The sequence below is a fragment of the Streptomyces sp. NPDC001502 genome (assembly GCF_042894785.1).
Taxonomy (GTDB): Bacteria; Actinomycetota; Actinomycetes; order Streptomycetales; family Streptomycetaceae; genus Streptomyces; species Streptomyces kutzneri.
On record NZ_JBIAVW010000012.1, the window covers coordinates 1 to 54,823 of the forward strand.

Annotated in this window: 55 protein-coding genes (1 of these 55 cut by a window edge); 37 read left to right on the plus strand and 18 right to left on the minus strand. The window is 72.5% G+C overall.

Going from position 1 to position 54,823, the window contains the following annotated elements; translation table 11 throughout:
• Positions 1–478: 478 nt before the first annotated feature.
• Positions 479–1,636: a TDT family transporter gene (locus ACFY0D_RS21845; protein WP_390799771.1), complete on the minus strand. Its 1,158-nt coding sequence runs from the start codon at positions 1,634–1,636 to the stop codon at positions 479–481.
• 70 nt (positions 1,637–1,706) lie between these two features.
• Between ACFY0D_RS21845 and ACFY0D_RS21850 the strand changes: the two genes are divergently transcribed.
• Both ACFY0D_RS21850 and ACFY0D_RS21855 read left to right on the plus strand, forming a co-directional pair.
• The gene (locus tag ACFY0D_RS21850) at positions 1,707–2,630 is read left to right on the plus strand and encodes a LysR family transcriptional regulator (protein ID WP_390799772.1); all 924 of its coding nucleotides are present in this window, start codon (positions 1,707–1,709) and stop codon (positions 2,628–2,630) included.
• Between the two features lie 110 nt (positions 2,631–2,740).
• Entirely contained in the window at positions 2,741–3,097 is a 357-nt protein-coding gene (locus ACFY0D_RS21855) for a hypothetical protein (RefSeq protein WP_390799773.1), read from the plus strand.
• Positions 3,098–3,133: 36 nt separating this feature from the next.
• Here the strand turns inward: ACFY0D_RS21855 and ACFY0D_RS21860 are convergent, their stop codons facing one another.
• The 4 genes from ACFY0D_RS21860 to ACFY0D_RS21875 all read right to left on the minus strand — a co-directional run bounded on the left by ACFY0D_RS21860 (position 3,134) and on the right by ACFY0D_RS21875 (position 7,146).
• Positions 3,134–3,928: a hypothetical protein gene (locus ACFY0D_RS21860; RefSeq protein WP_390799774.1), complete on the minus strand. Its 795-nt coding sequence runs from the start codon at positions 3,926–3,928 to the stop codon at positions 3,134–3,136.
• A gap of 118 nt (positions 3,929–4,046) precedes the next feature.
• Positions 4,047–4,754: a gamma-glutamyl-gamma-aminobutyrate hydrolase family protein gene (locus ACFY0D_RS21865; RefSeq protein ID WP_390799775.1), complete on the minus strand. Its 708-nt coding sequence runs from the start codon at positions 4,752–4,754 to the stop codon at positions 4,047–4,049.
• Between the two features lie 44 nt (positions 4,755–4,798).
• Complete coding sequence (eat, locus tag ACFY0D_RS21870; RefSeq protein WP_390799776.1) at positions 4,799–6,277, minus strand: ethanolamine permease; 1,479 nt, start codon at positions 6,275–6,277, stop codon at positions 4,799–4,801.
• A gap of 122 nt (positions 6,278–6,399) precedes the next feature.
• Positions 6,400–7,146, minus strand: coding sequence for a FadR/GntR family transcriptional regulator (locus tag ACFY0D_RS21875; protein WP_390799777.1), 747 nt, complete (start codon positions 7,144–7,146; stop codon positions 6,400–6,402).
• 77 nt (positions 7,147–7,223) lie between these two features.
• On the opposite strand from ACFY0D_RS21875, the gene ACFY0D_RS21880 reads away from it, so the two are divergent.
• The 5 genes from ACFY0D_RS21880 (at position 7,224) to ACFY0D_RS21900 (ending at position 12,966) form a co-directional block, all read left to right on the plus strand.
• Positions 7,224–8,588, plus strand: a complete 1,365-nt coding sequence (locus ACFY0D_RS21880) for a glutamine synthetase family protein (protein WP_301372237.1) — start codon at positions 7,224–7,226, stop codon at positions 8,586–8,588.
• Positions 8,589–8,625: 37 nt separating this feature from the next.
• Positions 8,626–9,990 (plus strand): aldehyde dehydrogenase family protein, encoded by a 1,365-nt coding sequence (locus tag ACFY0D_RS21885; RefSeq protein WP_390799778.1) that lies wholly within the window; start codon positions 8,626–8,628, stop codon positions 9,988–9,990.
• 5 nt (positions 9,991–9,995) lie between these two features.
• On the plus strand, positions 9,996–10,781 hold the full coding sequence (locus ACFY0D_RS21890; protein ID WP_390799779.1) for a 3-oxoacyl-ACP reductase: 786 nt from the start codon (positions 9,996–9,998) through the stop codon (positions 10,779–10,781).
• Positions 10,782–10,899: 118 nt separating this feature from the next.
• Positions 10,900–12,177, plus strand: coding sequence for a haloacid dehalogenase-like hydrolase (locus ACFY0D_RS21895; protein WP_390799780.1), 1,278 nt, complete (start codon positions 10,900–10,902; stop codon positions 12,175–12,177).
• 96 nt (positions 12,178–12,273) lie between these two features.
• On the plus strand, positions 12,274–12,966 hold the full coding sequence (locus ACFY0D_RS21900; RefSeq protein WP_390799781.1) for a GNAT family N-acetyltransferase: 693 nt from the start codon (positions 12,274–12,276) through the stop codon (positions 12,964–12,966).
• Here ACFY0D_RS21900 and ACFY0D_RS21905 read toward each other — a convergent pair.
• Positions 12,917–14,119 (minus strand): amino acid deaminase/aldolase, encoded by a 1,203-nt coding sequence (locus ACFY0D_RS21905; RefSeq protein ID WP_390799782.1) that lies wholly within the window; start codon positions 14,117–14,119, stop codon positions 12,917–12,919. The two genes, ACFY0D_RS21900 and ACFY0D_RS21905, sit on opposite strands and share 50 nt — an antisense overlap.
• A 276-nt stretch (positions 14,120–14,395) precedes the next feature.
• Between ACFY0D_RS21905 and ACFY0D_RS21910 the strand changes: the two genes are divergently transcribed.
• The 3 genes from ACFY0D_RS21910 to ACFY0D_RS21920 are packed head-to-tail and all read left to right on the plus strand — an operon-like array spanning position 14,396 to position 17,163.
• On the plus strand, positions 14,396–15,199 hold the full coding sequence (locus ACFY0D_RS21910; RefSeq protein ID WP_390799783.1) for a hypothetical protein: 804 nt from the start codon (positions 14,396–14,398) through the stop codon (positions 15,197–15,199).
• Positions 15,196–16,401 carry a type VII secretion-associated serine protease mycosin gene (gene mycP, locus ACFY0D_RS21915; RefSeq protein ID WP_390799784.1) on the plus strand — a complete coding sequence of 402 codons (1,206 nt, stop codon included), beginning with the start codon at positions 15,196–15,198 and terminating at the stop codon, positions 16,399–16,401. Before ACFY0D_RS21910 ends, mycP begins: the two co-directional genes overlap by 4 nt.
• A gap of 21 nt (positions 16,402–16,422) precedes the next feature.
• Complete coding sequence (locus ACFY0D_RS21920; protein ID WP_390799785.1) at positions 16,423–17,163, plus strand: SseB family protein; 741 nt, start codon at positions 16,423–16,425, stop codon at positions 17,161–17,163.
• A gap of 96 nt (positions 17,164–17,259) precedes the next feature.
• On the opposite strand, the gene ACFY0D_RS21925 is transcribed toward ACFY0D_RS21920, so the two are convergent.
• On the minus strand, positions 17,260–17,637 hold the full coding sequence (locus ACFY0D_RS21925; RefSeq protein ID WP_030723460.1) for a DUF1844 domain-containing protein: 378 nt from the start codon (positions 17,635–17,637) through the stop codon (positions 17,260–17,262).
• Positions 17,638–17,962: 325 nt separating this feature from the next.
• Here ACFY0D_RS21925 and infC point away from each other — a divergent pair, with 325 nt between their 5' ends.
• From infC to ACFY0D_RS21975, 10 genes are all read left to right on the plus strand, one after another.
• The gene (gene infC, locus ACFY0D_RS21930; RefSeq protein ID WP_030012386.1) at positions 17,963–18,697 is read left to right on the plus strand and encodes a translation initiation factor IF-3; all 735 of its coding nucleotides are present in this window, start codon (positions 17,963–17,965) and stop codon (positions 18,695–18,697) included.
• Positions 18,698–18,803: 106 nt separating this feature from the next.
• Positions 18,804–18,998 (plus strand): 50S ribosomal protein L35, encoded by a 195-nt coding sequence (gene rpmI, locus ACFY0D_RS21935; RefSeq protein WP_030012385.1) that lies wholly within the window; start codon positions 18,804–18,806, stop codon positions 18,996–18,998.
• 105 nt (positions 18,999–19,103) lie between these two features.
• On the plus strand, positions 19,104–19,490 hold the full coding sequence (gene rplT / locus ACFY0D_RS21940; RefSeq protein WP_007263143.1) for a 50S ribosomal protein L20: 387 nt from the start codon (positions 19,104–19,106) through the stop codon (positions 19,488–19,490).
• A gap of 166 nt (positions 19,491–19,656) precedes the next feature.
• Positions 19,657–20,517, plus strand: coding sequence for a TrmH family RNA methyltransferase (locus ACFY0D_RS21945; RefSeq protein WP_389116875.1), 861 nt, complete (start codon positions 19,657–19,659; stop codon positions 20,515–20,517).
• A gap of 56 nt (positions 20,518–20,573) precedes the next feature.
• Complete coding sequence (locus tag ACFY0D_RS21950) at positions 20,574–21,812, plus strand: ATP-binding protein (RefSeq protein ID WP_390799786.1); 1,239 nt, start codon at positions 20,574–20,576, stop codon at positions 21,810–21,812.
• A 153-nt stretch (positions 21,813–21,965) separates the two neighbouring features.
• Positions 21,966–23,093 carry a phenylalanine--tRNA ligase subunit alpha gene (gene pheS, locus ACFY0D_RS21955; protein WP_390799787.1) on the plus strand — a complete coding sequence of 376 codons (1,128 nt, stop codon included), beginning with the start codon at positions 21,966–21,968 and terminating at the stop codon, positions 23,091–23,093.
• The gene (gene pheT / locus ACFY0D_RS21960) at positions 23,093–25,621 is read left to right on the plus strand and encodes a phenylalanine--tRNA ligase subunit beta (protein ID WP_390799788.1); all 2,529 of its coding nucleotides are present in this window, start codon (positions 23,093–23,095) and stop codon (positions 25,619–25,621) included. Before pheS ends, pheT begins: the two co-directional genes overlap by 1 nt.
• 137 nt (positions 25,622–25,758) lie before the next feature.
• Positions 25,759–26,802, plus strand: coding sequence for a PP2C family protein-serine/threonine phosphatase (locus ACFY0D_RS21965; RefSeq protein ID WP_390799789.1), 1,044 nt, complete (start codon positions 25,759–25,761; stop codon positions 26,800–26,802).
• A gap of 351 nt (positions 26,803–27,153) precedes the next feature.
• On the plus strand, positions 27,154–28,494 hold the full coding sequence (locus tag ACFY0D_RS21970; RefSeq protein WP_390799790.1) for a transcriptional regulator: 1,341 nt from the start codon (positions 27,154–27,156) through the stop codon (positions 28,492–28,494).
• 53 nt (positions 28,495–28,547) lie between these two features.
• Positions 28,548–29,084: an NUDIX hydrolase gene (locus ACFY0D_RS21975; protein ID WP_389116868.1), complete on the plus strand. Its 537-nt coding sequence runs from the start codon at positions 28,548–28,550 to the stop codon at positions 29,082–29,084.
• Between the two features lie 15 nt (positions 29,085–29,099).
• Here ACFY0D_RS21975 and ACFY0D_RS21980 read toward each other — a convergent pair whose 3' ends face one another.
• The gene (locus ACFY0D_RS21980) at positions 29,100–29,993 is read right to left on the minus strand and encodes a 3-hydroxybutyryl-CoA dehydrogenase (RefSeq protein WP_390799791.1); all 894 of its coding nucleotides are present in this window, start codon (positions 29,991–29,993) and stop codon (positions 29,100–29,102) included.
• A gap of 139 nt (positions 29,994–30,132) precedes the next feature.
• On the opposite strand from ACFY0D_RS21980, the gene ACFY0D_RS21985 reads away from it, so the two are divergent.
• A complete protein-coding gene (locus ACFY0D_RS21985; RefSeq protein ID WP_390799792.1) occupies positions 30,133–31,380 on the plus strand; it encodes a glycoside hydrolase family 10 protein in 1,248 nt (415 codons plus the stop codon).
• Between the two features lies 1 nt (position 31,381).
• On the opposite strand, the gene ACFY0D_RS21990 is transcribed toward ACFY0D_RS21985, so the two are convergent.
• Both ACFY0D_RS21990 and ACFY0D_RS21995 read right to left on the minus strand, forming a co-directional pair.
• Positions 31,382–31,579 (minus strand): DUF1918 domain-containing protein, encoded by a 198-nt coding sequence (locus ACFY0D_RS21990; RefSeq protein WP_030010502.1) that lies wholly within the window; start codon positions 31,577–31,579, stop codon positions 31,382–31,384.
• Positions 31,580–31,636: 57 nt separating this feature from the next.
• Positions 31,637–32,542, minus strand: coding sequence for a DMT family transporter (locus tag ACFY0D_RS21995; protein WP_390799793.1), 906 nt, complete (start codon positions 32,540–32,542; stop codon positions 31,637–31,639).
• Here ACFY0D_RS21995 and ACFY0D_RS22000 point away from each other — a divergent pair.
• From ACFY0D_RS22000 to ACFY0D_RS22035, 8 genes are all read left to right on the plus strand, one after another.
• Positions 32,541–33,986, plus strand: a complete 1,446-nt coding sequence (locus tag ACFY0D_RS22000) for a PLP-dependent aminotransferase family protein (RefSeq protein WP_390799794.1) — start codon at positions 32,541–32,543, stop codon at positions 33,984–33,986. The two genes, ACFY0D_RS21995 and ACFY0D_RS22000, sit on opposite strands and share 2 nt — an antisense overlap.
• A 31-nt stretch (positions 33,987–34,017) precedes the next feature.
• Complete coding sequence (locus ACFY0D_RS22005) at positions 34,018–34,593, plus strand: histidine phosphatase family protein (RefSeq protein WP_390799795.1); 576 nt, start codon at positions 34,018–34,020, stop codon at positions 34,591–34,593.
• A gap of 40 nt (positions 34,594–34,633) precedes the next feature.
• A complete protein-coding gene (locus ACFY0D_RS22010; RefSeq protein WP_390799796.1) occupies positions 34,634–35,407 on the plus strand; it encodes an N-acetyltransferase in 774 nt (257 codons plus the stop codon).
• A 205-nt stretch (positions 35,408–35,612) separates the two neighbouring features.
• Positions 35,613–36,641, plus strand: coding sequence for an N-acetyl-gamma-glutamyl-phosphate reductase (argC, locus tag ACFY0D_RS22015; RefSeq protein WP_351159112.1), 1,029 nt, complete (start codon positions 35,613–35,615; stop codon positions 36,639–36,641).
• Positions 36,638–37,795, plus strand: a complete 1,158-nt coding sequence (argJ, locus tag ACFY0D_RS22020) for a bifunctional glutamate N-acetyltransferase/amino-acid acetyltransferase ArgJ (protein WP_390799797.1) — start codon at positions 36,638–36,640, stop codon at positions 37,793–37,795. The genes argC and argJ overlap by 4 nt, the downstream gene beginning before the upstream one ends.
• A complete protein-coding gene (gene argB / locus ACFY0D_RS22025) occupies positions 37,792–38,736 on the plus strand; it encodes an acetylglutamate kinase (protein ID WP_314249527.1) in 945 nt (314 codons plus the stop codon). Before argJ ends, argB begins: the two co-directional genes overlap by 4 nt.
• Positions 38,733–39,938, plus strand: a complete 1,206-nt coding sequence (locus ACFY0D_RS22030; protein ID WP_390799798.1) for an acetylornithine transaminase — start codon at positions 38,733–38,735, stop codon at positions 39,936–39,938. Before argB ends, ACFY0D_RS22030 begins: the two co-directional genes overlap by 4 nt.
• A gap of 7 nt (positions 39,939–39,945) precedes the next feature.
• Positions 39,946–40,482, plus strand: a complete 537-nt coding sequence (locus ACFY0D_RS22035; protein ID WP_030010023.1) for an arginine repressor — start codon at positions 39,946–39,948, stop codon at positions 40,480–40,482.
• Positions 40,483–40,503: 21 nt separating this feature from the next.
• Here ACFY0D_RS22035 and ACFY0D_RS22040 read toward each other — a convergent pair whose 3' ends face one another.
• The 3 genes from ACFY0D_RS22040 to ACFY0D_RS22050 are packed head-to-tail and all read right to left on the minus strand — an operon-like array spanning position 40,504 to position 43,213.
• Positions 40,504–41,190, minus strand: coding sequence for a L,D-transpeptidase (locus ACFY0D_RS22040; RefSeq protein ID WP_390799907.1), 687 nt, complete (start codon positions 41,188–41,190; stop codon positions 40,504–40,506).
• 6 nt (positions 41,191–41,196) lie between these two features.
• Positions 41,197–41,778 (minus strand): pyridoxamine 5'-phosphate oxidase family protein, encoded by a 582-nt coding sequence (locus ACFY0D_RS22045; RefSeq protein ID WP_390799799.1) that lies wholly within the window; start codon positions 41,776–41,778, stop codon positions 41,197–41,199.
• A 7-nt stretch (positions 41,779–41,785) separates the two neighbouring features.
• Positions 41,786–43,213, minus strand: coding sequence for a hypothetical protein (locus ACFY0D_RS22050; RefSeq protein ID WP_390799800.1), 1,428 nt, complete (start codon positions 43,211–43,213; stop codon positions 41,786–41,788).
• Positions 43,214–43,373: 160 nt separating this feature from the next.
• On the opposite strand from ACFY0D_RS22050, the gene ACFY0D_RS22055 reads away from it, so the two are divergent.
• Together ACFY0D_RS22055 and argH are read left to right on the plus strand one after the other, a co-directional pair.
• A complete protein-coding gene (locus ACFY0D_RS22055; RefSeq protein ID WP_030009472.1) occupies positions 43,374–44,567 on the plus strand; it encodes an argininosuccinate synthase in 1,194 nt (397 codons plus the stop codon).
• A gap of 127 nt (positions 44,568–44,694) precedes the next feature.
• The gene (gene argH / locus ACFY0D_RS22060; protein WP_390799801.1) at positions 44,695–46,122 is read left to right on the plus strand and encodes an argininosuccinate lyase; all 1,428 of its coding nucleotides are present in this window, start codon (positions 44,695–44,697) and stop codon (positions 46,120–46,122) included.
• A 65-nt stretch (positions 46,123–46,187) separates the two neighbouring features.
• On the opposite strand, the gene ACFY0D_RS22065 is transcribed toward argH, so the two are convergent.
• Both ACFY0D_RS22065 and ACFY0D_RS22070 read right to left on the minus strand, forming a co-directional pair.
• Positions 46,188–46,607, minus strand: coding sequence for a hypothetical protein (locus tag ACFY0D_RS22065; RefSeq protein ID WP_390799802.1), 420 nt, complete (start codon positions 46,605–46,607; stop codon positions 46,188–46,190).
• Positions 46,608–46,801: 194 nt separating this feature from the next.
• Complete coding sequence (locus ACFY0D_RS22070; RefSeq protein ID WP_390799803.1) at positions 46,802–47,314, minus strand: HAD domain-containing protein; 513 nt, start codon at positions 47,312–47,314, stop codon at positions 46,802–46,804.
• Positions 47,315–47,404: 90 nt separating this feature from the next.
• Here ACFY0D_RS22070 and ACFY0D_RS22075 point away from each other — a divergent pair, with 90 nt between their 5' ends.
• The 3 genes from ACFY0D_RS22075 to ACFY0D_RS22085 all read left to right on the plus strand — a co-directional run bounded on the left by ACFY0D_RS22075 (position 47,405) and on the right by ACFY0D_RS22085 (position 51,052).
• Positions 47,405–47,956: a TetR/AcrR family transcriptional regulator gene (locus tag ACFY0D_RS22075; RefSeq protein ID WP_390799804.1), complete on the plus strand. Its 552-nt coding sequence runs from the start codon at positions 47,405–47,407 to the stop codon at positions 47,954–47,956.
• Positions 47,953–49,497 (plus strand): MFS transporter, encoded by a 1,545-nt coding sequence (locus ACFY0D_RS22080; RefSeq protein WP_390799805.1) that lies wholly within the window; start codon positions 47,953–47,955, stop codon positions 49,495–49,497. The genes ACFY0D_RS22075 and ACFY0D_RS22080 overlap by 4 nt, the downstream gene beginning before the upstream one ends.
• A 79-nt stretch (positions 49,498–49,576) precedes the next feature.
• Positions 49,577–51,052 carry a membrane-associated oxidoreductase gene (locus tag ACFY0D_RS22085; protein WP_390799806.1) on the plus strand — a complete coding sequence of 492 codons (1,476 nt, stop codon included), beginning with the start codon at positions 49,577–49,579 and terminating at the stop codon, positions 51,050–51,052.
• Between the two features lie 9 nt (positions 51,053–51,061).
• Here the strand turns inward: ACFY0D_RS22085 and ACFY0D_RS22090 are convergent, their stop codons facing one another.
• Positions 51,062–51,829, minus strand: coding sequence for a lysophospholipid acyltransferase family protein (locus tag ACFY0D_RS22090; RefSeq protein ID WP_390799807.1), 768 nt, complete (start codon positions 51,827–51,829; stop codon positions 51,062–51,064).
• Between the two features lie 155 nt (positions 51,830–51,984).
• On the opposite strand from ACFY0D_RS22090, the gene ACFY0D_RS22095 reads away from it, so the two are divergent.
• From ACFY0D_RS22095 to ACFY0D_RS22105, 3 genes are all read left to right on the plus strand, one after another.
• Positions 51,985–53,157: a glycerophosphodiester phosphodiesterase gene (locus ACFY0D_RS22095; protein ID WP_390799808.1), complete on the plus strand. Its 1,173-nt coding sequence runs from the start codon at positions 51,985–51,987 to the stop codon at positions 53,155–53,157.
• A 73-nt stretch (positions 53,158–53,230) separates the two neighbouring features.
• Entirely contained in the window at positions 53,231–53,791 is a 561-nt protein-coding gene (locus ACFY0D_RS22100) for a sigma-70 family RNA polymerase sigma factor (protein WP_390799809.1), read from the plus strand.
• 37 nt (positions 53,792–53,828) lie between these two features.
• Entirely contained in the window at positions 53,829–54,335 is a 507-nt protein-coding gene (locus tag ACFY0D_RS22105) for a GNAT family N-acetyltransferase (protein ID WP_390799810.1), read from the plus strand.
• On the opposite strand, the gene ACFY0D_RS22110 is transcribed toward ACFY0D_RS22105, so the two are convergent.
• Together ACFY0D_RS22110 and ACFY0D_RS22115 are read right to left on the minus strand one after the other, a co-directional pair.
• Entirely contained in the window at positions 54,325–54,774 is a 450-nt protein-coding gene (locus ACFY0D_RS22110) for a hypothetical protein (RefSeq protein WP_390799811.1), read from the minus strand. The genes ACFY0D_RS22105 and ACFY0D_RS22110 overlap by 11 nt on opposite strands.
• Positions 54,767–54,823, minus strand: partial view of a hypothetical protein gene (locus ACFY0D_RS22115; protein WP_390799812.1) — the final stretch only. 312 nt of this gene lie beyond the right edge of the window; 57 of the gene's 369 nt are visible here — the last part of the coding sequence; its start codon lies off the right edge, out of view; it ends in the stop codon at positions 54,767–54,769. The genes ACFY0D_RS22110 and ACFY0D_RS22115 overlap by 8 nt, the downstream gene beginning before the upstream one ends.

Sequence of the window (54,823 nt, forward strand, 5' to 3'; positions counted from 1 at the left end):
GCCCCACGGCGGGGCTCCGGCAGTGCCCCGAAGCCGCCCCGACGCGTGGGGAGCGGGGACGGGGAGGGGTGTCCCCGCAGGACGAGCGCGCGACCGCCGGGTACCGCCGAGACATGCCCGCACGCGCCGAGCCGAGGAGACACCCCTCCCCGGCCCCGCGGACCAGCCCGCACCGGGCCCGGATCCCGGCCCGCAGGACGAGCACGCGCCGAGCCGAGGAGACATCCCTGCCCGGCCCCGTGGACCGGCCCGTACCGGGCCCGGATCCCGGTCCGCAGGACGTGCAGCGACCGCCGGGTGCCGCCGAGACGGCTCGCGCGCGCCGAGCTGAGGAGACATCCCTGCCCGGCCCCGTGGACCGGCCCGTACCAGGCCCGGATTCCGGTCCGCAGGACGAGCGCGCGACTGCCGGGTACCGCCGGGACGGCTCGCGCGCGCCGAGCCGAGGAGACATCCCTGTCGGCGTAGGGGCCGGCCCCTACGCCGACCCGAGTCCGCCCGTTCCGCCCCGGGGGGTCTGGCCGGCCGGCAGGCGGCCGGTGAGCAGGCCGCGGAGGGTGTGGGCGGCGGCCAGGAGCCACGCGGTCAGCAGACCGAGGAAGAGGACGGTGGCGAGCCAGGCGTAGGCGGTCAGGCCGGTGTGGTGGGCCAGGCCGGTGGCGCCGGTGACACAGGTGCCCAGGGGGAAGGTCAGGGCCCACCAGGTCATCGCGAAGCCCATGCCGCCCCGGGCCGCCCGGACCAGCATGGCCGCGGCCAGGGCCAGCCACAGCAGGGCGAACCCCATCACAGGGACCCCGTAGATCACGGCGAAGGCGCCCAGTGCGCCCGCGTACGTGCCGTCGATCGCGCGGGGGGCGACATCGGCGAGCTGGTTCACGGCGGTGGTGGACTGGCCGAGGGGGCCGAGGACCAGGAACAGGGTCGGGGTCAGAGCCAGGGGGAGGGGGCCGCCCACGATCAGCCGGCCGAAGATCAGGGGGAGCATCAGCAGGGTGGCGAGCAGGCTGATTCCGAACATGGCGTAGCAGGCGAGCAGCAGGGTCTCGCGGGGCTGGCCGGCGGGCAGGTGGGGTATCAGCAGCGGGCCCAGGGCGGCGGAGACCATGGGGGAGACCAGGGGAAGCAGCCAGACGGGGGTGGCCTGCCCGGGCTCGACCTTGTGCCGTACGACCATCAGGTAGGGCACGGCCACGGCCATGACCAGGCCGATCGCGGTTCCGGCGGTGAAGAGCACGGCGTCCACGGCGACGGCGGCGCCGGTCCCGATGAGGTCCTTGCCGACGATGAGGGTGCCGCCGCCGACGGCCAGCAGCGCCATCGCGAGGCAGCCGTAGAAGGGGGCGACGGCCGGGTCGAGGAGATGGGCGCGGGCCTGGTCGCGGTGGTGGAGCCAGTGCCCGGCGCGGGCCGTGAGCAGGACGGCGAGGAGGACGGCGGACAGCGCCCAGACGAGCTGGCAGGCCACGCGCTGGCCGGGGAGCTGGTACGGGAGGGTCGCGCCGGCGTTGGCGAGGATCGCCGTGCCCATGACGCAGGCGTACCAGTTGGGGCCGAGGTGCCGCAGTGCGGGGGCCTTGTGGGCCCGGACCGCGGGAGTGGTGTGAGTGCGGGGTCGCACGAGGGTGGTGGCCATGGATCCAGCCTCGTGCCCGGGCGGACGGGGCGGCAGAGGTCATCTCCCTATGAGGCCATAAACTGATGTTATGGGTAATGAGGAGTGGGTTCCGCTGGCGCACCGGGTACCTGACCTGGGCGCGCTGGAACTGCTGCTCGCGGTCGCGCGGGTCGGCAGCCTGAGCGGCGCGGCCCGGCGGCTCGGCATCACCCAGCCCGCCGCGAGCAGCCGGATCCGGGCGATGGAGACCCGGCTCGGGGTGGCCCTGGTCGACCGCTCGCCGCGCGGGTCGACGCTGACGGCCGAGGGCGCGCTCGTCACGGACTGGGCCCGGCGGGTGGTGGAGGCGGCGGAGGCCTTCGACGCGGGGGCGCAGGCGCTGCGCGGGCGGCGGGACTCGCGGCTGCGGGTGGCCGCCAGCATGACCATCGCGGAATACCTGCTGCCGGGCTGGCTGATCGCCCTGCGCGGGCAGCGCCCGGACACGGCGGTGTCCCTGCACGCCGGGAACTCGGCGGTGGTCGCAGAACGGGTCCTCGCGCACGAGGCCGACCTCGGCTTCGTGGAGGGGCTGACCGTGCCCGAGGGACTGGATTCGGCGGTGATCGCGCAGGACCGCCTGGTGGTGGCGGTGGCCCCGGGGCATCCGTGGGCCCGCCGCACCAAGGGGGTGGCGGCGGCGGAGCTGGCCTCGACCCCGCTGATCCTGCGCGAGCGGGGGTCCGGCACGCGACAGGTCCTGGACGCCGCGCTGGCCTCGGCCGGCGGGCTGGCCGCGCCGCTGCTGGAACTGGCGTCGACCACGGCGGTGAAGGCGGCGGCGCTGAGCGGTGCGGGGCCGTGCGTGCTGTCGGAGCTGGCGGTCGGGGACGAACTGGGCGCGCGGCGGCTGGTGGAGGTCCCGGTGTCGGGCGCGCCGCTCGACCGGGCCCTGCGGGCGGTCTGGCCGACGGGCTCCCGCCCGGCGGGCCCGGCCCGTGACCTGCTGTCCCTGACCCACCGCCGGATCTAGTCCGTTCGGGCGAGGAGGGATCGATTCGGCGCGGTGCGGACGGTGACCGAGGTGCGCGACGCGGGAAAGGTGGCTCCTGCACGTTTGCCGCTCTCCCGAGGAGAACCCAGATGCGTCTTCGCCATGCCGCCGTCGCCGCCTTCGGCGCCGTCACCCTGCTGCTCACGATCCCGACGTCGGCCTCGGCCGCCACAGGGGAGTTCCAGTACACGGTCGTCGGTCTCGACGGCAGGCCGCTGAGGCTCGTACTGGAGAACCCGCCGAGCGGGGAGTGCATCACGCTGCCCGAGGTGGCCGACCCCGCGGCCAGTTCCCCGGCGCACTCGCCGCGCAACCGGACCGACGAGCTGGCGCTCGTGTTCACGGAGCCGGACTGCACGGGCCGGGAGTTCGCGCTGCGGCCGCGCACGGGCTACGGCTCGGAGCGCCTGGAACTGCGTTCGGTGGTCTTCGTCCGGCCCGAGTGAGGAACGGCTGCCGGGCCCGGGGCCGCGCGGGGAGGCTCAGCTCTCCGAGCTGAGCCGCTTCGTCAGCAGCGAGCCCACGACGATCAGCGCGACGCCCAGCCACCACATGTTGTCGAAGATGAGGACGGCGATCCCGATCGGCACCAGCAGGCCCGCCAGCGGCAGCAACAGTCCCGCCGGGCCGGGTGGTTCGGGGCCCTCGCCGGTGGCCTCGCGGAGCGCGCGGGCGCGGACCACGTCCGGGTACCAGACGGTGAACTTCAGCGCGGCGACGATGGCCAGGATCTGGATGATCCAGCCGGTCCAGATGTTGTTCGGGTTGTGCAGGACCAGGTCCCCGTAGGCGCCCGCGAGGGCCGCCACCACGAAGGCAGCACCCCACACGCCCGTGATCACGTAGTTGGCGCGGATGAAGCCGGGCGCGTGCCAGTGCGACGGATCGACCTGTTCACGGGCGTACTGGAGGGTGAAGGGCATCCCCACGGCCATCGAGCCGAAGGCGATCACGGCCAGGGTGATGTTCGCGACCTCGCCCGCGTACGTCTCCAGCCAGCGCAGGGTCCCCTCGCTCGCCAGGGCTCCGACGACGGCCATCGAGGCGAAGAACACCACGTCGGCCAGTTCCAGGAGTTTCCAGCTGCTGCCGCGGTTGATCAGGTGGCTCGCCGCGATGAGCGCGACGGCCGTGGCCAGCGCCAGTCCGACCGCGAGTTCGAACCGGCCCGGGCCGACCAGCAGGGAGAAGACGATCCACGGGGCCATTCCGATGACCGGGTTCTCCAAGAGCCTGGAGACCGGGCCGGATGTCGTGCCCTTCGCTTCGGTCCGCATCCTTCCAGCCTGCCCGCCCGGCGGGGGACCGGCCATTCGGGTGGGGCTGTCCCGCGAGCCGCCCCCGTCCCCGGGTGCCGGTCGGGCGCGCGGGGACGGGGGCGGAGGGGAAGGGATGTCAGCCCACCGGTACCGCGGTGCGGACGGAGGCCGCCTCGACCAGTGCGGACATCACCCGCGTGTCCTTGTCCCGCTCCGGGTGCCACTGGACGCCCAGCACCCACCGCTGCGGGTCGGGCAGTTCGATCGCCTCCACCGTGCCGTCGACCGCGTGGGCCGAGACGACCAGGCCGCGGCCCAGCCGGTCGACGGCCTGGTGGTGGTAGGTCGGGACCTGCGCCTCCTCCGGCACCAGGTCCGCGTACCGGGTGCCCTGGACCGGGCGGACCGGGTGCCAGGAGGTGGCCCCCGGGGTCTCGAAGTGGCCGTCGATGTGCTGGATCAGCGTGCCGCCCAGGGCCACGTTGAGGGCCTGCATGCCCCGGCAGATGCCGAGCAGGGGCAGGTCCGCGTCCAGCGCGGCGGCGATCAGGGCCAGCTCCCAGTGGTCGCGGACCGTGGCGGGGGCGCCCGTACGGGAGTCGCGCGCGGCTCCGTAGTGCACCGGGTCCAGGTCCGGGCCGCCCGCGACGACCAGGCCGTCCACCCGGCTCAGCACCTCCGCCGCCGACCCGGGTTCGTCCGGCGGGAGCAGCACGGCCGCGCCGCCCGCCGCCTGGACGAGTTCGTAGTACCCGGTCGGTACGAGGGATGTCGGGAGGTCCCACACGCCGTAGCGGGTGGAATCCTCGACGTAGGTGGTGATGCCGATGAGCGGCCTGGGCACGTTCGTTACCTCCAACAGGGGCAGAGCAGGGCAGGAACAGGGTTTCAGTCGCGGGTCAGTTCCGCCTCGGCTTCCGCGAGAGCCGCGAACTCCTCCTCCGGGGCCGAGGCCACCAGGTGGTGCCGACTGTAGATCGCGAAGTAGGCCAGGGCGACGGCGTACACGGCCAGGGCGATGAATGCGGCGTCCTTGTCCACCAGGAAGGTGGCGACCAGGGCCGACAGGGCGAGTGCGAAGGCGACCGAGGAGGTCAGGATCCCGCCCGGGGTGCGGTACGGGCGCTCCAGGTCCGGCTCCCGGCGGCGCAGCACGATGTGCGAGAGGGCCATCAGGGCGTAGGAGATGGTGGCGCCGAACACCGCGATGTTGAGCATGCGGGCTCCGTCGCCGGTGGCCGCGGCGAGGGCGAAGCCGATCGCGCCGGGGATGATCAAGCCCAGGTACGGGGCCTTGCGCTTCGAGGTGAGCGAGAGGAAGCGGGGCAGGTAGCCGGCCCGGGAGAGGGCGAAGAGCTGGCGCGAGCCCGCGTAGATGAGGGAGAAGAAGGACGCCACCAGGCCGGCCAGGCCCGCGTAGTTCACGAAGCGGCTGAGCGCGGTCGGGCCGCCGTCCCCTTCCAGGGCCACGACCAGCGGGTTGCCGGCGGCCTTGACGGCGTCGGCGCCCTGGGCGCCGGTCGCGGCGAAGAAGGTGATCAGGGCGAGCAGGGCGAGGATGCCCATGGAGATGGAGAGGGCCTTCGGCATCGAGCGGACCGGGTCCTTGGCCTCCTCGGCCGCCAGCGGTACGCCTTCCACTCCGAGGAAGAACCACATGCCGAAGGGGAACGCGGCCCAGATGCCCAGGACGCCCAGCGGCAGCCAGGAGTTCGAGCCGAAGGCGTCCGCGTCGACGGGGATGTTGTTGAGGCCGGACGCGTCGAACTCGGTGAAGGCCCCCACCGCGAAGATCAGCAGCGCGGCGACGGCGATCGCGGTCACGACGAGGCTGAAGCGGAGCGCCTCGCCGACGCCCCAGAGGTGGACGCCGATGAAGATGACGAAGCAGCCGAGGTAGACGGGCCAGCTGGAGGTGAGTCCGAAGAGGCCGAGGGATTCGACGTAGTCGCCGATGAAGATGACGATCGCGGCCGGGGCCAGGATGTACTCGATGAGGATGGCGGTGCCGGTGAGGAAACCGCCCCACGGGCCGAGCGCGCGGCGGGCGAAGCCGTAGCCGCCGCCCGCGGTCGGCAGGATGGTGGACAGCTCGGCGAGCGAGAAGACCAGACAGGCGTACATCGCGCCCATGAGGACGGTGGCGATGGCCAGGCCGCCGAAGCCGCCCTTGTCGAGGCCGACGTTCCAGCCGGAGAAGTCCCCGGAGACGACGTAGGCGACGCCGAGACCGGTGAGGAGCAGCCAGCCGGCGCTGCCGCGGCGCAGCGTCCGGCGCGCGAGGTATTCGTCGGGGCTGTCCCCGCCGTCGGGGGACTTGGTGGGTGCGGGTACGGCGGCGAGCCGTGCCTCGATGTCGTCGGCCATCGTGCGCTCCTGCCTCAGGGCAATGGTTGTGGGGCGTACCTTTGCCTTAGAGGGGCGGAGTGCGCAAGACCTCTGCGTTAAACAGAAGTTACGAAACCCTCTCGGGCCGCCCCCGGCGCCGCTCAGGTCAGGAAGCCCCGCAGCAGCGCGGCCGTGCCGCAGCAGTGCTCGCGCATGGTCTCCCGGGCTCCGGCCGCGTCGCCCTCCAGCACCGCCTCCACCAGCGTGCTGTGCTGCTGCTGGGAGTGCTCCAGGTTGCGTACGAGCAGCGGGATGCAGTCCAGCAGGTCGTTCACGGTGGCCCGGACGGCGGCGTACTGGGCCGTCAGGGTGGCGGACCCGGCCAGTTCGCACAGGGTGAGGTGGAAGAGCGTGTCCTGGCGGCGATAGTCGGCGAGCGGGGCGTCATGGGTGGCGGCCAGGGCGCCGAGCAGCCGTTCGGTGCCCTCCTCGGTCAGCCCCTGGGAGGCGCACAGTCCGGCGGCCCCCACCTCCAGGACCTCGCGGAACCGCAGGACGTCCTCGATGTCCACCCCCGCGACGCGCCGGCGCAGCTCCTCCTCGGCGGCGCCGGCCGGAGTGTCGGGCCGGGGCAGCACGAACGTTCCGCCGTACCGCCCGCGCCGGGCCTCCACGAGCCCCTGGTCCTGCAGCACCTTCAGCACCTCGCGCAGGGTCACCCGGCTGATCCCCATGCGCTCCGCCAGTTCGCGCTCGGGCGGCAGCCGTTCGCCGCCCGGCACCAGACCCAGCCGGACCACCTGGAGGATCTGCTGCAGCGCCTCCTCGAAACCGTTGCCCGCCCGCACCTGCCGCAGCACGGGATTCAGTCGTGCGGTGGCGCCGCCTTCGCTCGCCGTATCGGTCATCTCGGCTCCTCCCCTTCCCAAGCAATGGTTCTATTCAATACCTTAGGCCTCCTCGGCTCACCGAAGGAGAGATTCCAGTGGTAGACCGCAAGCCGCCGCTCGCGCCCGAGGAGCTCCGCTCCCTCGTCGCCAGTGGTGAGATCGACACAGTGGTCCTGGCCTTCCCCGACATGCAGGGGCGGCTCCAGGGCAAGCGGTTCGCCGCACAGTTCTTCCTCGACGAGGTCCTTGAGCACGGTACCGAGGGCTGCAACTACCTCCTCGCCGTCGATACCGACATGAACACCGTCGACGGTTACGAGATGTCCTCCTGGGACCGGGGCTACGGCGACTTCGCCATGCACCCCGACCTCGCCACCCTGCGCCGCATCCCGTGGAACCCCGGCAGCGCCTTCCTGCTCGCCGACCTCGCCTGGAACGACGGCTCGCCCGTCGTCGCCGCGCCCCGGCAGATCCTGCGCCGCCAGCTGGAGCGCCTCGCCGAGGCCGGCTACACCGCGATGGTCGGCACCGAGCTGGAGTTCATGGTCTTCCAGGACACCTACGAGCAGGCCTGGAACTCGGGCTACCGCGGCCTGACCCCGGCCAACCAGTACAACATCGACTACTCCGTCCTCGGGACCGGCCGCATCGAACCGCTGCTGCGCCGGATCCGCAACGAGATGCAGGCCGCGGGCCTGATCGTCGAGTCGGCCAAGGGGGAGTGCAACCTCGGCCAGCACGAGATCGCCTTCCGCTACGACGAGGCGCTCACCACCTGTGACCAGCACTCCGTCTACAAGACCGGAGCCAAGGAGATCGCCTCCCAGGAAGGTGTCTCGCTCACCTTCATGGCCAAGTTCGACGAGCGCGAAGGCAACTCCTGTCACATCCACCTCTCGCTGGCCGACGCCGACGGACACAACGCGATGGCCGGGGACGGCCCGGGCGGAATGTCACCGGTGATGCGACACTTCCTGGCCGGCCAGCTGGCCGCGCTGCGCGACTTCTCCCTTCTCTACGCCCCGAACATCAACTCGTACAAGCGTTTCCGGCCGGGATCCTTCGCGCCGACCGCCGTCGCCTGGGGCGTGGACAACCGGACCTGCGCGCTCCGGGTCGTCGGCCACGGCCGCTCCATGCGCTTCGAGAACCGCCTCCCCGGCGGCGACGTCAACCCGTACCTCGCCGTCGCCGGCCTGGTCGCGGCCGGGCTCTACGGCATCGAGAACCGCCTGGAGCTCCCCGAGGCCTGCGGCGGGAACGCCTACACCGCCGACTACGCACACGTCCCCGCCACCCTGCGCGAGGCCGCCGAGCTCTGGGAGAACAGCGAGATCGCCAAGGCCGCCTTCGGCCCCGAAGTGGTCGCGCACTACCGGAACATGGCCCGCGTGGAACTCGACGCCTACGACTCCGCGGTGACCGACTGGGAGCTGCGCCGCTCCTTCGAACGCCTGTAGCCACCGCACGCCACCGAACGAAACTGTGAGGCACCACGTGTCCGACGCGCTGGAAGTGTTGAATCCGGCCACCGAGGAAACCGTCGCCGTCGTCCCGGCCGCCACACGGGACGACGTCGACGCCGCCGTCGCCCGGGCCGCCGCGGCCCAGCGCGCCTGGGCGGCGGCCGCCCCCGCCGACCGGGCCCGGCTGCTGCGCCGCTTCGCCGCCGTCGTCGACGGCCACATCGAGGAACTGGCCCGGCTGGAAGTCCGCGAAGCCGGCCACACCATCGGCAACGCCCGCTGGGAAGCGGGCAACGTACGCGACCTCCTCGAATTCGCCGCCGGGGGAGTGGAACGGCTCTCCGGCCGCCAGATCCCCGTCGCCGGCGGCATCGACATCACCTTCCTCGAACCCCTCGGCGTCATCGGCGTGATCGCCCCGTGGAACTTCCCCATGCCGATCGCCGCCTGGGGCCTGGCCCCGGCCCTCGCCGCCGGCAACGCCGTCATCCTCAAGCCCGCCGAGACCACCCCGCTGACCGCGCTGCGCCTCGCCGAACTCGCCCTCGAAGCCGGGATCCCCGAGCACCTCTTCCAGGTGCTCCCCGGCCGCGGGGACGTCGCCGGCGACGCACTCGTCGAACACCCCGGCGTCGCGAAGATCGTCTTCACCGGGTCCACCCGCGTCGGCAAGCAGATCATGGCCAAGTGCGCCGACCGGGTGAAGCGCGTCACCCTCGAACTCGGCGGCAAGAGCCCCAACATCGTCTTCGCCGACGCCGACCTCGAAGCAGCGGCCGCCGCCGCCCCCATGGCCTTCCTCGACAACACCGGCCAGGACTGCTGCGCCCGCACCCGCATCCTCGTACAGCGCTCCGCCTACGACCGCTTCCTGGAGCTCGTCGCCCCCGGCATCGCGGCCGTGACCGTGGGAGACCCGCTCGACGAGAAGACCCAGATGGGCCCGCTGATCTCCCGGACCCAGCTGGACCGCGTACGGTCCTTCGTCACCGACGACCTCACCGCCATCCGCGGCACCGCCCCCGAAGGCCCCGGCTTCTGGTACCCGCCCACCCTCGTCACGGACGTCGCCCCCACCGCGCCCGTGGCCGCCGAGGAGGTCTTCGGACCGGTCGCCGTCGTCCTGCCCTTCGAGGACGAGGAGGACGCCGTACGCCTGGCCAACGCGACCGAGTACGGCCTCTCCGGCTCCCTCTGGACCCGCGACATCGGGCGCGCCCTGCGCGTCTCGCGCGCCGTCGCCGCCGGCAACCTGTCCGTCAACTCCCACAGCAGCGTCCGCTACTGGACCCCCTTCGGCGGCTACAAGCAGTCCGGGCTCGGCCGCGAGCTCGGACCCGACGCCCTCACCGCTTTCACCGAGACCAAGAACGTCTTCATCAGCACGGAGGCCTGAAGCACATGTCCAACGAAGAGATCGTCTGCCGCCGCCTGGTCGGCCGCACCGCCGTCATCACCGGAGCCGGCAGCGGCATCGGCCTCGCCACCGCCCGCCGCCTGGCCTCCGAAGGCGCCAACATCGTCTGCGGCGACATCGACGAGAGCGCCGGCAAGGCCGCGGCCGAAGAGGTCGGAGGCACCTTCGTCAAGGTCGACGTCACCAGCCCCGAGGAGGTCGAGGCGCTCTTCAAGACGGCCTTCGACACCTACGGCTCCGTGGACATCGCCTTCAACAACGCGGGCATCTCGCCCCCGGACGACGACTCCATCCTGACCACCGGCCTGGAGGCCTGGAAGCGCGTCCAGGACGTCAACCTCACCTCCGTCTACCTGTGCTGCAAGGCCGCCCTGCCCTACATGCAGCGCCAGGGCCGCGGCTCCATCATCAACACCGCCTCCTTCGTCGCCATCATGGGCGCCGCCACCTCCCAGATCTCCTACACCGCCTCCAAGGGCGGCGTCCTGGCCATGTCCCGCGAGCTCGGCGTGCAGTTCGCCCGCGAGGGCATCCGCGTCAACGCCCTGTGCCCGGGGCCCGTGAACACCCCCCTGCTGCAGGAACTGTTCGCCAAGGACCCCGAGCGCGCCGCCCGCCGCCTCGTCCACATCCCGCTGGGCCGCTTCGCCGAGCCCACCGAGATCGCCGCCGCCGTCGCCTTCCTCGCCAGCGACGACTCCTCCTTCATCAACGCCACCGACTTCCTCGTCGACGGCGGTATCTCCGGCGCGTACGTGACCCCGCTGTAGGCGCACGGCACCACATCGCACCGCACCCCGGCCGGCCGGGGGTCGCACCCCGGCCGGCCGGGCACCGAAAGGTGCCCGGCCGGTCCTTCAGGGCTGTCCCGAGCCTCGAAGGAGCAGCATGCAGAGAAAATGGGCAGCCCCCCTCGCCCTCGCCGCGGTCACCGGATCCGGCCTCCTGGCGGCCCCGCCGGCCCAGGCCGCGCACACCCCCTGTCCCCGGGTCACCGTCGGCTCCGGCTGGTACGGGGACAACCAGGCCCGCCTCCAGCAGCTCGTCGACCGGTACGGCAGCTGCAACCCGTACCGGACCGGCCGCACCAAGCCCGTCGCCGTCTTCGACTGGGACAACACCGTCGTCAAGAACGACGTCGGGGACGCCACCATGTTCTGGCTCCTGCGCAACGGCCGGATCCGCCAGCCCGCCGCAGGCGACTGGTCCACCACCGGCCGCCACCTCACCCCCGCCGCCACCAAGGCCCTGGCCGACGCCTGCGGCGCCCTCGCCCGCCCCGGCGCCCCGCTGCCCACCGGCACCCCGGCCGGAGCCGGCTGCGCCGACGAGATCAACGCCGTCTACGGCACCGCCGCGACCCGCGCCGGCGCCCCCGCCTTCGCCGGCTGGGACCGCCGCACCACCGAACCCTCGTACGCCTGGCTCCCCCAGCTGATGCAGGGCTGGACCGCACGCGAGATCCGCGGCTTCGCCGCCGCCGCACGCACCGAGAACCTCGCCGCGCCCGTCGGCGCCACGCAGCGGGTCGGCACCACGACCACCGCCACCGGCTGGGTCCGCTACTACGACCAGCAGAAGGACCTGATCAAGGGCCTGCAGAAGGCCGGCTTCGACGTGTGGATCAGCTCCGCCTCCCCGCAGCCCGTGGTCGAGGTCTGGGCCCAGGGCGCCGGCATCAAGGCCGACCACGTCATAGGCATCCGCAACACCACCACGTACGGCGGAAAGTTCACCACCCACCTGCAGGGCTGCGGAACCGTCCGGGACGGCGCCGACACGATGATCACCTACATCGACGGCAAGCGCTGCTGGATCAACAAGGAGATCTTCGGCGTACGCGGCGCGGCCGCCGAGAAGGTCCAGCCCGCCGCCCGCCGCCAGGTGTTCGCCGCCGGCGACTCCGACACCGACATCTCGTTCCTGCGCGACGCCACCGCCCTGCGGCTCGTCGTGAACCGCAACAAGAACGAGCTGATGTGCCGGGCGTACGACAACAGCGACGGCCGCTGGATCGTCAATCCCATGTTCATCGAACCCAAGAAGCGCAAGACCGACCCCTACCCGTGCGCGACGACCGGCTACGTCGACCGCGACGGCACCAAGGGACCGGTCCTGCGGGGCGACCGGAGCGTCGTCCCCGACCAGACGGACTCCGTGTACTAGCCGATCGAGCCCACGAGGTTCGGCGGGCGATGGCTGTCACCCTGCTTGTGTAACATCCGAATTCGGATGGCAGTCATTACTCGGAGGGGTGTCCGGATGTGGGAGCTCGCGCGCTCGTGGGTCGAGGGATGGACCGTCTCGCGGCGGGCACCGAAGCCGGTGGACGCGCCGTGGGGACTGAGCATCCAGGTCGGGCTGCCCACCCAGACGGTCCGGCACGTCCTGCTCGACGCCGATGCCGGGACCGCGCGCGGTCTCGTCGGGGCGATCACCGAACCGGCCACCTGGATCAAGGCCTTTGTGGCACCCGACGTCATGGAGCCGTGGTTCCCGCCCGAGTGGGAGCCGACCGATCCCGGCTTCCTGATGGCCGCCGACCTGCGTCCGTCCGCCGTGCGCCCGCCTGACGGTTACACCGTCACCGCCGAGACCGCCGACGGCGTCGTCAGCGTGCGCGTCCTGGCCGCCGGCGGGGAGCTCGCCGCGCGCGGTCAGATCGGGCTGACCGGTGCCGCGTGCGTCTTCGACCAGATCATCACCGAGGAGGCCCATCAGCGGCTCGGCCTCGGGACGGTGGTGATGGGCGCACTCACCGGCGCGGCCGTCGAGAACGGTGCGGCCACCGGCATCCTGGGCGCGACCGTCCAGGGCCGGGCGCTCTACGAAACGCTCGACTGGAAGGTCCTCGCACCGCTGACCGGCTTCGTCCACAAGCCCGCCACCCGTATCCAGCCCGTATTCAGAGGAAGGTCCGCCCTTCACCCCGGTAGGTCGGCACGCTGTCGGTGACCCGATCGCCCTCGATCAGGTGCAAGGTGTCGAACCGCTCGCACAGTTCGCCCGCCTTCGCGTGCCGGAACCAGACCCGGTCGCCGATCAGCAGATCGTCGGCGGGGCTCCCGAGCAGCGGGGTCTGCACCTCGCCCGCGCCCTCCTGGGGGTCGTAGCGGAGCCCCTGGGGCAGGTACGGGACCGGCAGCCGGTCCGCCCCGGCCGCACCGGAGGCCGGATAGCCGCCCCCGAGCACCGTCACCACACCCACCCCGGGCCTGCGCACCACGGGCTGGGCGAACAGGGCCGCCGGACGCCCGCTGAACGACGTGTAGTTGTCGAACAGCCGGGGCATGTACAGGCCCGAACCCGCGGCTATCTCGGTCACCGCGTCCTCGGCGGCCGTCTGCTGCACGCTGCCGGTACCGCCGCCGTTGACGAACTCCAGATCCGGTACGACGGCCCGCACGGCCCGCACCACCTCGGCCCGCCGCGCCGCCAGCTCCCTGCGGGCCGCGCCCTGCATCAGCCGGATCGTCCGGGACCGCAGCGGGCGACCCGCCAGCGAGTCCCCGACCCCGGCGACATGACCCTCGTACGCCATCAGCCCCACGACCCGGAACCCGGGCCGGTCGGCCACCGCCCGGGCCAGCCCGGCCAGCTGCGCGGGCTCGCGCAGCGGGGAGCGGCGGGCCCCGATCCGCACCCGGCCGCCGAGCAGCTGGAGGGACGTGTCCAGCTCCAGACAGACCCGGACATCCTCGGCGCCGCCGTCCCGGGCGGCGTCGATCAGGTCCAGCTGCGCGAGGTCGTCCACCATCACCGTGACGGCGCCGGCCAGTTTGGCGTCGTTCGCCAGCTCGCCGAAGCCGGCCCGGTCGGCCGAGGGATAGGCGAGGAGCACGTCCTCGAACCCGGACCGGGCCAGCCAGAGCGATTCGGCGAGGGTGTACGACATGATCCCGGCGAACCCGGGACGGGCGAGGACCCGTTCCAGCAGCGCGCGGCACCGGACCGACTTGCTCGCGACCCGGACCGGCTTGCCGGCGGCGCGGCGGACGAGATCGTCGGCGTTGGCGTCGAAGGCGTCGAGATCCACGATGGCCAGCGGCGCGTCCAGGTGCGCGGTCGCCCGGTCGTACCGGGCGCGGTCGGTGGCGGGGGAGTTCATGGGCGGCAGCTTGCCAGAGGTCTCTACCGGTGGGTAGTGCCCTGCGCCTCGGGCTCCGGCGGGCCGGGGGTGGTGCGGCCGGCTGCCCGCATGCCTCAAGGACCGGCGCTCCGCCCCGAGCCCCGCGCCTCAATCGCCGGCGGGGCCGGATCGGTGCGGCGGGGCCGGATCGGTGCGGTGGGGGTGGTTCGGGGGTGGTACCGGGATCCACCTTGTGGTGGCGACGCCGTAGAGTACGGGCAGGCAGCCGTACGGAACGGGGGGCGGAGCCGCCGGATGACCACGACGACACCGCGGACCGCGATCCTGGGCGAGCCCGAACCGACCCCGCCCCAACCCCAGCCCCCGCACGCGAACGCGCGCCGCCACCCCGTAAGAGTCCTCGCCGCCACGCTCTGCGTCCTCCTCGGCAGCGGCCTCGTCGGCGGGGCCGCCCTCACCACCTGGGCCGAACACCGCGCCGCGGCCCGCCCCCTCCCCGCCGACGCCGCCTACCGCAAGGCCGGGTCGCTGTGGCGTGCCGCCCCCGTCGACAGTCTGCTCCCGCCCGTCCTGACCGGCCCCTCCGCCGGCCCCGGCGGCTCCGACCGCACCTGGACCCGGATCGCGCTCGCCCCCGACGCCGACTGCCCGGCCGCCCTCGCCGCCGACTGGCAGGCCCTGCTGGCCGCCACCGGCTGCACCCGCGTGCTGCGCGCCACCTACACCGACGCCACCCGCAGCTCGCTGATCACCGTCGGCATGGTCTTCACCCCCGCCGACGCCCCCACGATGACCGCCCTCAAGGGCCGGATCCCCGCTCCGCCCGCGTACGGGTTCACCGACGCGCAGCGCGCCGCCTGGGCCGCCTCCGTACTCACCGAGGCGCCGGTCGTCGTCTACACCGTCTCCGCCTTCGCCGACGGCCGCGCCCTGGACGCGCCCCGCCCCGCCGCGGACCTGATGCAGAAGGACGCCACGGGAGCCGCCGCCCAGGCCGGTCTCGGCCACGAGACCCAGGCGCTCGCCGACCGCGTCGGCCACGGCCTCGCCTTCCTCGCCGCACCACCCGTACCGCCCACCCCGGAGCCCGGCCGATGATCCGCCGGGCCTCAGGGCAGGCGGCCGCCGCCCTGCTCGCCGCGACCCTCCTCGTGTCCGCCACCGCGACCCCCGCCGCCGCCGACAACATCCGCGACCGCCAGTGGGGTCTGCTGGCCCTGCGCGCCGAGGAGGCCTGGGGCACCACCCGGGGCGCCGGAGTGACCGTCGCCGTCCTCGACACCGGCGTCGACGAGTCCCATCCCGACCTCTCCGGTCAGGTCCTCGCCGGCACCGACCTCATCGGCATGGGAGCCGGCCCCGGCGACCGCGCCTATGCCCGCCACGGAACCGCCATGGCGAGCATCATCGCCGGGCACGGCCACGGCCCCAGCCGCGGCCAGGGCGTCCTCGGCATGGCCCCGCAGGCACGGATCCTGCCCGTCCGGGTGATCCTCGAAGAGGGCGACCCGGGCCGCGCCAAGGCCCGCGACAGCAAGGGCGGGTCCCTCGCCGAAGGCATCCGCTGGGCCGCGGACCACGGCGCCGACGTGATCAACCTGTCCCTCGGCGACGACAGCGACTCCGCCCACCACGAGGCGGGGGAGGACGAGGCCGTCCAGTACGCCCTCGCCAAGGGCGTGGTCGTCGTGGCCTCCGCGGGCAACGGCGGCGAGGCGGGCGACCGCGTCTCCTACCCGGCCGCCTATCCGGGGGTCATCGCCGTCACCGCCGTCGACCGCCGCGGCAGGAAGGCCAAGTTCTCCACCCGCAACTGGTACGCCACCGTCAGTGCCCCGGGCGTCGACGTCGTCATCGCCGATCCCGACCGCTCGTACTACGAGGGCTGGGGCACCAGCGCCGCGGCGGCCTTCGTCTCCGGCTCCGTGGCCCTCGTCCTGGCCGCGCACCCCGACCTGACCCCGGCCCAGGTGAAGAAGCTGCTGGAGGCCACCGCCTCCGACTCCCCGGCCGGCGGCCGCGACGACGCCCGCGGTCACGGGCTGGTCGATCCGGTCGCCGCCCTCCAGGCCGCCGAGGGGATGCGCCCGGAGGCTCCGGCGCCCGTGCCCGCCGCGGCCGGGAGCACGTACTTCGGCCCCGGCCCCGAGCCGGTCCACCCGCCCGAGCGGGGCGCCCGGCTGGGAGCCCCGGCGGCCGCGGTCGCGGGGGCGGTGCTGCTCGTCCTGGCCGCCGTACTCGCGCGGCGCCCGCGCCGGGGCTCCCGGGGCCGTGGCCAGGACCCGTACGCGGCACAGTAGGGTCGGGTAACTGTGGCGAACATGGCGAACAAGAACATTCCCGACCCGGGATTCTCCGACGACGACGGCTCCGCCGATCCCCGTCTGACCGCGGCCCTGGCCGCCTGGTCCGAGGACCGGGCGAAGGAGCCGGAGGTGCTGGCCGCGCTCAAGGGCGCCCGCCTGCTGGTCCCGGTGGTCGCCGTCCTCGGTGAGGTGGAGACCGACCCGGAGACGGGCCTGAGGCGCGAGAAGACCAGCGACATGGCCGTCCCGACCCTGCGTGCGGGCGACCGGCGGGCGCTGCCCGCCTTCACCTCGATCGCCTCGCTCGCGCTCTGGGACCCCGCGGCCCGGCCGGTGGCCGTCCCGCTGCACCAGGCGCTGGCGGCCGCCGCGCACGAGAAGGCCGACACCGTGGTCCTGGACCTGGCCGGCCCCGTCACGTACCAGCTGACCGGCTCCGCGCTGCTCGCGCTCGCCGAGGGCCGCACCGACGCGGGCCCGCTGGCCGATCCCGCCGTACGGGAGGCCGTACGGGCCGCCGTGTCCGCGGAGCCGGCCGTCCTGCGCGCCCACCTCGGCCCGGGCGGCGCGGACTCCGACGGCACCCTGGCGATCGTGCTGGCCGAGGGGGCGCAGGCGCCCGCGGCGGCCCGGCGCGTCGCCGAGGCGCTTGCGGCGGACACCGCCCTGCGGGCCCGGCTGGTCCGCGGGCTGGACCTGGCGCTGCTCCCGTCGGACGCTCCGGCTCCGCCCGGCGAGCCCCTGTTCACCCGCTGACCGCGAGCCGGGGGCCGCGCGGCCCCCGGACATGACGATGGCCGGTGCCACCCATGGGTGGCACCGGCCATCGTCATGTGTCTTTCCGGTACGGGCTCAGCCGAAGACGGGACCCGTGAACTTCTCGCCCGGCCCCTGGCCCGGCTCGTCCGGCACGATCGAGGCCTCGCGGAAGGCCAGCTGGAGCGACTTCAGGCCGTCGCGCAGCGGGGCGGCGTGGAAGGAGCTGATCTCGGTGGCGCTCGCGGTGACCAGGCCGGCCAGGGCCGTGATCAGCTTGCGGGCCTCGTCGAGGTCCTTGTGCTCGGAGTCCGGCTTGTCCAGGCCCAGGTTGACCGCCGCGGCGCTCAGCAGGTGCACGGCCACCGTGGTGATCACCTCGACGGCGGGCACGTCCGCGATGTCGCGGGTCATGGTGTCGTAGTCGGGGGCGCCGTCGGCAGCGGGTTCGGTGGGGGGTGTCGCGTCAGTCATGCGCCCCACGATATGCCGTGCGGCGGGCTTGTGGCGCGGGTGCTAGTATGTACTTCGACCGGCCGGACACTTCTGTGCCCGGCCCACAAGTGGAGGCTCCGTTCTCCCACCTGACTGCCCTCCGGGGCGGCGGGTCACCGGTCAGGTGGCATCCATCGTTCCGTACGGACGATGGAAAGCTGCCCGAGTCTACGCCCCGCGGTTCGCACGCGGCGGTGTTCCGGTTGTTTTGGAGCCCCTGCCTGTGCCCGGCGGGGCTTTTTTCATTCTCCCGCTGCGGTCGGTCTGACGGAAATACACGTCAGCGGCTGTCTGCCAGGCAGCCGTGTGGTGCTACCGAGGAGGATCCATCAGCACCGAGCCCCGCATCAACGACCGGATTCGCGTTCCCGAGGTACGGCTTGTCGGTCCCAGCGGCGAGCAGGTCGGCATCGTGCCGCTTGCCAAGGCGCTTGAGCTCGCGCAGGAGTACGACCTCGACCTGGTCGAGGTCGCGGCGTCCGCACGCCCGCCGGTCTGCAAGCTCATGGACTACGGCAAGTTCAAGTACGAGTCGGCCATGAAGGCCCGTGAGGCGCGCAAGAACCAGGCGCACACGGTCATCAAGGAAATGAAGCTCCGGCCGAAGATCGACCCGCACGACTATGACACCAAGAAGGGTCACGTCGTTCGGTTCCTCAAGCAGGGCGACAAGGTCAAGATCACGATCATGTTCCGTGGTCGCGAGCAGTCCCGGCCGGAACTCGGCTACCGACTGCTGCAGCGTCTCGCTTCGGACGTCGAGGACCTCGGGTTCATCGAGTCGAACCCGAAGCAGGACGGCCGAAACATGATCATGGTCCTCGGTCCGCACAAGAAGAAGACCGAGGCGATGGCCGAAGCCCGCGAGGCGCAGGCCGCCCGCAAGGCGGAGCGCCAGGGTGTCGCCCACACCGAAGACGAGGCTCCTTCCGAGGACGCCGCCGTCGAGGTCGATGACACCACCGAGGTCGCCTCCGCCGAGGCCACCGAGGCCGCTGCCGAAGAGGCTCCGGCCGACGAGGCGAACGCCGAGGCCTGATTCCTGGACACCCCGTCCCGGGATCACCCGACACAACATGACGCTCCCGTAAGCCGGTCCCGTACCGGACCGGTGGGAGCGCCACCGACGAGGAGATAACGGCGCCATGCCGAAGAACAAGACGCACAGCGGTACCAAGAAGCGCTTCAAGGTCACCGGCTCCGGCAAGGTGCTCCGTGAGCGCGCCGGCAAGCGCCACCTGCTCGAGCACAAGTCGTCCCGTGTCACCCGCCGCCTCACCGGCAACGCGGAGATGGCCCCCGGCGACGCCGCGAAGATCAAGAAGCTTCTCGGCATCTGACGTCTCCGCTCCCCCTGCCGGGAGCGGACGCACGTCGAGACCGGGACCCCATCGAATTTCGGGCCGTGTGAAGACACCCACGGCCCCGCTACAAGGAGTTAAAAAGTGGCACGCGTCAAGCGGGCAGTAAACGCCCACAAGAAGCGCCGGGCGATCCTCGAGGCGGCCTCCGGCTACCGCGGTCAGCGTTCGCGCCTGTACCGCAAGGCCAAGGAGCAGGTCACCCACTCGCTGGTCTACAACTTCAACGACCGCAAGAAGCGCAAGGGCGACTTCCGTCAGCTGTGGATCCAGCGCATCAACGCCGCTGCCCGCCAGAACGGCATGACGTACAACCGCCTCATCCAGGGTCTGAAGGCCGCCAACATCGAGGTGGACCGCAAGATCCTCGCGGAGCTGGCCGTCAACGACGCCAACGCGTTCGCCGCGCTCGTCGAGGTCGCGCAGAAGGCGCTTCCGGCCGACGTCAACGCCCCCAAGGCCGCTGCCTAAGGGCTAGCCGGCCCAGCTCACCCAGGGCCGGCCCCCACGGACCCGCAGGCATTCGCCTGCGGGTCCGTGTGCTTTCCGCGCCGCGGCCGCCCCGCGCCGCTCCCTGCCGCCCCGCCCCGTCCAGCCCCCGTCCCGCCCGGAACCCCGAAAGAGAACCGCACACACCATGGGTCACCCCGACGAGCTGATCTCCCCCCGGTCCCCGCGGGTGGCCGCCGCCCGGCGCCTGGCGCGGCGCAACTTCCGCACCAAGGAGCGCCGCTTCATCGCCGAGGGCCCGCAGGCCGTACGCGAGGCCGTCGAGCACCGCGGTCCCACGGGCGCGTCGACCCTGATCGAGCTGTTCGCCACCGTCGAGGCCGCCGAGCGCTACTCCGGGATCATCGAGGCGGCCCTGGACGCGGGTGCCCGTGTGCACTACGCCTCCGACGAGGTGCTCGCCGAGGTCTCCCAGACCGTCACCCCGCAGGGCCTGGTCGGTGTCTGCCACTTCCTGGACTCCCCGTTCGAGGAGATCCTGAAGGCGCGTCCCAAGCTCGTCGCCGTCCTCGCGCACGTCCGCGACCCCGGCAACGCCGGTACGGTGCTGCGCTGCGCGGACGCCGCGGGCGCCGACGCGGTGGTGCTGACCGACGCCTCCGTGGACCTCTACAACCCCAAGTCGGTACGGGCCTCCGTGGGCTCCCTCTTCCACCTCCCGGTCGCGGTCGGCGTTCCGGTCGAGCAGGCCGTCGAGGGGCTCCGGGCGGCCGGCGTACGCATCCTGGCGGCCGACGGCGCCGGTGACGAAGACCTCGACGCCGAGCTGGACGCGGGCACCATGGGCGGGCCCTCCGCCTGGGTCTTCGGCAACGAGGCCTGGGGTCTGCCGGAGGAGACCAGGGCCCTGGCGGACGCCGTCGTACGGGTCCCGATCCACGGAAAGGCGGAGAGCCTGAACCTGGCGACGGCCGCCGCCGTGTGCCTCTACGCGTCCGCGCGTGCACAGCGGGCGCCCGGAGGGTGCCGCTCTGTGACCCCCAGCTAGTAATGTGGCGGCCCGGGGGGCCCACTGCGCTACTCGGAGATGTGGGGTACGGGGACATGACCGTCGGTACGAACAGCTCGCCGGAGGCCGATACGTCGGCCGGTCCGCCGTTGCCGGTCGGCCTCTGCGCCCGTACGGGCGGGCCCATCGATGCCGTGCCCCCTGCACGCGCCTCCGACGCGCTGCGCGGCGTACCGCCGCAGGGCGCGGCCCGGGGGGCGGTCCTGGGCAGCGGGGCCCCCGGTGAGGGGCTCGCCTTCGGGATCGACCCCGACTGCCTGCCCGACGGGCTCGTCGTCGCCGATGCCACCGGGCACGTGATCTGCTTCAACCGGGCCGCGGCCCGGATGACCGCGACCGACCCCGCCGAGGCGCTCGGCACGCGCATCGAGCGGGCGCTCCCGCTGGAGGACCTCGAAGGCCGCCGCTGGTGGGCGCTGACCGACCCGTACGGGGGCCTCGCCACCCGCCGCGGGCAGCCCGAGCGGAATCTCCTGCTCCCGGGCGGGCGCGAGGTGCTGGTCTCCGCCAGCTACGTCCGTACGCACCCCACCGGCCCGCTGCGCCGCCTCGTGGTCACCCTGCGGGGTACCGAGGCCCGCCGGCGCACCGAGCGCAGCCACGCCGAGCTCATCGCCACCGTCGCCCACGAGCTGCGCTCCCCGCTGACCTCGGTCAAGGGGTTCACGGCCACCCTGCTCGCCAAATGGGAGCGGTTCACCGACGACCAGAAGCGGCTGATGCTGGAGACCGTCGACGCCGACGCCAACCGCGTCACCCGCCTCATCGCCGAACTGCTCGACATCTCCCGCATCGACTCCGGCCGCCTGGAGGTGCGCCGCCAGCCGGTGGACATCGCGACCGCCGTCGGCCGCCACGTGCAGGCGCTGACCGCGAACGGGCAGGACCCCGAGCGGTTCCTCGTGAGCGTCAGCCGTCCGCTCCCCGATCTGTGGGCAGATCCGGACAAGATCGACCAGATCCTCGGCAACCTCCTGGAAAATGCGGTGCGCCACGGAGAGGGAACGGTCACCATCGCTGTATCGCCGCATGAGAAGGGAACCGCCGTCACCGTGACCGACGAAGGCCCCGGGATTCCCGAGGAGTCGATGGGCCGCGTCTTCACCCGCTTCTGGCGGGGGAGCAAGCGCGGCGGCACCGGCCTGGGCCTGTACATCGTCAAGGGCATCGTGGAGGCCCACGGCGGGACCATCACGGTCGGCCGCGGCCCCGGCGGCGGCGCCGAGTTCCGATTTATCCTGCCCGTGAGCGCCCCCGCGTACCTCACGCAGTAGACCTGCGGAGAGTCTCGGCAGGCGGCCCACGGGCTCCTTCACCCCCAGCGACCTTTAGACTCGTCCTTTGGCACCTTTGTGTCCTTGTGCCGAGCGCGTCCTGCGCGTCGCGCGGGGGACCCATCCAGCCAGCCATCGGAAGTACGGGAAGAGATGTCGGCACCGAACAAGTCGTACGACCCTGTCGAGGTCGAGGCACTGAAACCGGAAGAGATCGAGCGCATGCGGGACGAGGCGCTCGCCGCCTTCGCGTCCGCCGGCGACCTCGACGCGCTGCGTGAGGCGAAGACCGCGCACATGGGCGACCGCTCGCCCCTGGCGCTCGCCAACCGAGAGATCGGCGCGCTGCCCCCGCAGGCCAAGGCCGAGGCGGGCAAGCGCGTGGGCCAGGCCCGCGGCGCCGTGAACAAGGCCTTCGGGGCCCGCACGGTCGAGCTGGAGGCGGAGCGCGACGAGCGGGTGCTGGTCGAGGAGGCCGTGGACGTCACGCTGCCCTACGACCGCGTCCCCGCCGGCGCCCGGCACCCCCTGACGACGCTGATGGACCGCATCGCGGACATCTTCGTGGCCATGGGGTACGAGGTCGCCGAGGGGCCGGAGGTGGAGGCCGAGTGGTTCAACTTCGACGCCCTCAACTTCACGCCCGACCACCCGGCGCGCCAGATGCAGGACACCTTCTTCGTCCAGGGGCCCGAGGGCACCCAGGGCGACGAGTCGGGTGTCGTGCTGCGCACCCACACCTCCCCGGTGCAGGCGCGCTCGCTGCTGGAGCGCAAGCCCCCCGTCTACATCGTCTGCCCGGGCCGGGTGTACCGCACCGACGAGCTCGACGCGACGCACACCCCGGTCTTCCACCAGGTCGAGCTGCTCGCCGTGGACGAGGGCCTGACCATGGCGGACCTCAAGGGCACCATGGACCACATGGTCCAGGAGCTGTTCGGCGAGGGCACCACCACGCGCCTGCGCCCGCACTTCTTCCCCTTCACCGAGCCGTCCGCCGAGATGGACATGCAGTGCTACGTGTGCCGCGGCGAGTCGGTGGGCAACCCCGACCGCCCGTGCCGTACCTGCTCCAGCGAGGGCTGGATCGAGCTCGGCGGCTGCGGCATGGTCAACCCCAAGGTGCTCGTCGCCTGCGGTGTGGACCCCGAGAAGTACAGCGGGTTCGCCTTCGGGTTCGGCATCGAACGGATGCTGATGTTCCGCCACAACGTCGAAGACATGCGAGACATGGTCGAGGGTGACGTTCGCTTCACCCGGCCGTTCGGGAGTGAGATCTGATGCGCGTCCCGCTTTCCTGGCTGCGGGAGTACGTCGATCTCCCCGCGGGTGAAACCGGCCGTGACGTGGCGGCCAAGCTGGTCGACGCCGGCCTCGAAGTCGAGACCGTCGAGCAGCTCGGCGGCGGCCTCAAGGGCCCGCTCGTCGTCGGTCAGGTGCTGACCATCGAGGAGCTGGAGGGCTTCCGCAAGCCGATCCGCTTCTGCACGGTCGACGTCGGTCAGGCCAACGGCACCGGCGAGCCGCAGGAGATCGTCTGCGGCGCCCGGAACTTCGCCGTCGGCGACAAGGTCGTCGTGGTGCTGCCCGGCGCGGTCCTGCCCGGCGACTTCGCGATCGCCGCGCGCAAGACCTACGGCCGCACCTCGCACGGCATGATCTGCTCCGGCGACGAGCTGGGCATGGGCGACGACGGCACGCACGGCATCATCGTGCTGCCGCACGAGCACGAGGTCGGTACCGACGCGATCGAGCTGCTCCAGCTCGTCGACGAGGTCCTCGACATCGACATCACCCCGGACCGCGGCTACTGCATGTCCATGCGCGGTGTCGCCCGTGAGGCGGCCACCGCCTACGGCCTGCCGCTGCGCGACCCGGCGCTGCTCGACGTGCCCCAGCCGAACTCGTACGGCTACCCGGTCAAGGTCGACGACCCGGCCGGCTGCGACCGCTTCACCGCCCGCACGGTGACCGGTCTCGACCCCGACGCGCGTTCCCCGATCTGGCTGACCCGCCGCCTGCAGAAGGCGGGCATGCGCCCGATCTCGCTCGCCGTGGACATCACCAACTACGTGATGCTGGAGCTCGGCCAGCCGCTGCACGCCTACGACCGCTCGTCCGTCGAGGGCACCATCGGTGTCCGCCGCGCCGAGCAGGGCGAGAAGTTCACCACCCTCGACGGGGTCAAGCGCACGCTCGACGCCGAGGACCTGGTGATCACCGACAACAGCGGGCCGATCGGCCTGGCCGGTGTCATGGGCGGCGCCAACACCGAGATCGCCGACTCCGTCACCGACCCCCAGACCGGCCAGGTCACGGGAACCACGGACGTCGTCATCGAGGCCGCGCACTTCGACTCCGTGTCGATCTCGCGCACCGCCCGCCGCCTGAAGCTGTCCTCCGAGGCCTCCAAGCGCTTCGAGCGGGGCGTCGACCCGCAGGCCGCCGCCGCGGCCGCGCAGCGGACCGTCGACCTGCTCGTGCTCCTCGCGGGCGGCACCGCCGAGGCGGGCGTCACCGAGGTCATCGCCCCGGGCGCGCCGCGCACCATCGCCATGCCCGCGGACCACCCGGACCGGGTGGCGGGCATGGAGTACGGCCGCGAGACCGTCGTCCGCCGCCTCCAGGAGATCGGCTGCGACGTCTACGGCCAGGACGAGCTCGTCGTCACCGTCCCCTCGTGGCGGCCCGACCTCGCCGCGCCCAACGACCTCGCCGAAGAGGTCATCCGGCTGGAGGGCTACGGGAACCTCCCGTCGACCCTCCCGCAGGTGCCCTCCGGCCGCGGTCTGACCGCCCGGCAGCAGCTGCACCGCCGGGTCGGCCGCGCGCTGGCCGGCGCGGGCTACGTCGAAGCGCTCAGCTACCCGTTCATCGGTGAGGGCGTCTTCGACCAGCTCCAGCTCCCCGCGCATGACGTCGCCCGCCAGGTCGTCAAGCTGGTCAACCCGATCTCGGACGAGGAGCCGGCGCTGCGCACCACGCTGCTGCCGGGTCTGCTCGGCGCGCTGCGCCGCAACGACAGCCGGGGCAGCCACGACCTCGCGCTCTTCGAGACCGGTTCGGTCTTCCGGGCCGCCGCCCAGCCGGGCGTCGCCGTACGGCTGCCCGTCGACCGGCGTCCCACGGACGAGGAGATCGCCACCCTGAACGCGGCCCTGCCCGCGCAGCCGCGGTACGCCGCGGTCGTGCTGGCCGGTGCGCGCGAGCAGGCCGGCTGGTGGGGCAAGGGCCGTCCGGCCGACTGGGCGGACGCGGTCCAGGCCGCCCGCGCGCTGGCCGTCGAGGCCGGCACCGAGCTGGTGGTCCGCCAGGGCCAGTACGGCCCCTGGCACCCGGGCCGCTGCGCCGAGCTGGTCGTCACCCTCGGCGGGGTCGAGCAGGTCATCGGCCACGCCGGTGAGCTGCACCCGCGCGTGGTCAAGGCGATGGGCCTGCCGGCCCGCACCAGCGCGATGGAGATCGACCTGGACCGCCTCGCGGCGGCCGGCGGCGAGGCCCTCCAGGCCCCGCGGATCTCCTCCTTCCCGGTGGCGACCCAGGACGTGGCGCTGATCGTCGACGCGTCGGTCCCGGCGTCCTCGGTGGAGGCCGCGCTGCGCAAGGGCGCGGGCGAACTCCTCGAATCGCTGCGGCTGTTCGACGTGTTCACCGGTGAGCAGGTCGGCGAGGGCAAGAAGTCCCTGGCCTACGCGCTGCGCTTCCGCGCGACCGACCGGACGCTGACCGCCGAGGAGTCCACGGCCGCGCGTGACGCGGCGGTGGCCCTGGCGGGCGAGCGGACCGGGGCGGTGCTCCGGGGCGCGTAGCCGCTTCGTACACGCGTGAGGGGCACGTCCGGACCACCGGACGTGCCCCTCACTCGTTCGGGTGAGAACCCCGGTGGCCCGTGTCCGGGGTGCCGGTCGGTCGACACAATCGATCCGGCCGGAGGGGAGTCCTACGGATGATCACGCGTGGGGAGATGCCCCTGGTGCGCCGGGTGTGCGTCCTGGCCTGGGCCGGCGCCGCGGTGTCCTGGGAGCTGTCCACTCCGGGACGGCTGGTCCCGAGCCTGGCCACCTGCGCGGCCTTCCTGCTGCTGGCCACCGGGTGCGCGCTGCACATCCGGCGCGAGCTGCTGGGCGAGCTGCGCCGCTCACAGGAGATCGCGGGCGCCGCGCAGCGGGCGCTGCTGCGGCCGCTGCCCGGGCGGATAGGCGGCCTGACGCCGGCCGCGGCGCAGCTTTCGGCGAGCCGGGGCGCGGCGGTGGGCGGGGACCTGTACGAGGCCGTGCCGACGGCGTACGGGATCCGGGTGGTGATCGGGGACGTCCGGGGCCACGGGCTGCCCGCGCTGGGCGCGGCGGCCGCCGTGCTCGGGGCCTTCCGCGAGGGGGCGTACGACGAGCCCTCGCTGGAGGGTGTGCTGCGGCGGATGGAGCGGGCGCTGGGCCGTCATGTCCGTGACCGGGCGCGGGCCGAGCCGGATTCCGCGGCGGCGGAGGAGTTCGTGACGGTCCTGCTCCTCCAGATCGCCCCGGACGGTGCCCTGCTGGCGCTGAACTGCGGCCACCCGTGGCCGTACGTGCTGCGCCCGGCGGCGGTCCTGGAGCACTGCGCTCCGCGCAGCCGGGCCTGCGCCCCGGACCCCGCGCCTCAATGGCCGGCGGGGCTTGTCCATCGAGCGCAGCGGCCTACGCAGGTACTGCCGCTGGCCGGGGGCGAGACCTTACCGCCGCTCGGGGTGGTGCCCGTACCTGCGGACGTGTGGCCGCGCGCCTGCGGGGAACTCCGGCCCGGGGAGACGCTGTTCCTGTACACCGACGGGGCCGAGGACGCCCGCGACCGGGCCGGCCGGTTCTTCGATCTGGCGGGCGTCCTCGCACAGGAGGCGGCGGCCACGCCCGCGCGGCTGGTGGCGGGCGTGCACGCCGCTCTGTTGCGGCACACCGGCGGGCGCCTCGCCGACGACGTCGCCCTGCTGGTGCTCCGCAACGACCGGTCCTGAGCACCGGCCCCGGACACGCGCGCCGGGCCCGGTGGATGAGCCCGGCGCGCGCTCTCGACCCGGCCCCTGCCGGGGCGCGGCGACCAACCGGGCGCCGGCGGGGCCGGAACGCGCCGCCCGCCTGCCATGGAGTGTCGGGCAGACAGCAGAACGGGCGGCGCGGTGACGGGTCGTCGCACTGTACGAGGGGGAGCCGACGACCCGAGCTACCTCTTGGCGAGGCTCTTCAGTGAAGCGCCTCCAGGGGTCCGCGCGGCAGAGTGCGCATCGCATTTATGCGCGTACACGGTTCACACCCCGTGTGAACCGCGCACCCACTAGCCTGAGACCGACGAGCCCTTGGAGCGGCCCATGCAGCCCAATGTCCTGCTCGACGCCCTCCTCGCCGAGGCGGGCATGTCCCACGCCGGACTCGCCGCGTACGTGAACCAGGCAGGCCGCACCCGCGGACTCGCCCTGCGCTACGAACACACTGCCGTGACGCGGTGGTTGAAGGGTCAGCGGCCCCGGGGCCAGGTCCCCGACCTGATCTGCGAGGTGCTCGGCGGGCGGCTGCGGCGTCCCCTCGGGCTGGACGACGTCGGGCTCGGCGCCGCCGACCAGCCCGTTCCGCTGCACGCCTCGCCGCTCAGCGGTTTCGTGGACCGGGCCGCCGCCCTGTGGCGTTCCGACGTCCAGGCCCGGCCCCAGCTGCTGGCCGCCGAGGCGGTCACCGGGACGCCGGCCGTCATCCCGGTGTGGGAATGGGAGAATCCGCCCGAGGACGCCGATGTCTCGCGCGAGGGCCCGCATCCGATCGGTCCCGAGCACATCGAGATCCTGAAGTCCGCCCGTGCCCACTACGAGCTGATGTACCGCCGGGCCGGCGGGGTCGCCACGCGGGACCGGATCGTCCGCTTCCTGGGCAGTGAGACCGCGCCCATGCTGCGCGGGAGTTACTCCGACGACCTCGGCCGCCGGCTGCACCGGGCCACGGGGTCCCTGGTGGCGGTGGCGGGGATCTGCGCGTACGACTCGGACGCCCACGGCCTGGCCCAGCGCTACTTCCACCAGGCCCTGCGCCTGGCCAAGGCGAGCGGGGACCGGGGGCTCGGCGCGTACGTCATCGCGCTGATCGTCAACCAGTCGCTGCACCTGCGGGAGTACCGCCAGGCCGTCGCCTTCGCCGAGGCCGCGCTGCGGGCCGCCGGGCGGCACACCACCCCGGCGCTGGCCGCCGACCTGTACGCGATGCAGGCCAAGGCGTACGCCCAACTCGGCGACACCGGGGCGGCGCTGGCCTGCATCCGCAAGGCGGAGGCGGCCGCCGAGCGGATCCGCCCGGGCAGTGAACCGGACGAGACCGGCTACGTACAGCCGGGGCTCGTCAACGTCCAGGTCGCCGAGGCGCTGCTCAGTCTGGGCGATCTGGAGGCCGCGCGGGTCCAGGCGACCGCCGCCGTCGGCACCCCGGCGCACGACCGCGGCCGGGTGCACCGGCTGGCGATGCTGTGCGAGATCCAGCTGCGCCAGGGGGAGGCGGACCGGGCGGCGGCGTCCGCGGCCGAGATGGCCGAGCGGGCCAAGGGCATGGAGTCGCTGCGGCTGCGCGACCGGTTGCGGGCGGTCCGGGAACAGCTTCTGACCAGCGGTTGTACGGGCGCGGAGGAGACCGCGCGGCTCATCGACGGGGCGCTGCGCGTTCCGCTGTGACGGGCCGAGGTGCTGCCATGTTGCCACCTACTCGAACGGAAGGTGGCACAACCGTGCAGTGGACGAACCTGAGTGAGCAGACCGTGTACAAGAACCGTTGGTTCGACGTGAATCTCGCCGATGTGGAACTTCCCGACGGCCGGCACCTGGACCACTTCGTGATCCGGCTGCGTCCGGTCGCCGTCGCCACGGCCGTCAACGAGGCCGACGAGGTGCTGCTGCTCTGGCGGCACCGCTTCATCACCGACAGCTGGGGCTGGGAACTGCCCGCCGGGGTGGTCGAGGACGGCGAGGACATCGCGGCCGCGGCGGCCCGCGAGATGGAGGAGGAGTCGGGCTGGCGCCCCGGCCCGCTCCACCACCTGATGACCGTCGAGCCGTCCAACGGACTGACCGATGCCCGGCACCACCTCTACTGGGCGGACGGGGCCACCCACATCGGGCATCCCGAGGACGATTTCGAGTCCTCGCGCCGGGAGTGGGTCCCGCTCAAGCTCGTGCCGGACATGATCGCCCGCGGGGAGATCCCGGCCGCCAACATGGCGGCCGGGCTGCTCCTGCTGCACCACCTGCGGCTCGGCCGGCCGTAGGGCCGGCCGAACGGATCAGCCGTACGGGTAGAAGCCCGCGCCCGTCTTGCGGCCCAGGCGGCCGGCGTCGACCATGCGCTGGAGCAGCGGGGGAGCGGCGTAGAGCGGCTCCTTGTACTCCGCGTACATCGAGTCGGCGATCGACGCGATGGTGTCCAGGCCGATCAGGTCGGACAGCTTGAGCGGGCCCATCGGGTGGGCGCAGCCCAGCTCCATGCCGTTGTCGATGTCCTCGCGGCTGGCGATGCCCGACTCGAACATCCGGATCGCGGACAGCAGGTACGGGACGAGGAGCGCGTTGACGACGAACCCGGACCGGTCCTGGGCGCGGACCGCGTGCTTGCCCAGCACGTCCCGCACCAGGGCCTCGGCCCGCTTGACCGTCTCCTCGCCCGTGGTCAGCGCCGGGATCAGCTCGACGAGCTTCTGCACCGGGGCCGGGTTGAAGAAGTGGATACCGATGACCTGGTCCGGCCGCGAGGTCGCGACGGCCAGCTTGACCAGCGGGATCGAGGAGGTGTTGGAGGCCAGGATCGCGTCCGGGCGGGTGATCACCTGGTCGAGGATCTGGAAGATCTCCGTCTTGACCTGCTCGTTCTCGACGACGGCCTCGATGACGAGGTCACGGTCGGCGAACTCGCCGAGGTCGGTGGTGAAGGAGAGGCGGGCCAGGGTGGCATCCCGCTCCTCCTCGCTGATCTTGCCGCGTTCGGCGGCCTTGGTCAGCGAGTTGTGCAGCCGGGTCCGGCCGATCTCCAGGGCTTCGCCGGTGGTCTCGGCGACCTTGACCTCAAGGCCACTGCGGGCGCACACCTCGGCGATACCCGCACCCATCTGGCCGCAGCCCACTACGCCGACCCGTGTGATGTCGGAAGGGAGGTCAGTCACTTCGTGCCTTTCGCAGCTCATCCGTCGGCGGGTCCCCCGTACGATTCCGGCGCCCGCCACGCCCCCCGACGTTACTCCCGACCTTGCGCCGGGCGGCGGGCCGGGGCGGGCATGCTGAGCGAGCACCGTGCAATGTCACTCAGCGAAACGGAGATGTCACATGACGTACATCGGCCGACGGGCACTGCTGGCCGGAGCCGTGGGGGTGATCGCCGCCGCCACGGCCGGGTCGGCGGCCGCGGCGCCGCGGACTTCCGCGAAGGCCCCTGAGGGGCGGGCCGGCGCCGCCGACTTCCGGGGCATGTGGATCGCCTCCGTGGCGAACGTGGACTGGCCCTCCGAGAGCGGACTCTCCGCGGCGCGGCAGCGCGCGGAGCTGCTCGACCTCCTCGACACGGCGGTCGAGCGGCGCCTGAACGCGGTGGTCCTCCAGGTCCGGCCGGCGGCGGACGCGTTCTGGCCCTCGAAGCTGGAGCCCTGGTCGCAGTGGCTGACCGGCGAGCAGGGGGAGGATCCGGGCTGGGACCCGCTGGGCACGGCCGTCAAGGAGGCGCACGCCCGGGGGCTGGAGCTGCACGCCTGGTTCAATCCGTTCCGGGTGGCGAACCACACCGACCTCGACCGGCTGGCGGCCACGCACCCGGCGCGGCGCAATCCCGGCTGGACGGTGGAGTACGGCGGCAAGCTCTTCTACAACCCGGGTCTGCCCGAGGTGCGGCGCTTCGTCCAGGACGCCATGTTCGACGCCGTCTCCCGCTACCCGCTGGACGCCGTGCACTGGGACGACTACTTCTACCCCTATCCGGTGGAGGGGGAGTACTTCGACGACGACGAGGCCTTCGAGGAGTACGGGGCGGGCTTCGCCTCGCGCGCCGCCTGGCGCCGAAGCAACATCGACACCCTGGTCCGCGAGATGTCCGCGCGGCTGCGGGCGCTCAAGCCGGCGCCGCGGTTCGGGATCAGCCCGTTCGGCGTCTGGCGCAACTCCGACCGGGACCCGGCCGGTTCACCGACCCGCGCGGGCCTCGGAACGTACGACGACCTCTACGCGGACACCCGCAAGTGGGTCAGGGAGGGCTGGATCGACTACATCGTGCCGCAGGCCTACTGGCACATCGGGCACTCGACCGCCGACTACGCCGACCTCGTGCCCTGGTGGGCGCGGACTGTCGCCGGCACGAAGGTGGACCTGTACGTGGGGGAGGCCCTGTACCGCTGCGACGAGAACAGCCCCACCGAGGCATGGCGCGACCCCGGGGAGCTGTCGAAGCACCTGACGTTCGCCCGCGGGTTCCCGGAGGTCCGCGGCCACGTCTACTTCTCGGCGAAGCAGGTGGCCGCGGACCCCAACGGAGCGATGGCCCGGGTGGTCGCCGACCACTACGGCACGGCGGCGTCCCGGCGCTGATTCAGTGAGTGGGCTCTGAGGGGTGGCGGACCGTGCAGTCGGGTCCGGGAGCCATCAGTGCCTCGTGTCCGTCCTGGAAGCGGACCCGGTACGGGGGGGTTCCGTTCTCGCCCAGGACCTGGGTGATCTCGCCCACCTTGTCGTGCTGTCCGACGATCCTGCCGTGCTGCACCAGCTGGTCGCCCTCGGTCGCGCGCATAACTGACCTCCTCGGTGGCGGTCCGATCCGGTGCTTGCAGTTTAGGTCGTCATGCGGCTATTTGACCCGTTGGGTCACCGCGATGCAGACGAGGACCGCGCAGGCGGCGGCCGGCGCGGCGGGGGAGAGGTGCTCGCCCAGCAGGGCCACCGACCAGACGAGGGTCAGCAGCGGCTGGGCGAGCTGGAGCTGGCTGGCCCGCGGCGCGCCGATCTCCGCCATGCCCCGGTACCAGACGTAGAGGCCGAGGAAGGTGGAGCCGGCCGCCACCCAGACCAGTCCGGCGAGCCCGTGGCCGCTGAGGTGCACCGGCTCGTACGCGAGCCCGGCCGCGGAGCCCGCCAGGCTGAGCGGCAGGCACAGGACCAGCGCCCAGCCGATCACCTGCCAGCCGGGCAGCATCCGGGCGAGGCGGCCGCCCTCGGTGTATCCGGCGGCGCACACCAGCAGGGCGCCGAACAGGTACGCGTCGCCCGCCGAGAGGGCGCCGCCGCTCTGCGCGAGCGTGAAGGCGATCACAACCGCCGCCCCGGCGAGGGCCGCGGCCCAGAAGGCGCGCGAGGGGCGGGCTCCGGTGCGCAGCGCGGACAGCGCGGCGGTGGTGAGCGGCAGGAGGCCGACGACCACGGCGGCGTGCGAGGTCGTGGAGGTCGTCAGCGCGAGCGTGGTGAGCATCGGGAAGCCGACGACCACTCCGCCGGCGACGACGGCGAGCCCGGCCCAGTGCTCACGGGCGGGCAGCGGGACCCGCCGGGCCAGCAGGAAGGCCCCGGCGATCGCGGCGGCGAGGACACTGCGCAGCGCGACCAGGGACCACGGGCCGAAGCTCTCCAGTCCCCAGGCGGTGGCGGGGAACGTCAGCGAGAAGGCGACGACGCCGAGCAGGGCGAGGGCGGTACCCCGGCGTACCGGATTCGTGACCGCTATCGTGGTCGGGAGAGTAGCGCTATTCTGTGCTGTCATGTACGAGCGTAGCAGTGTGGCGGAACTGGCTGAATACCTGCGGTCCGAACTCAACCGCTACTCGATAGGTGGAAAGCTCCCGTCGAGTCGCGCCCTGGTCGAGCGCTACCGGGTCAGCCCGGTCACCGTCTCCCGGGCCCTCGCGCAGCTCGCCGCCGAGGGCCTCGTCGTCACCCGGCCCGGTGCGGGGGTCTTCCGCGCCGCACCGCGTACGGCGGCCCCCGCGCCCGGGGACACCTCCTGGCAGGAGGTCGCCCTCAGTGCCGAGGGGGCCGGGGAGATCGTCCCGCGGTCCGTCGACGCCACCGGAGTGCTGGGCTCGCTGGCCGTGCCGCCGTTCGGGGTGATCGAACTCAACGGCGGCTACCTGCACCGCTCCCTGCAGCCCGAGCGGGCCATGGCGGCCGCGCTGGCCCGGGCCGGGCGGCGGCCCGGAGCCTGGGGGCGGCCGCCCCTGGAGGGGCTGCCCGAGCTGCGCGACTGGTTCGCCCGGGAGATCGGCGGCGCGGTCGCCGCCGCCGACGTACTGGTCACCGCGGGCGGACAGAGCGCGCTGGCCACCGCCCTGCGGGCGCTCGCCCCGCCCGGGGCGCCGATCCTGGTCGAGTCCCCGACCTACCCCGGGCTGCTGGCCATCGCCCGGGCCTCCGGCTGCCGGCCGGTGCCCGTCCCGGTGGACGCCGACGGGGTCCGGCCGGAGCTGCTGGCCGCCGCCTTCGAAGCGACCGGCGCGCGGGTGTTCGTATGCCAGCCCCTGTTCCAGAACCCGACCGGAGCGGTACTGGCTCCGGGGCGGCGGGCCGAGGTGCTGCGCATCGCACGGGCCGCCGGGGCCTTCGTGGTCGAGGACGACTACGCCCGGGCCCTGGCCCACGAGGGCGCGGGTCCGCTGCCCGCGACCCTGGCCGCCGAGGACGCGGACGGGGTCGTGGTGCACGTCCGGTCGCTGACCAAGGCCACCTCGCCCAGCCTGCGGGTCGGCGCACTGGCCGCCCGGGGCCCGGTGGTCGACCGGCTGCGCGCCATCCAGATCGTGGACTCCTTCTTCGTGTCCAGGCCGCTCCAGGAAGCCGCCCTGGAACTGGTCGGCGCCCCCGCCTGGCCGCGCCACCTGCGGACGGTGGCCGCCGAGCTGCGCCACCGGCGGGATGTGCTCGCGGGTGCCCTGCGCCGGGAGCTGCCCGCACTGGAGCTGCCGCATCTGCCGTACGGCGGATACCAGTTGTGGGTCCGGCCGACCGGGTACGGCGACGACGCGGCCTTCACGGCGGCCGCCCTGCGCGCGGGGGTGGCGGTGGCTCCGGGCCGCCCGTACTTCTGCGCGGAGCCGCCGGGCCCGCACGTCCGGCTGAGCTTCGCCGGGGTCTCGGGCCCCGGTGAACTGGTCGAGGCGGTCCAGCGGCTGCGTACCGGCCTGGCGGACGGCCTCGGTCCGGACGCTTGACCCACTGCGGTATGCGGCCCACCATCACCGCATGCATGTTCGGGTCTCGCTTGTCGCCGCAGCCCGTAGTTCCGCGCTGCTCGCCGAGCGCTTCGACGACGACCGCCCGCTGGACGGACCCGGCTGGCGGTCGGTGGAGTCCGCCGCGCAGGGCCTCGTACCCCTGGGCTCGGCCGGGCTGCGCTACTGCTCGCCGACCCCGCGCAGCCGTGCCACGGGCGAGGCCCTCGGGTACGCGCCCCTCGCCCAGCCCGCGCTGCGCGAGTGCGACATGGGCCGGTGGCGGGGGCTGACCCTGGCCGAGGTGACCGCCCACGAGCCCGGGGCGGTGGAGCTGTGGCTCAGCGATCCGCGGTCCGCCCCGCACGGGGGCGAGTCCCTGCTCGCCTTCATCTCCCGCATCGGCGGCTGGCTCGACACCCGGCCGGCCGACGACGGGGGCGCGATCGTGGCGGTGGCCGAGCCCTCGGTGGTCCGGGCGGCCCTGGTGTACGCGCTGAAGGCGCCCCCGCTGACCTACTGGAACGTCGACGTCCGGCCGCTGTCCACGATGACCCTCACGGGCTGGTCCGGCCAGTGGCACCTCTGTCTGCAGGCCCCGGCGTAGATCGGTTGAGGGGGGCGCGGACAGCCCTTAGCCTGCGGGAATGACCGCGATACGCATCACCACGCTCGCCGAGCGCCCCGAACTGGCGGACCGGCTCGCAGACATGGACGACCCGTGGCCCGAGTTCGCCACCCACGACGCCCTCGCCTGGCTGCTGTACCCGCGGATGACGGCCGAGCTGGCGGACTACGTCCTGGTCGCCACGGACGGGGACGCGGTGGTCGCCCGCGGCTACAGCGTGCCCTTCGCCCTGCACGAGGCCGGCCGCGACGGCGTGCTGCCCGCGCAGGGCTGGGACCGCGTGCTCATGTGGGCCTTCTCCGACCTGCGGCGCGGGGTGCGGCCCGACACGGTGAGCGCGATCGAGATCACCGTGGCCGGCGACCGGCAGGGCGAGGGGCTCTCCGGGCTCATGCTGGCCGCGATGCGGGACAACGCCCGGGCCCGCGGCTTCGCCGAGGTGGTGGCGCCGGTCCGGCCCAGCGGAAAACCGGCCGAGCCGGACACCCCGATCCACGAGTACGCGTACCGGACCCGGGAGGACGGCCTCCCGTACGACCCGTGGCTGCGCGTCCACGTCCGCGCGGGCGGGGTCATCGACTCGGTGGCGCCGCTGTCGATGACGATCACCGGCTCGCTCGCCCAGTGGCGCGAGTGGACCGGGCTGCCCTTCGACGTCGCCGGACCCGTGCGCGTACCGGGAGCCCTGGCGCCCGTGCGGTGCGAGCCGGAGCAGGGCTATGCGGTCTATGTGGAGCCGAACGTATGGGTCAGGCACCGTCTCGCCGACGGGACGGCGTCCGTCCGGCCCTAGGCGGCCGTGCCGGTCGGGCCGGGCCCGGGGTGGTCGCGCCCGACGCGACCGGCGGAATCACCGCCGCGGCCGGGCCTTTCCTGCTAGACATCATCCTGGAGGCTCCGTGTACCGGACCCTCCGGTGCGGCCCTCTCCCCGGGATCGAAGGCATTGCATAAACGTGCAGAAGTACGTATAGTCATGCCATCGATGAGGAGGGTCCGATGGTGGTACGTGTAGCGGTGGCCGGAGCGAGCGGGTACGCGGGCGGAGAAGTCCTGCGCCTCCTGCTCTCGCACCCCGAGGTGGAGATCGGTGCCCTCACCGGCAACTCCAACGCCGGACAGCTCCTCGGCTCCCTGCAACCGCACCTCGTGCCGCTCGCGGGACGCACCCTGGAGGCGACCACCTCCGAGGTCCTCGCCGGTCACGATGTCGTCTTCCTCGCCCTCCCGCACGGCCAGTCCGCCGCCGTCGCCGCCCAGCTCGGCGAGGACGTCCTCGTCGTCGACATGGGCGCCGACCACCGGCTCAAGGACTCCGCCGACTGGGACGCCTTCTACGGCGCCCCGCACGCCGGTACCTGGCCCTACGGGCTCCCCGAACTGCCCGGCGCCCGCGAGGCGCTGACGGGGACCAGGCGCATCGCGGTCCCCGGCTGCTTCCCCACCGCCGTCTCCCTCGCGCTCTTCCCGGCCTACCAGGGGAAGTTCGCCGAGCCGGAGGCCGTGATCGTCGCCGCCACCGGAACCTCCGGCGCGGGCAAGGCCCTCAAGCCGCACCTGCTCGGCGCCGAGGTGATGGGCTCGGTGACCCCGTACGGCGTGGGCGGCGGACACCGCCACACGCCCGAGATGGTGCAGAACCTGAGCCCGATCGCGGGTCAGCGGGTCTCCGTCTCCTTCACGCCGACCCTCGTGCCCATGGCGCGCGGCATCCTCGCCACGTGCTCGGCCAAGGCACTCCCCGGCACCACCGCCGAATCGCTGCGCGCCGCGTACGAGAAGGCGTACGCCGACGAGCCCTTCGTCCACCTGCTGCCCGAGGGCCGGATGCCGTCCACCAAATCCGTCCACGGTTCCAACGCCGTCCACGTCCAGGTCGCCTACGACGAGTCCGCCCGGCGGATCATCGCCGTCAGCGCCATCGACAACCTGACCAAGGGCACCGCCGGCGGCGCGGTGCAGAGCATGAACATCGCCCTGGGGCTTCACGAGAGCCTGGGTCTTTCGACGATCGGAGTCGCACCGTGAGCGTCACGGCAGCACAGGGATTCACGGCAGCGGGCATCGCCGCCGGGATCAAGGCCAACGGCAACCCCGACCTGGCCCTCGTGGTCAACAACGGGCCGAGTCTGGCCGCCGCGGGCGTCTTCACCTCCAACCGCGTCAAAGCCGCGCCCGTGCACTGGTCCGAGCAGGTCCTGCGGGGCGCCGCCATCAGCGCGGTCGTCCTGAACTCCGGCGGCGCCAACGCCTGCACCGGCCCCAAGGGCTTCCAGGACACCCACGCCACCGCGGAGAAGGTCGCGCAGGTCCTCGGCGGGGACTTCAACGCCGGCGAGATCGCGGTGGCCTCCACCGGCCTGATCGGCGTCCTGCTCCCCATGGAGAAGCTGCTCCCCGGCATCGAGACGGCGGCCGCGGCCCTGTCCGAGGACGGCGGCGAGGCCGCCGCCATCGCCATCAAGACCACCGACACCGTGCACAAGACGGCCACCGTCTCGCAGGGAGGCTGGACCGTCGGAGGCATGGCCAAGGGTGCGGGCATGCTCGCCCCGGGCCTGGCCACCATGCTCGTCGTCCTCACCACCGACGCCGACCTGGACAGCGCCACCCTCGACAAGGCGCTGCGCGCCGCCACCCGCACCACCTTCGACCGGGTCGACTCCGACGGCTGCATGTCCACCAACGACACGGTGCTGCTGCTCGCCTCCGGCGCCTCCGGCCAGGTGCCGGCGTACGAGGAGTTCGCGGAGGCCGTGCGCAAGGTCTGCGACGACCTGGCCCGCCAGCTCATCGGCGACGCCGAGGGCGCCAGCAAGGACATCCGCATCGAGGTCATCGGTGCGCTCACCGAGGACGACGCGGTCGAGGTCGGCCGGTCCATCGCCCGGAACAACCTGCTCAAGTGCGCCATCCACGGCGAGGACCCGAACTGGGGCCGGGTGCTCTCCGCGATCGGCACCACCAAGGCCGCCTTCGACCCGGACCGCCTGAACGTGGCCATCAACGACGTCTGGGTCTGCCGGAACGGATCGGTCGGCGACGACCGTGACCTGGTCTCCATGAAGGGCCGCGAGGTCCGCATCACCGCCGACCTGGCGAACGGCAGCGAGTCCGCCGTGATCTGGGGCAACGACCTGACCGCCGAGTACGTCCACGAGAACAGCGCCTACTCCTCATGAGCGACGAGAAGGCCGGCCAGCCCGGCACCTCCGGCGGAACCGCCCGCAAGCACACCGCCCTGCCCAAGGCGCAGATCCTCATCGAGGCCCTGCCGTGGCTCACCCGCCACAACGGCAAGGTCGTCGTCATCAAGTTCGGCGGCAACGCCATGATCGACGAGGACCTCAAGGCCGCCTTCGCCCAGGACGTGGTCTTCCTGCGCCAGGCCGGCCTGAAGCCGGTCGTCGTGCACGGCGGCGGCCCCCAGATCAACGCCCAGCTCGACAAGCAGGGCCTGGTCAGCGAGTTCAAGGCGGGGCTGCGCGTCACGACCCCGGAGGCCATGGACGTCGTACGGATGGTCCTGGCGGGCCAGGTCCAGCGCGAGCTGGTCGGACTGCTCAACCAGCACGGGCCGCTCGCCGTCGGCATGACCGGCGAGGACGCCCGCACGATCACCGCGACCAAGCACAGCCCGGAGATCGGCGGCGAGGTCATCGACATCGGCCGGGTCGGGGAGATCACCTCCATCGACACCGGCGCCATCGAGGCCCTGCTCGCGGACGGCCGGATCCCGGTCATCTCCTCCATCGCGGGCAGCGCCGACGACCACCACGTCTACAACGTCAACGCCGACACGGCGGCCGCGGCGCTCGCCGCCGCCCTGGGCGCCGAGACGCTGATGGTCCTCACCGACGTCGAGGGCCTCTACGCGGACTGGCCGCACAGCGACGAGGTCATCAGCAAGCTCACCGTCAGCGAGCTGGAGAAGCTGCTGCCCGAGCTGTCCAGCGGCATGGTGCCCAAGATGGAGGGCTGCCTGCACGCCGTGCGCAACGGCGTGAACACCGCCCGCGTGCTCGACGGACGGGTCCAGCACTCGATCCTGCTGGAGATCTTCACGGACTCCGGCATCGGCACGATGGTCGTGCCCGACCACCAGTCAGGGGGAACGCAATGACGAAGGGCACCGGCAACCAGGAGTACGGCGCTCGCTGGCAGGGAGCGCTGGCCAACAACTACGGCACCCCCGCGGTCGCGCTCGTACGCGGCGAGGGCGCACAGGTCTGGGACGCCGACGGCAAGCAGTACACCGACTTCGTCGGCGGCATCGCGGTCAACGCCCTCGGGCACGCCCACCCGGCGATCGTGACCGCCGTGACCGAGCAGATCTCCACGCTCGGCCACGTCTCCAACCTCTTCATCTCCGAGCCGGTCGTCGCGCTCGGCGAGCGGCTGCTCCAGCTCTTCGGCCGCCCCGGCAAGGTCTTCTTCTGCAACTCGGGCGCCGAGTCCATCGAGGCCGCCTTCAAGATCGGCCGGCTGACCGGGCGGACCCACATGGTCGCCACCGACGGCGGCTTCCACGGCCGGACCATGGGCGCCCTCGCGCTCACCGGCCAGCCGAAGAAGCAGGAGCCCTTCCGGCCGCTGCCGGGCGATGTCACGCACGTCCCGTTCGGTGACGTCGAGGCCCTGCGGGCCGCCGTCACCGAGGAGACCGCGCTCGTCGTCATCGAGCCCATCCAGGGCGAGAACGGCGTCGTCGTACCCCCCGCCGGATACCTGACGGCCGCCCGTGAGATCACCCGCGCCACCGGCACCCTGCTCGTCCTCGACGAGGTCCAGACCGGCATCGGCCGGTGCGGCCAGTGGTTCGAGCACCAGGCCCACGAGGACGTCGAGCCCGACATCGTCACCCTCGCCAAGGGGCTGGGCGGCGGTCTGCCCATCGGCGCGGTGGTCGCCTTCGGCCCCGTCGCCGACCTGCTCCAGCCGGGCCAGCACGGGACCACCTTCGGCGGGAACCCGGTCGCCTGCGCCGCCGGCCTCGCCGTCATCGACACGATCGCCACGGACGGGCTGCTCGACCAGGTCAAGGCCCGGGGCGAACGGCTGCGCTCGGGGATCGAGGGCACGGGCCACGCCCTGGTCTCCCACGTCCGCGGCTCCGGTCTGCTGCTGGGTATCGTGCTGACCGAGCCGCTCGCCGCCCGGGTGCAGCAGGCGGCTCAGGATGCCGGCTTCCTGGTCAACGCGCCCGCCCCCGACGTCGTACGGCTCATGCCCCCGTACGTACTCACCGAGGCCGAGGCGGACGCGTTCGTCCGGGCCCTGCCCGGCATCCTCGACGCAGCCGACGGGGACGGATCCGGAGAATGAGACGACGATGAGTCAGGCGCAGGACAACGAGCAAGGCGGCCAGGCCGTCCCGCAGACCCGCACCGCGCGTCACCGCCGGATCGTGGACATCCTCAACCGGCAGCCGGTCCGCTCCCAGAGCCAGCTGGCCAAGCTGCTCGCCGACGACGGGCTGAGCGTCACCCAGGCGACGCTCTCGCGCGACCTCGACGAGCTGGGCGCGGTGAAGATCCGCAACACCGGCGGCGAGCTGATCTACGCGGTACCCAGCGAGGGCGGCTTCCGCACCCCGCAGGCCCCGCTCGGCGAGTCCGCGAAGGAGGAGCGCATGCGGCGCCTCTCCGGGGAACTGCTGATCTCGGCGGAGGCCTCCGCGAACCTCGTGGTCCTGCGCACCCCTCCGGGTGCCGCGCAGTTCCTCGCATCGGCGATCGACCAGGCCGAACTCCGCGCGATCCTCGGCACGATCGCGGGCGACGACACCCTGATGCTGATCAGCCGGGACCCGGCGGGCGGCCAGGCCCTGGCCGACCACCTGCTGCGGCTGGCGCAGAAGGAGAGCTGAGAGGTCAGGCCGGGGCCCGGCTCAGTACCGGGTCACGGCCAGGTCCCCGGACTCCGTGCCGATCGCGATGTGCGGACGGCGGCGCGGGTCCGCCCAGCGCAGGATCGCCCGCATGGCGCGCTCGGGCACGGACACGCAACCGGCCGTCGCGCCCTTGCCGTTGACGTGCAGGAAGATCCCGGCGCCCCGGCCGCGTACGGGCCGGTCGTAGTTGAAGGCGATCACCAGCGCGTGCGCGTACTGCTTCTCGTACGTCACCAGGTGCTCGGCCTCGCCCGGCGCGCAGTCCGCGGGCAGCGGCTCGACCCAGCGGTTGTAGTGGGCGGACGCGTTGTCCTGGCACCACCAGGAATCGCGGCTCACCCGCCGGTAGACGTGGTCCGTGCCGACCGGTGCCCGCCGGATCCCGAAGGCGTAGGGGAGTTCGAAGAGGCCCGTGGGCGTCGTGTTGGTGCCCTGGGTCCGGGTCGCCCCCTCGGTGAGGCCGTTCGCGCCGAAGCGGGCGGGCGCGCTCCCGGACCGGTGCCAGCGCCCCGCCCACCGCTCCCACCAGATCACCCGGCCGGTCGTGGATCCGGGCGCGGGCGCGACGGCGGTGATCAGCTGACTGCCGCCGCCGGTGTCGGCGAGACGGTCGGGCAGAGGCGCGGGCCTCTGCGGGAGCAGGGTCGTGACGATCAGTGAGGCGGTGACTACAGCGGTACGCAGCACATGTCAGACGGTACGGGGCGGAAGGGGCAGTGGCAGCGCAGGCAGGCCGTCAAGGCTCGATCCGATGAACTCCTTCTTCTCGCAGTACGCGGCGAACTCCTCGTCCGTCTTGCGCCCGAAGTACTCCGCGTGCAGGGTCCGCTCGCCCTGGTACTCCATCAGGGGGACGGCGTACCCGCAGACATCGGAGATCCGGCGGGCGTGGACCAGGACGACCGCCCGCGCCGACGGCCCGTCGGCCTCGCCGAACAGGGCGACCAGTTCGCCCCAGCGCGGATCGTCGCGGAAGACCGCCTCGCCCTCGCCGTGGATGCGCACGATGTTGGGCGGCCCGGAGAACGCGCACCACATCAGGGTGATCCGGCCGTTCTCCCGGACGTGGGCGATGGTTTCGGCGCCGCTGCCCCCGAAGTCCAGGTAGGCCAGGGTCTGCTCGTCGATGACGACGAGCGTTCCGGCGCGGCCCTTGGGGGAGAGGTTGACGTGACCGTCACCCGTGAGCGGGGCGGTCGCGGTGAAGAAGATCGGCTGCTCCTCGATGAACTTGCGCAGCCGGCCGTCTATTCGTTCGTAGAGCTTTCCCATGTGCCCATTATCGGGTCGGCCGGGCCGTGCGGTCGGGCCGGGCCCTTCCGGTGAGTGCCAGCCGGTCGGAGAGCGGGGCCAGTTGGCGGATGTCGAAGAGGTGCGCGGACCGCTCCAGCAGCGCGCCCGGTTCGGCAGGATCCGCCCGGCCCGCCTGCAGGGAGCCCTGCCAGTTCCATTCCCGTACGGTGTCCTCGGCCAGTCGGCGCAGACCCGGATCCCGCACGTCCAGCAGGGTGACGGCGGCCCGCAGCGAGGCGGTGCCGCCCCGGGCCCGCAGCAGGTGGAAGGCGGCCCGGCGGGTGTGCGTCGGACGCTCGGGGGCGACCCGCGCCATCAGCCAGTCGGCGGGCAGCGGCCCCGCGGTGGCGCGCAGGCCGCGGGAGACCTCGCGGGCCACCGCCGGCGAGGGGTCGTCGAGCAGCGACCGCAGCAGCCGCTCGTCGTCCGCGTCCAGCAGGCGCAGCCCGGCGACGGCGGCGGCCCGCACCAGGCCGCCGGGGTGCTCCAGCAGGGCGCGGAGCAGCGGCCCGTCCTCGCGGCGGGCGCACTCGGCGAAGCCGCTCACCGCGTACGGGGTCACCCGGGCCGGGTCCGTGACCAGCTCGCGGTAGCGGGCGTACGGGTCGCCGCCGTCCTGGCGGACCAGCCAGCGGGCGCAGGCCCGGACCAGCCCGGAGCGGTCGGTCAGGTACACCCCGGCCTCGGCGGCCCGCCCGGCCCCGCGCAGGGCGGTGACCCCGGAGGCGCGGACCATCGGGATGCGGGCGCCGAGCAGGAGGTCGACGGCCCGGTCGTCCGGCCCGTCGGCGGCCAGCGCGGCGAGCGCCGCGTCCGCCCACATCCGGGCGGTCGGCGGGTCCGGTTCCACGGCTGCCAGCCGGGCGAGCTCCCGTACGCCGAACTCCCCGCTCTCCAGCGAGAGCCGCGCGGCGAACCGCCGGGTCGGCAGGTCCGTGCTCTCGCGCAGCTCGGCCCGCAGCGACTCGCCGCGCAGTGCCCCGGGGAGCAGTGCGGCGGCCCAGGCGCCGTGCTCGCGGCGGCCCAGCCGCACCAGGAGCGGGGTCAGCCGGCGCACCGTGCCCGCGGGGTCGGCGTCCAGCACGGCGCGCAGCACGCGCCGGGCCTGTTCCCGTACGGCCGGAACCCAGTCGGTGCAGCGGATCGCGACGAGTTCGAGCACCGGATCCGGCGCCCGGAGCGCACCTTCGCGGACGTAGCCGTCGGGTTGGCACAGCGCCACCGCGTCGTCGCCGGGGTATGAGGTCCCGTACCGGTAGCGGCTGATATCGCGTACCGCCTGGTCGAAGGCGATCCACGTGTCGGCCACGCCCCCGGGGAGCGGTACCGGCGTGTGGCCGGGATGCCCGCCGTCCATCAGCCGCTCCGCGCTCTCCTGCCCCGCCCGTAGGGCCCGTTCCCGTCTGGCGCTCATGCGGCCTCCCCTGTTGTCCTCACCGCAAGGGTAGGCAATCGGACGGCCGCTGCACTCCGGTATTTCCGCTGGTCAGGGGGCTCGGCGCGGCTCGATTGACGAAACATACGGAGTAGTGCATAGTTATGCCTGTCGTTGAATGCACCGTAAGGAGAAACCCGTGACCGAGCGCGTCGTACTCGCCTACTCGGGCGGCCTGGACACCTCCGTCGCCATCGGCTGGATCGCCGAGGAGACGGGCGCCGAGGTCATCGCCGTTGCCGTGGACGTCGGCCAGGGCGGCGAGGACCTGGACGTCATCCGCAAGCGCGCGCTCGACTGCGGTGCGGTCGAGGCCGAGGTCGCCGACGCCTCCGACGAGTTCGCCAATGAGTACTGCCTCCCGGCGATCAAGGCGAACGCCCTCTACATGGACCGGTACCCGCTGGTCTCGGCGCTCTCCCGGCCGGCCATCGTCAAGCACCTGGTCGCCGCCGCCAAGAAGCACGGCGCCACGACCGTCGCCCACGGCTGCACCGGCAAGGGCAACGACCAGGTCCGCTTCGAGGCGGGCATCGTCGCCCTCGCCCCGGACCTCAAGTGCATCGCCCCGGTCCGTGACTACGCGATGACCCGGGACAAGGCGATCGCCTTCTGCGAGGAGAAGCAGCTCCCGATCGCGACCACCAAGAAGTCCCCGTACTCCATCGACCAGAACGTCTTCGGACGCGCCGTCGAGACGGGCTTCCTGGAGGACATCTGGAACGCCCCGATCGAGGACATCTACGAGTACACCTCGAACCCGGCCCTGCCGCGCGAGGCCGACGAGGTCGTCATCTCCTTCAAGGAGGGCGTCCCGGTCGCCATCGACGGCAAGCCCGTCACCGTGCTGCAGGCCATCCAGCAGCTCAACGACCGCGCCGGAGCCCAGGGCATCGGCCGGATCGACATCGTCGAGGACCGCCTCGTGGGCATCAAGTCCCGTGAGGTGTACGAGGCCCCGGGGGCGATCGCGCTGATCACGGCCCACCAGGAGCTGGAGAACGTCACCGTCGAGCGCGAGCTGGCCCGCTACAAGCGGCAGGTCGAGCAGCGCTGGGGCGAGATGGTCTACGACGGCCTGTGGTTCTCCCCGCTCAAGCGGGCCCTGGACGGCTTCATCAACGAGGCCAACCAGCACGTCACCGGTGACATCCGGATGACCCTGCACGGCGGCCGCGCCGTCGTCACCGGCCGGAAGTCGGACGAGTCGCTGTACGACTTCAACCTCGCCACCTACGACTCGGGCGACACCTTCGACCAGTCCAAGGCCCAGGGCTTCATCGAGATCTTCGGTCTCTCCTCGAAGATCGCGGCCCGCCGCGACCTCGCCTGACCGGCCAGCAGTTCGGACCGCCTCCCCGTTACCTCCGCGGCGGGGAGGCGGTTGCACATCCGGAGCCCCAGGGGCTCTCGGAGCCTGACCAGCAGTCAAAGCCATGCAGTCTTGAGGAGCAGTAGCTGTGAGCAGCAACAAGGGTGACGTCCGGCTCTGGGGCGGCCGGTTCGCCGACGGTCCTTCGGAGGCGCTGGCCCTGCTGTCGGCGTCGGTCCACTTCGACTGGCGCCTCGCGCCGTACGACATCGCGGGCTCCCGCGCCCACGCCCGCGTCCTCCACAAGGCCGGCCTGCTCACGGCCGAAGAGCTCGACCGCATGATCGCCGGACTCGACCAGCTCGAAGCCGACGTGGCCGACGGCTCCTTCACCGGCACCATCGCCGACGAGGACGTGCACACCGCCCTGGAGCGCGGCCTGCTGGAGCGCCTCGGCGCCGAGCTCGGCGGCAAGCTGCGCGCCGGCCGGTCCCGCAACGACCAGGTGGCCACCCTCTTCCGGATGTACCTGCGCGACCACGGCCGGATCATCGGCGGTCTGATCGCGGACCTCCAGGACGCGCTGGTCGGCCTCGCCGAGACGCATCACGACGTGGCCATGCCGGGCCGGACCCACCTCCAGCACGCCCAGCCGGTGCTCTTCGCCCACCACGTCCTGGCCCACGTGCAGTCCCTGTCCCGGGACGCGGAGCGGCTGCGCCAGTGGGACACCCGGACCGCGGTGTCCCCGTACGGCTCGGGCGCCCTGGCCGGCTCCTCGCTGGGGCTGGACCCGGAGCAGGTCGCCGCCGACCTGGGCTTCGAGCGGGGCTCGGTCGGCAATTCGATCGACGGCACGGCCTCGCGGGACTTCGTCGCCGAGTTCGCCTTCATCACCGCGATGATCGGGATCAACCTCTCCCGGATCGCGGAGGAGATCATCATCTGGAACACGAAGGAGTTCTCCTTCGTGACGCTGCACGACGCCTTCTCGACCGGCTCGTCGATCATGCCGCAGAAGAAGAACCCGGACATCGCGGAGCTGGCGCGCGGCAAGTCGGGCCGCCTCATCGGCAATCTGACGGGCCTGCTCGCCACGCTCAAGGCGCTGCCCCTGGCGTACAACCGGGACCTCCAGGAGGACAAGGAGCCCGTCTTCGACTCCTGCGACACCCTGGAGGTCCTGCTGCCGGCCTTCACCGGCATGATGGCGACCCTCACGGTCAACCGGGAGCGGATGGAGGAGCTGGCCCCGGCGGGCTTCTCGCTCGCCACCGACATCGCCGAGTGGCTGGTCAAGCAGGGCGTGCCGTTCCGGGTGGCCCACGAGGTGGCCGGCGAGTGCGTCAAGGTCTGCGAGGGCGAGGGCATCGAGCTCGACCAGCTGACGGACGACCAGTTCGCGAAGATCTCGGAGCACCTGACCCCCGAGGTCCGGACCGTCCTGAACGTCAAGGGCGCCCTCGCTTCGCGGGGCGGCCGTGGCGGCACCGCCCCGTCGGCGGTCGCCACCCAGCTCACCGAGCTGAAGGCCGACCTGGTCATCCAGCACGCCTGGGCGACCCACAAGCAGTAGCCCGTACGCCCGGAGGGGCGGTGGGAGCCCGTCGGCTCCCGCCGCCCCTCCGGTGTGTGCGGGGATCAGCAAACGATGGTGATCGAGAAGGGCCGGTCGCTGTCGACGGCTGCCGTGCCACCCGCGGACGGCGTGGCGGTGCGGATGAAGAGGGTGTTCGAGCTCACCTTGCCGACCAGGATGGAGGAGCTGCCCGGGCCGGGGTCGGATCCGCCGTTCGTGTTGATCGTGCCGAGCAGGGCGCAGTTGCCCAGATCGCCGTAGGTGTCGATGTTGTAGCGACCGATGCCGAACTTCCTGATCGCGCTGACGCCTGACGAGCCCTGCACGGCGCCGTTCGCGGCGACCTTGGCCCAGGCGGTGGTGGTCACGGCGGCGCGCGCCGCCTCCCTCGGCTCGGCCGACGCCGAGGACACGGCGACGACGCCGCCGACCGTCAGTGCCAGTGCGGCGGCCCCGATGACCAGCTTGCGTGATGCGTTCATGGTTCTCTCCCTGCCGAAGACGGAGTCTGTGCAGGTGAACCCGCCCCGGGTAAGGGCTCACTGGAGAGCAGACTCCCGGGTCAGGGGCCGGCGGGGGAAGGATCCGGGGGCGTAGTCACTCCAAATGATCACGGTGTGCATCGGCCCGGTGAACACGGGTAGTGATGATCGAATCACCAGGGGTAGCCGTCCGGTTACGGTGCGGCCCACGCGGCCAGGGCGTCGAAGTCCGCGCGGACCAGCCCGATCTGCTCGTCGACGCGCATCAGCAGGGTCTCTGCCGGGTGGCGCTGGTCGACGTACTCGCGGTCCATCGCCGTGATGTCGTCGTCGATCCAGGCGAAGGGCCGCTCGCCCGCGTATTCGAGGATGTACTGGGTCTTCCAGAACGTGCCGCGCGGCGCCCGGCCGTGCATCACCGGCCAGTCGATGAAGGGGAGTCTGGGCAGCCCCAGGTGCGGGCCTATCCAGTCGTTCGCCTCGTCCTTCCACGTGGTGGCCCAGACCAGCTCGAAGGCGTCCGCGAGGGCGAGCAGCTCCGCCCCGTGGGCGTGATTGAGCCATACCCGCAGCGGCTTGGCCTGCTCGGCTTCCGTCCAGCCCGTCGGGCGCATCCGGTGGGTGCGGTAGCCCTCGGGGCGGCGCTGGGCCTTGGCCGCGTAGGGGTTGAGGGGCCCGTCGACGTCGATCAGCAGCAGTGGCTTCATTTCGGCAGGATTCCGTTCCGGCCGCCTCGCGGGCAGCTCATTTTTCGACTGAATGAGACAGTGACGTCTCATTTGGGGTACGCTTGTCTCATGGCCATGGATCGTGACCAGGTGCTCCGCGATGCGGCCGCCCTGCTTTCCCGCAAGTCGACCGCCACGATGGACGAGGTCGCCCGCGCCGCCGGCATCGGGCGCGCGACCCTCCACCGGCACTTCGCCGGACGCGACGCCCTCGTACGGGCCCTCGAAGATCTCGGCATCCGGGAGTTCGAGGTGGCATTCGACAACGCCCGCCTCGACGAGGGCACGGCGGTGGAGGCGATCAGACGCCTCGTCGCCGAGGCCGAGCCCAACGCCCAGCTGCTGGCCTTCCTCGTCACCGAGAACCAGCTGTTCGAGGGCGACGAGGTCAACGAAGGATGGGCCCGGCTCGACGCCCGCGTCAGCGCGCTCTTCCGGCGCGGCCAGGAAGAGGGCGACATCCGGATCGACCTGAGCCCCGCATGGCTCACCGAGGCGCTTTACGCCCTCGTCGGCGCCTGTGCCTGGGCCGTGATGGACGGCCGGGTCGCCGCCAAGGACTTCCAGTACATGATCATCGAGCTGTTGCTCGGTGGCGCCAGACGGAGTGTGGAGAAATGAGCAGCATCCAGCAGCTGACCAGCCCGACCGGGACGGAGACCAGGAGCCGCGGCCGCTGGCTCGCCCTGGGCGTGCTGGTGCTCGCCGTGCTGCTGGTCGCCGTCGACGCGACCGTACTCGGCCTCGCCACGCCCGCACTCTCCGAGGACCTCAAGCCGTCCGGCACCCAGCTGCTGTGGATAGGCGACATCTACTCCTTCGTCATCGCCGGTCTGCTGGTCTCCATGGGCAGCCTCGGTGACCGCATCGGCCGCAAGAAGCTGCTGCTCACCGGCGCCGCCGCGTTCGGCGCCGTGTCCGTGCTCAACGCCTACGCGACCAGCCCCGAGATGATGATCGTCGCCCGGGCCCTGCTGGGCGTGGCCGGTGCGACCCTGATGCCGTCCACCCTCGCGCTGATCCGCAACATCTTCCACGACCCCAAGGAGCGCAGCCTCGCGATCGGCATCTGGGGCGCCACCGCCTCGGCCGGCGCGGCCGTCGGCCCGGTCGTCGGCGGAGCCCTGCTCCAGCACTTCTGGTGGGGCTCGGTCTTCCTGATCAACCTCCCCGTGATGATCGCCCTGGTCGTCGTCGGAATCAAGCTGCTTCCCGAATCCAAGAACCCGGTCGCCGGCCCCTGGGACCTCGTCAGCGTCGGTCTCTCCCTCGTCGGCGTGATCAGCGTCGTCTACGCCGTCAAGGAAGTCGCCACCCACGGCATCACCTGGGAGGTCGCGGCCACCGCGACACTCGGCGCGGGCGCCCTGTACGCCTTCGTACGCCGCCAGTTCGGCCTGCCGTCCCCGCTGCTCGACATGCGGCTCTTTGAGCACCGCGGCTTCTCCGGCGCGGTCCTCGCCGACCTGCTCACCGTCTTCGGACTCTCCGGACTGGTCTTCTTCCTCTCCCAGTTCCTGCAGCTCGTCCAGGGCCGCGACCCGCTGGAGGCCGGCCTCGCCGAACTGCCCGCCGCCATCGGCGCGGTGGTCACCGGCCTGATCGCGGGCCGGTACGCCCGCCGGTACTCGGTACGGACCATCGTGGCCGGCGGCCTCGGCGCCATCGGCCTGGCCCTCGCCGTGCTCACCCTGATCCACAAGGAGAGCGGCTACCCGCTGCTCGGCGCGGCCCTGCTCGTCGTCGGCCTCGGCGCCGGCTTCTCCTTCACCGTCACCGCCGACGTGATCCTCTCCAGCGTGCCCAAGGAGCAGGCCGGCTCGGCCTCCGCCGTCTCCGAGACGGCGTACGAACTCGGCGCCGCCCTCGGCATCGCCCTGCTCGGCTCCATCGTCACCGGCGTCTACCAGAGCTTCACCGCCCCGGCCTCGGTCGCGGGCCCGGTCGCCGACGCCGCGCACGAATCCCTCGGCGGGGCCGTCGAGGCCGCCAAGGAGCTCGACCCGCACACCGCCCAGGTGATGGTGGGCGCCGCCCAGGACGCTTTCGTGGACGGGCTGCGGCTCGCCTCCGGCGTCGGTGCGGCCGTGCTGCTGGCCACCGCCGTGGCCGCCTGGTTCCTGCTGAAGGGCCAGCGGCTCCAGGAGGGCGTCGAGCACTGACGTTCCGGCGCTTCCGGGCAAGGGATGGTGTCCCGGCCGGAGTTGACAGTTCGTAGAACTGCGGGACACCATCCCGGCGATGGAGATCAACGATCTGACCCCGGCGGAACGCCGCGTCTGGGAGGCCTTCCCGCGCGGCGACGGGGTCGACTTCCGCGCCGCCCCCGAGGACAGCTCCGTCGACGGAGCCGACTGGGGCCCCGACCGCACCCTGCGCGCCGAGGTGCTGCGGGCCATCCTGCTGGGCGCCTGCCCCGCCGTGCAGGGCCGGGTCCCCGGCCTCAAGGTCAAGGGCGCGAAGATCGTGGGCAAGCTCGACATGCGCTACGCCGTCATCGACCACCCCATCCGGCTGCGCGACTGCTGGTTCGAGCGCAAGCCCCTGATGTACGGGGCCCAGCTGCGCGCCCTGGTCCTCGGCTACTCCACACTGCCCGGCCTGACCGCTTCCACGCTGCGCGTCGACGTGGTCCTGCGCCTGTCCCACTGCCGGATCGCCGGCCCCGTGCGGCTGCAGGGCTCCAAGATCTCCGGGGGCCTCTTCCTCCAGGGGGCCGTGATCGGCCCCACCGCCGGCGAGGAGGCGGACGAGCCCCCGCTCCAGCTCAACCACGTCGAGGTCGACACCGACATCATCGCGAACGACCTGACCGTGCACGGCCAGCTCCGCCTCAACGGGGCCACCGTCGGCGGCCAGATCCAGCTCGACCGCGCCCGGCTGCTCGCCCCCGGCGGGATCGCCCTGCACGCCGAGAACCTGACCGTCGGCACCGACCTGCGCGCCCACCGGATCCAGGCCCGCGGCATGGTCAACCTCACCGGCTCCCGGATACCCGGCCAGGTCAACCTCAGCCGTGCCGACCTCGCCAACCCGGACGGGACCGCCCTGCGCGCCTCCAGCTGCGCCATAGGCGAGCTGTGGCTGCGCCGCTGCGAAACGGTCCGGGGCGATGTGAACCTGCGCCGGTCCACCGTCGACCTGCTCCACATCGACCCGGAGGCCTGGCCCGAGCGGATCGCCATCGACGGCCTCACCTACCGCACCCTCGCCCCGCACCTCCCCGCCGAGCAGCGGCTGCCCGCCCTGGAACGGGAGGAGTCCGGCTACCTCACGTACGCCTACGAACAGCTCGCGGCGGCCTACCGTACGGCGGGCGACGAGGCGGCCGCCCGGACCGTCCAGCTCGCGAAGCTGCGCAGGCACCGCCACACCCTGCCCCGGGCCGCCCGGGCGTGGGGGCTGCTCCAGGACGCCACCGTCGGCTACGGCTTCCGGCCGCTGCGTGCGGCGGGCTGGCTGGTGGCCCTGCTGATGACCGGGTCGATCGCGTACGGGATCGACCCGCCGCGCGCCCTGAAGGCGGGGGAGGCGCCGGACTTCAACGCGGTCTTCTACACGATCGACCTGATGGTGCCGATCGTCAGTTTCGGCCAGGAGGCGGCCTTCGCGCCGGGAGGCTGGCACCAGTGGCTGTCGTACCTGCTGATCGTGACCGGCTGGATCCTCGCCACCACCACGGCGGCGGGCGTCAGCCGGTCACTCCAGCGTCAGTGAAGGGACGATCTACGCGGCCTTCGCCTTGGTGGCGTACATGTCGACGTACTCCTGGCCCGAGAGGCGCATGACCTCGGCCATCACCGAGTCGGTGACGGCGCGCAGCACGTAGCGGTCGCGGTCCATGCCCTCGTAGCGGGAGAACTCCATCGGCTCGCCGAAGCGGACGGTGACCCGGCCCGGGCGCGGCATGCCGGCGCCGCCCGGCTGGAGCTTGTCGGTGCCGATCATCGCGAACGGCACGACGGGGGCGCCGGTCATCAGGGTCAGACGGGCGATGCCGGTGCGGCCGCGGTAGAGGCGGCCGTCGGGGGAGCGGGTGCCCTCGGGGTAGATGCCGAAGATCTTGCCCTCTTCGAGGATCCGGCGACCGGTCATCAGGGCCGCGACGCCGCCGTTGGCGCCGTCACGGTCGACGGGGATCATGCCGGAGCCGGTGAAGAACCAGGCCATGGCGCGGCCCTTGATCCCCTTGCCGGTCACGTACTCGTCCTTGCCGATGAAGTGGACCGTACGGTCGCACACCAGCGGCATGATCATGGAGTCGATGAAGGTGAGGTGGTTGCCCGCCAGAATCACCGGCCCGGAGCCGGGGATGTTCTCGATGCCCTCCACGCGGGTGCGGAACATCATGCGCATGACCGGTCCGACAGTGGCTTTGATGAGCTTCGTACGGAACAACGTGGGCCCTCCGGCATCGAAAAGCGGTTCGCGCACCCACCACACGGCGGTAGCGCAGGTGAGGACGATACTCGCGGGTCGGCTTCCCGCGCACATCGGGTTCACGTGTCGGATACGCAGTGTTGACGCGTGTTTGCGCCAAGTTCCCCGGATGTGCCGTCGCCGCACCCTCCTCGGCCACTCCCCTTTGCCTACCATCGGCACGCCGATCGCGGGCCGCGACACGGCGTTCACGACGAGGAGTGACACTCATGACACAGGGTGGGGCAGCGCGGCGCACGGTCCTGGGAGCGGCCGTCCTGGCGGCGGGGACCGGGATCACCGGACTCACGGCGGGTTCCGCCGCTGCGGACGACGGGTACGGAGACGGCCGCGGCGACGGAGGCTTCCGGGACCTCCCCCACCCCACCGTCATCGGCCATCGCGGAGCCAGCGGCTACCGCCCGGAGCACACGATCGGCTCCTACCAGCTCGCCCTGGACCTGGGCGCCGACGTGGTCGAGCAGGACCTGGTCCCGACCCGGGACGGCCATCTGGTGTGCCGCCACGAGAACGAGATCGGCGGGACCACCGATGTCGCCGAGCACCCCGAGTTCGCCTCCCGGCGCACCACCAAGTCCGTCGACGGGGTCGCGGTCACCGGCTGGTTCACCGAGGACTTCACCCTGGCCGAGCTGAGGACCCTGCGCGCGAAGGAACGTATCCCCGCCGTCCGCCAGCGCAACACGCTCTACGACGGCCAGTGGGCCGTACCCACCTTCGAAGAGGTGCTCCGCTGGGCCGACCGCGAGGGCAAGCGGCGCGGCCGGCGGGTGTGGCTGCACGTCGAGACCAAGCACCCCAGCTACTTCCGGGGCCTGGGCCTCGGCCTGGAGGAGCCCCTCGCCAAGCTCCTGCGCCGCTACGGGCGCGACGGGCGGGGCGCCGCCGTCTTCCTCCAGTCCTTCGAGCCCTCCAGCATCCAGCGGCTCTCCCGGCTGGTCTCCGCGCCCCGCGTGGTCCTGCTCTCCGCTGCGGGCACCCGCCCCTGGGACTTCGAGGTGGCCAAGGACCCGCGCACGGTCGCGGACCTGGTCAAGCCCGAGGGGCTGAAGTGGATCGCCGGCTTCGCCCAGGGCATCGGCCCGACCATGGACCTGATCCTCCCGCGCGACGCGGCCGGCCAGCTCGGCGCCCCGACCACCCTGGTGAAGGACGCCCACGCCCGCGGGCTGCTGCTGCACCCCTACACCGCACGCAACGAGAACAGCTTCCTGCCCGCCGAGTACCGCAAGGGGACCGACCCCACCGCGTACGGGGACGCCCTCGGAGCCTTCCGCACCTACTTCGAACAGGGCATCGACGGGATCTTCACCGACAACCCGGACACCGGACTCCTCGCGGCAGAGGCCTTCCGCCCGGGCCGACGGCCCGTCAACCGCTGAGCGCCGCTTCCCGTACGAGTGGGCCGGGCCCGGCGGGGAAACCGTCCGGCCCGGCCCGCTCGTCCCGCCCGGCATGGACCTGCTGAAGGCTGATTACCTCGACAAGCTGGGCCCGCTGCTCTCCGCCGAGGCGGCCGCGGAGGCCCCGGGCACCGGAGTGGACGCGGCCGACCTGGAACAAGCCGTCTGGGTCAGGCTGCTGGAGAGCGGCCGCCACGCCCCCGATCCGGCCGAACCCGCGGAGCCGGCGCGGTGGCTGCGCCGGGCGGTCCGGGCGGAGGCCCGCCTCGCCCGGCGCCGGGCCCGCCGGGAGATCCCGTACGGCCACCGCCAGCACTCGGTGGACGGGAGCGCACCGGTCGGCGCGGCCGCCGCGGCAGAGCCGGAAGACGCCCTGCTGCACGGCGAGGAGAACCGTGCACTCCGATCGGCGGTCGCCCGGTTGCCCGGACGCTGTCCCGAGCTGATGAAGGCACTTCTTTCGCCCAGAGACCTCACTTACCGTGAAATCGCAGGAGAGTTGGGTATCTCACAAGGAAGTTTGGGGCCCGTGCGTTCCCGTTGCCTGGGATGTCTGCGCAGAATGCTGGCTGCAGAGGTTGCGGCTCCTGGCCTGCGGGGAAAGGAGCGGTAGACCAACGGGCTACCAGGTGAGCTGGAGGCATGCGCACATGGGCATGAGCGTGACCATTTCGGCGGCGGCTGCCGAGGACGCTGAGCAGATCTTCAAACTGCAGTACCTGGCCTTCCAGCGGGAGGCCGAGCTGTACGGCAACTACCTCATCCAGCCGCTCACCCAGTCCCTGGACTCCCTCAAGGGGGAGCTGGCGACGGACACCGTCCTGGTGGCCCGGCTCGGCGACGAGATCGTCGGGACCGTGCGCGGCAACGTCGACGACGACGGCACCGGCAAGATCGCCAAGCTCTGTGTGCACCCGCGCCTGCAGGGTCACGGTCTCGGGGCGCGCCTGCTGCGTGCGGTCGAGGAGGCCCTGGCGAGCCCCGGCCGCACCACTCGCTTCCGCCTGCACACCGGGCACAAGAGCGAGGCGAACCTGCGCCTCTACCGCAAGGCCGGCTACGTCAAGGTCGGCGGCCGCACCGCCTCCGACGGCATCCAGCTGGTGATCCTGGAGAAGGAAGCCAAGGACCCGACCGATTTCACGGTCAGCGCGTAGCGGCCTCTCGGCTCCTGCGCAGCCAGAGCATCCCGGTGATCGGCAGGATCACCGGGATGAACAGGTAGCCCATCCCGAACTGGGACCACACGGTCGTGTCGGGGAAGGACTCCGGTCGCACCACCGTCCAGGTCCCCACGGCCAGCACACCGGCCAGCTCGGCGGCGCAGCAGACCAGCGCCGCCTTGCGGGCCGTCTCACCGCCGCGCACCAGTGAGTACGTGATGAACGCGTAGGCCAGCGCGGCCACGGCGGACAGCGCGTAGGCCAGCGGCGCCCGGTCGAACTCGGTGGAGATCTGGAAGGCCGAGCGGGAGACCGCGCCGACCACCATCACCCCGTACAGCCACACCAGCAGCAGACCGGGCCCGGAGACCAGCCGCTTGCGCCCGGTGGTGGTGGCGGCACCGGTGGCGTTCGTCGTGTCGGAGTCAGGCACCGGTGGTTCCCCAGATGTCGTAGAGCCGTACTTCGAGGACGGCGAGCAC

Bases quoted from the DNA above. Each gene is read 5' to 3' on its own strand.
- ACFY0D_RS21845 (WP_390799771.1), bottom strand. From the start codon at position 1,636: ATGGCCACCACCCTCGTGCGACCCCGCACTCACACCACTCCCGCGGTC.
- ACFY0D_RS21850 (WP_390799772.1), top strand. From the start codon at position 1,707: ATGGGTAATGAGGAGTGGGTTCCGCTGGCGCACCGGGTACCTGACCTG.
- ACFY0D_RS21855 (WP_390799773.1), top strand. From the start codon at position 2,741: ATGCGTCTTCGCCATGCCGCCGTCGCCGCCTTCGGCGCCGTCACCCTG.
- ACFY0D_RS21860 (WP_390799774.1), bottom strand. From the start codon at position 3,928: ATGCGGACCGAAGCGAAGGGCACGACATCCGGCCCGGTCTCCAGGCTC.
- eat (WP_390799776.1), bottom strand. From the start codon at position 6,277: ATGGCCGACGACATCGAGGCACGGCTCGCCGCCGTACCCGCACCCACC.
- ACFY0D_RS21875 (WP_390799777.1), bottom strand. From the start codon at position 7,146: ATGACCGATACGGCGAGCGAAGGCGGCGCCACCGCACGACTGAATCCC.
- ACFY0D_RS21890 (WP_390799779.1), top strand. From the start codon at position 9,996: ATGTCCAACGAAGAGATCGTCTGCCGCCGCCTGGTCGGCCGCACCGCC.
- ACFY0D_RS21895 (WP_390799780.1), top strand. From the start codon at position 10,900: ATGCAGAGAAAATGGGCAGCCCCCCTCGCCCTCGCCGCGGTCACCGGA.
- ACFY0D_RS21900 (WP_390799781.1), top strand. From the start codon at position 12,274: ATGTGGGAGCTCGCGCGCTCGTGGGTCGAGGGATGGACCGTCTCGCGG.
- ACFY0D_RS21905 (WP_390799782.1), bottom strand. From the start codon at position 14,119: ATGAACTCCCCCGCCACCGACCGCGCCCGGTACGACCGGGCGACCGCG.
- ACFY0D_RS21910 (WP_390799783.1), top strand. From the start codon at position 14,396: ATGACCACGACGACACCGCGGACCGCGATCCTGGGCGAGCCCGAACCG.
- mycP (WP_390799784.1), top strand. From the start codon at position 15,196: ATGATCCGCCGGGCCTCAGGGCAGGCGGCCGCCGCCCTGCTCGCCGCG.
- ACFY0D_RS21920 (WP_390799785.1), top strand. From the start codon at position 16,423: ATGGCGAACAAGAACATTCCCGACCCGGGATTCTCCGACGACGACGGC.
- ACFY0D_RS21925 (WP_030723460.1), bottom strand. From the start codon at position 17,637: ATGACTGACGCGACACCCCCCACCGAACCCGCTGCCGACGGCGCCCCC.
- rpmI (WP_030012385.1), top strand. From the start codon at position 18,804: ATGCCGAAGAACAAGACGCACAGCGGTACCAAGAAGCGCTTCAAGGTC.
- ACFY0D_RS21945 (WP_389116875.1), top strand. From the start codon at position 19,657: ATGGGTCACCCCGACGAGCTGATCTCCCCCCGGTCCCCGCGGGTGGCC.
- ACFY0D_RS21950 (WP_390799786.1), top strand. From the start codon at position 20,574: ATGACCGTCGGTACGAACAGCTCGCCGGAGGCCGATACGTCGGCCGGT.
- pheS (WP_390799787.1), top strand. From the start codon at position 21,966: ATGTCGGCACCGAACAAGTCGTACGACCCTGTCGAGGTCGAGGCACTG.
- pheT (WP_390799788.1), top strand. From the start codon at position 23,093: ATGCGCGTCCCGCTTTCCTGGCTGCGGGAGTACGTCGATCTCCCCGCG.
- ACFY0D_RS21965 (WP_390799789.1), top strand. From the start codon at position 25,759: ATGATCACGCGTGGGGAGATGCCCCTGGTGCGCCGGGTGTGCGTCCTG.
- ACFY0D_RS21970 (WP_390799790.1), top strand. From the start codon at position 27,154: ATGCAGCCCAATGTCCTGCTCGACGCCCTCCTCGCCGAGGCGGGCATG.
- ACFY0D_RS21980 (WP_390799791.1), bottom strand. From the start codon at position 29,993: ATGAGCTGCGAAAGGCACGAAGTGACTGACCTCCCTTCCGACATCACA.
- ACFY0D_RS21985 (WP_390799792.1), top strand. From the start codon at position 30,133: ATGACGTACATCGGCCGACGGGCACTGCTGGCCGGAGCCGTGGGGGTG.
- ACFY0D_RS21990 (WP_030010502.1), bottom strand. From the start codon at position 31,579: ATGCGCGCGACCGAGGGCGACCAGCTGGTGCAGCACGGCAGGATCGTC.
- ACFY0D_RS22000 (WP_390799794.1), top strand. From the start codon at position 32,541: ATGTACGAGCGTAGCAGTGTGGCGGAACTGGCTGAATACCTGCGGTCC.
- ACFY0D_RS21995 (WP_390799793.1), bottom strand. From the start codon at position 32,542: ATGACAGCACAGAATAGCGCTACTCTCCCGACCACGATAGCGGTCACG.
- ACFY0D_RS22005 (WP_390799795.1), top strand. From the start codon at position 34,018: ATGCATGTTCGGGTCTCGCTTGTCGCCGCAGCCCGTAGTTCCGCGCTG.
- ACFY0D_RS22010 (WP_390799796.1), top strand. From the start codon at position 34,634: ATGACCGCGATACGCATCACCACGCTCGCCGAGCGCCCCGAACTGGCG.
- argC (WP_351159112.1), top strand. From the start codon at position 35,613: ATGGTGGTACGTGTAGCGGTGGCCGGAGCGAGCGGGTACGCGGGCGGA.
- argB (WP_314249527.1), top strand. From the start codon at position 37,792: ATGAGCGACGAGAAGGCCGGCCAGCCCGGCACCTCCGGCGGAACCGCC.
- ACFY0D_RS22030 (WP_390799798.1), top strand. From the start codon at position 38,733: ATGACGAAGGGCACCGGCAACCAGGAGTACGGCGCTCGCTGGCAGGGA.
- ACFY0D_RS22035 (WP_030010023.1), top strand. From the start codon at position 39,946: ATGAGTCAGGCGCAGGACAACGAGCAAGGCGGCCAGGCCGTCCCGCAG.
- ACFY0D_RS22045 (WP_390799799.1), bottom strand. From the start codon at position 41,778: ATGGGAAAGCTCTACGAACGAATAGACGGCCGGCTGCGCAAGTTCATC.
- ACFY0D_RS22050 (WP_390799800.1), bottom strand. From the start codon at position 43,213: ATGAGCGCCAGACGGGAACGGGCCCTACGGGCGGGGCAGGAGAGCGCG.
- ACFY0D_RS22065 (WP_390799802.1), bottom strand. From the start codon at position 46,607: ATGAACGCATCACGCAAGCTGGTCATCGGGGCCGCCGCACTGGCACTG.
- ACFY0D_RS22070 (WP_390799803.1), bottom strand. From the start codon at position 47,314: ATGAAGCCACTGCTGCTGATCGACGTCGACGGGCCCCTCAACCCCTAC.
- ACFY0D_RS22075 (WP_390799804.1), top strand. From the start codon at position 47,405: ATGGCCATGGATCGTGACCAGGTGCTCCGCGATGCGGCCGCCCTGCTT.
- ACFY0D_RS22080 (WP_390799805.1), top strand. From the start codon at position 47,953: ATGAGCAGCATCCAGCAGCTGACCAGCCCGACCGGGACGGAGACCAGG.
- ACFY0D_RS22085 (WP_390799806.1), top strand. From the start codon at position 49,577: ATGGAGATCAACGATCTGACCCCGGCGGAACGCCGCGTCTGGGAGGCC.
- ACFY0D_RS22090 (WP_390799807.1), bottom strand. From the start codon at position 51,829: ATGTGCGCGGGAAGCCGACCCGCGAGTATCGTCCTCACCTGCGCTACC.
- ACFY0D_RS22095 (WP_390799808.1), top strand. From the start codon at position 51,985: ATGACACAGGGTGGGGCAGCGCGGCGCACGGTCCTGGGAGCGGCCGTC.
- ACFY0D_RS22100 (WP_390799809.1), top strand. From the start codon at position 53,231: ATGGACCTGCTGAAGGCTGATTACCTCGACAAGCTGGGCCCGCTGCTC.
- ACFY0D_RS22105 (WP_390799810.1), top strand. From the start codon at position 53,829: ATGGGCATGAGCGTGACCATTTCGGCGGCGGCTGCCGAGGACGCTGAG.